Below are 55148 nucleotides of genomic sequence, written 5' to 3'. Positions count from 1 at the left end.
GGGACGCGCGCGGCCCAGCCGCGGCGCTCCCCCTCGCGGGCGGGTCGGAGCGCCAGGTCCGGGTCGATGTGCGTGACCTTAGGGATGTAGCGCTCGGCGGGCTGCTGGGCGAGGCGGGACGCCTCCGTGGCAGATGGACGCGCGACGGTCGTGCTGGTGGACATCTCTCTCCCCTTTCCGGGCTCCTGGTCGGCGATCATGCTCGCAGCTCCTCCTCGTGGGCTGGCTCCGCAGAGCGCGGCACTTTCCACCCCTAGATCTTCCACTTCGTGGAAGAACTTTATTGATATATGGAATTCTACCGGGATACCAGAGAAGGGGTCAAGAGCTGCAGCCCCACAAGACGACGAAGCGGGGGCGCGCCGCGGACGGCGCACCCCCGCTTCGGGTGCAGGTCAGCCGGGCGCCCTCCGCGGGCGCGCCGGCTCAGGTTCGGTTGAGCTCGGCCGAGATATTCGCGGCCGCCTCGCGCAGGAGCGGCACGGCCCGCTCGCCGAACGACTCGTCGACGCGGGACACCGGGCCCGAGACGGAGATGGCCGTGGGCGTTGGGGCGTGGGGAACGGCCATGGAGAAGCAGCGCACGCCGATCTCCTGCTCCTGCTCATCGATCGCGTACCCCCGCGCCCGGATCTTGTCGAGGTCGGACAGCAGCGACTCGATGTCGCCGAGGCTGTAGGCGGTCGGCGTGGGCATGCCCTGGCGTGCCACGATCGAGCGGACCTGCTCGTCGTCGAGCTGGGCGAGGATGGCCTTGCCGACGCCGGTGTCATGGGTGTGGGCGCGCCGGCCCACCTCTGTGAACATGCGCATCGCGTGGGGCGAGGGGACCTGGGCGACGTAGATGACCGTGTCCGAGTCGAGGACGGCCATGTTGGCAGTCTCCCCGAGCCGCTCGACGAGCATCGCGAGCTGCGGCGCCGCCAGGGCCCCGAGCTGCTTGTTCGCGCCCTCGCCGAGCCGGATCAGCCGCGGGCCGAGCGCGTAGCGCCGGTTGGGCAGCTGGCGCACGTAGCCGAGGCTCACGAGTGTCCGGAGGAGCCGATGGATCGTGGGCAGCGGGAGCTCTGTCGAGGACGAGAGCTCGCTGAGGGTGACGTCGCCGCCCGCATCCGTGATGAGCTCGAGGAGCTCGAAGACCCGCTCGACGGACTGGACGCCGCCGGACGCCTTCTCTGCCATGGTTCCCTCCTGGGTGCCGCCGGACCTGTTCCGGCAAAAATTATCCGCATCCCGGAAACTTGCGGCATTTCCACGATACCCCACCCGGCACTCGCCGACTAGGCGGACGCAGGTCCCGAGCTCGGTACTTGTTTTTCCAAGATACAGAGAATAATATCCGTACTACGGAAAAAGAGCCACTGAGGCGGATGCCTCCCGATCCAAGGACGATTCAATGGCGAGTCCCAGCCCCGGCAACTCCATCACCCTGCGCGTGGACGCCCCCAGCCGCATCAGCATCACGAGCGAGCTCGCGGCCGCCGTCGCGGCGGCCGGCGCGCCCGTCACTGCGCTGGACATCAGCGAATCCCACCACGACCAGCTCGTCGTCGACATCACGTGCAACACCACGTCCGAGCAGCACGCGGAGCAGGTCGCGGCAGCGCTCGAGGCCCTCGACGGCGTGACCGTCCGCAAGGTCTCCGACCGCACCTTCCTCATGCACCTGGGCGGCAAGCTCGAGGTCGTCCCGAAGGTTCCCCTCCGCAACCGCGACGACCTCTCGCGCGCCTACACCCCCGGCGTCGCCCGCGTGTGCCGCGCCATCGCCGAGAACCCCGACGACGCCCGCCGCCTGACCATCAAGCGCAACACGGTCGCGGTGGTCACGGACGGCACCGCCGTGCTCGGCCTCGGCGACATCGGCCCCGCAGCCGCCCTTCCCGTGATGGAGGGCAAGGCCGCGCTGTTCAAGCAGTTCGCCAACGTCGACGCGTGGCCCGTCTGCCTCGACACCAAGGACACCGAGGAGATCATCCGGATCGTCAAGGCCCTCGCCCCCGTCTACGGCGGCGTGAACCTCGAGGACATCGCCGCGCCGCGCTGCTTCGAGATCGAGGCCCGCCTCCGCGAGGAGCTCGACATCCCGGTCTTCCACGACGACCAGCACGGCACCGCGATCGTCACGCTCGCTGCCCTCGTGAACGCCCTCAAGATCGTCGAGAAGGACATCGCGGACGTCCGCATCGTCGTCTCCGGCGTCGGCGCGGCCGGCAACGCGATCATCCAGCTCCTCAAGGCCCAGGGCGCCCGCAACATCATCGCGTGCGACCGCAAGGGGGCCATCCACCGCGGCCAGCAGCACACGGATGCACACCGCGTGTGGATCGCGGAGAACACGAACCCGGAGGCCTTCTCCGGCACGCTCATCGAGGCCCTCAAGGGCTCGGACGTGTTCATCGGCGTCTCGGCCCCGAACCTGTTCGGGCCCGAGGAGGTCGCCACGATGGCCGAGAAGGCGATCGTCTTCGCGATGGCCAACCCGGACCCCGAGACCGACCCGGTCGCCGCCGCGGACCACGCTGCCGTCGTCGCCACCGGCCGCAGCGACTTCCCGAACCAGATCAACAACGTCCTCGCGTTCCCGGGCGTCTTCCGCGGCCTGCTCGATGCTGGCGTGGCGGACATCACCCCTGAGATGCTGGTGGCCGCGGCCCGGGCCATCGCCGCCCGCGTCTCCGACGAGGAGCTCAACCCCAGCTTCATCGTCCCGAGCGTGTTCGATCCGCACGTCGCCCAGGACGTCGCCGCCGCCATCGTCGCGGCCGTGCAGGCGTAGTTCCCCAGCAGCAGAACAACCAGGCCCCAGGGAGAAACCCGGATACCGGGAGAAGGAGGATGGCATGGCCATCACTGTGACCGACCACGCGCCCATCGCGCGCGCCGACGAGATCCTCACCGAGGAGGCCCTCGCCTTCGTCGAGGAGCTCCACCGGCGTTTCGCCGCCGAGCGCAACGCCCGGCTCGAGGCTCGCAAGGCCCGCCGGGCCGAGGCCGCGAGCACCGGCAGGCTCGACTTCCTGCCCGAGACGGCCGAGATCCGTGCCGGCGACTGGAGGGTCGCCGAGGCCCCCGCGGCGCTGCAGGACCGCCGCGTCGAGATGACCGGCCCGGCGAGCCCGGCCAAGATGGCCATCAACGCCCTCAACTCCGGTGCCAAGGTCTGGCTCGCGGACATGGAGGACGCCTCGAGCCCGCTGTGGGCCAACGTGGTCGACTCCGTCCTCAACCTGCGCGACGCCGCCACCGGCTCCCTCTCGTACACCTCCCCCGAGGGCAAGGAGTACCGCCTCCGCACCGACGCGCCGCTCGCCGTCGTCGTGACCCGCCCGCGCGGGTGGCACATGGAGGAGCGCCATGTGCTGGTCGACGGCGAGCCCGCCGTCGGCGCCCTGGTGGACTTCGGCCTGCACTTCTTCCACGTCGCCAAGGCCCTCATCGCCTCCGGCCGTGGCCCGTACTACTACCTGCCGAAGATGGAGAGCCACCTGGAGGCCCGCCTCTGGAATGACGTCTTCGTCTTCGCCCAGGACTACCTCGGCATCCCCCAGGGCACCGTCCGCGCCACCGTGCTGATCGAGACCATCCCGGCCGCGTTCGAGATGGACGAGATCCTCTACGAGCTCCGCGACCACGCCTCGGGCCTCAACGCAGGCCGCTGGGACTACCTGTTCAGCATCATCAAGTTCTTCCGCGACGCCGGCGAGAAGTTCACCCTCCCGGACCGCGCCTCGGTGGCGATGACCGCGCCGTTCATGCGCGCCTACACGGAGCTCCTCGTGCAGACCTGCCACAAGCGCGGGGCGTTCGCGATGGGCGGCATGGCCGCGTTCATCCCGAACCGCAAGGAGCCGGACATCACGGCCGCGGCGATCGAGAAGGTCCGCGCGGACAAGACCCGCGAGGCCACGGACGGCTTCGACGGCTCGTGGGTGGCCCACCCCGACCTCGTGCCGACCTGCCGCGAGGTGTTCGACTCCGTCCTCGGCGACAAGCCGAACCAGGTGGACCGCCAGCGCCCCGAGGTCTCGGTCACCGCCGACGACCTCCTCGACGTCTCCTCCGCCTCCGGTGAGGCCACCGAGGCCGGCCTGCACCTCAACCTCTACGTCGCAGTGGCCTATACGGCGGTGTGGCTCTCGGGCAACGGCGCCGTGGCGATCCACAACCTGATGGAGGACGCGGCGACCGCCGAGATCTCCCGCTCGCAGGTGTGGCAGCAGATCCACAACAAGGTCGTCCTCGCCGACACGGGCAACACCGTGACCCGCGAGCTGGTCGAGCAGATCCTCGCCGAGGAGACCGAGCGCCTCCGCGGCGAGGTGGACCCGAAGATGTTCGCCAAGTTCTACGAGCCGGCGAGCCGCCTCATCGCGGACATCTGCCTGTCCGAGGACTACACGGACTTCCTCACCACCCCGGCCTACGAGCTGGTGGGCTGATGAGCGAGCCCCGCGCGGACCTGGGCCTGACGGCCCGAGTACTCGACGACGCCGACCTCGCCCGCATCGACGCGAGCCTCGCGGACACCGACCGGCTGCTCCACGAGGGCTACCCCGGTGACTCGGGGACCCGCCAGCCCGTCCACACGGTGTACGTGCCCGCGGACCGCGTCACTGTGCAGCTCGCTGCAGAGTGGGGGGCGGCGGCGCTCGCCGCCGCGGACGAGGTCGGCGGGCTCGAGGCCCTCGCCCGCCGCGTGGGGCTCGCCCCCGACCTCGCCGCCCAGATCGCCCCCAGGGTCGAGGCCAAGCTGCGCACCGAGCCCATCGAGGACCTCCGGATCGACTTCGAGGACGGCTACCTCGCCCCCGCCAGGGCGGCGAAGGCCGGCGGCGACGCGGAGGGGACGGAGGACGCCGAGGCGGTCCGGGCGGCGAACGGCGTCGCCGACGCGCTAGCCGCGGCGGCCGGCGGCACGGGAACGGCCACGCCGTTCGTCGGCATCCGCTTCAAGTGCTTCGAGGAGCCAACGCGCCGGCGCGGCCTGCGCACGCTCGAGCTGTTCGTGGCCCGCCTCGTGGCCCGGCTCGGGACCGAGGGCCTCCCCGAGGGCCTCATCCTGACGCTGCCCAAGGTCACCACGGTCGACCAGGTGAAGGCGATGGTGTTCGCGCTCGAGCGCCTCGAGTCCTCCCTCGGACTCGCCCGGGGCCGCCTCGGCTTCGAGGTCCAGGTCGAGACGCCCCAGCTGATCATCGGTCCGGACGGCTCGCACCCGGTCGCACAGCTGCCCCACGTGGCCGACAAGCGCATCACCGCCCTGCACTACGGCACCTACGACTACTCGGCGTCGCTGCAGATCGCCGCCGCCTACCAGTCGATGGAGCACCCGGCCGCGGACTTCGCCAAGGAGGTCATGCAGCTGGCCGTCGCCGGCACGGGCATCCGCCTCTCCGACGGCTCGACCAACATCCTCCCGCTCGGGGACGCCGACCAGCGCCTGGCGGCGTGGGAGCTGCACGCGCGGCTCGTCCGCCGCTCCCTCGAGCGCGGCTACTACCAGGGCTGGGACCTCCACGCCCACCAGCTGCCCACCCGGTACATCGCCACCTATGCGTTCTACCGCGAGGGGCTCGACGCCGCCACAACCCGCCTGCGCAACTACGTGCAGCAGACGGTGGGCGCTGTCCTCGACGAACCGGCGACGGCCCGGGCGCTCGCGGCCTTCGTGCTCCGCGCCGTCCAGTGCGGGGCCGCCGGCGCCGACGAGGTCCTGGCCTCGACCGGCCTGGGAGAGCTCGAACTCACGCACCTGGCGCACCCGCGGCTGGCCGAGACGCACCCGGCCGCCGCCCCGAACTGACCCAAGGAAGGGACTCATGGGCAAGTACTACTACCCCGAAGGCGGCCTGCCGCCCCAGACGCACCTGACCACGGAGCGCGCCATCGTCACCGAGGCGTACACGGTCATCCCGAAGGGCGTCCTGACCGACATCGTCACGAGCAACCTCCCGGGCTTCACCAACACCCGCTCGTGGATCATCGCCCGGCCCATCTCAGGGTTCGCCACGACCTTCTCGCAGCTGATCGTGGAGATCGGCCCGGGTGGAGGCGCCCCGAAGGCCGAGTTCGAGGCCGGCGTCGAGGGCGTCGTATTCGTCGTCAAGGGCACCGTGAACCTCACCCTGGGCGGGGAGGTCCACGAGCTCGGCGAGGGCGGCTACGCCTACCTGGCCGCCGGCGACGCGTGGGGCCTCGAGAACGTCTCGGACGACATCGTCTCGTTCCACTGGGTCCGCAAGGCGTACGAGCGGCTCGAGGGCTACGAGGCCAAGAGCTTCGTCACCTCGGACGCCGAGGTCGCTCCCCGCGAGATGCCGGACGTGGACGGCGTGTGGAAGACGACCCGCTTCGTCGACCCCGAGGACCTCGCGCACGACATGCACGTGAACATCGTGACGTTCCAGCCCGGCGGGGTCATCCCCTTCCCCGAGACCCACGTCATGGAGCACGGCCTCTACGTCCTCTCGGGCAAGGCCATGTACCTGCTCAACAACGACTGGGTCGAGGTCGAGGCCGGCGACTTCATGTGGCTGCGCGCGTTCTGCCCCCAGGCCTGCTACGCCGGCGGCCCGGGCGAGTTCCGCTACCTCCTGTACAAGGACGTCAACCGCCAGGTGAAGCTCACCTGAGGCTCTCCTCGCACCACCCTTGAGCACGACGGCGGCCTCCGCCGCCCGTGCCCCTTGAGCGCGACGGCGCTGATCGGCCTGGCACTGAGTCGGCCGGCGCCGTCGTATCCACTCCCGGGCCCCCGGACGCTTCGAGCGACCGGGGGCCCGGTGATGCGTCAACCGCCCCTCCCCCTCCGTTCCGGGTACGCATCTCGTCGCCGATCCGGCGTTCCGGGTACGCATCTCGTCGCCGATCCGGCGTTCCGGGTACGCATCTCGTCGCCGATCCGGCGTTCCGGTCGGCGTCGTGCGTCCGCTCCGCGTACCCGGAATGCGCAAAACCCGACGAGATGCGTACCCGAGATGGGTAAAACCGGACGAGATCCGTACCCGAAACGGGTGGGGGGAGGGCGGCCCGGAGCGGGGTTGGCGGGTCAGCCGCCCCGGCCCGAGCCCTCGACGGACTCGGAGGCCCCGTCGTCGATGACGGCTGCCCTCTCGTCCTCGTCCTGGGGCGCGTCCTCCTGGTTCTGCGGCCTCCAGCTCAGGTGCACGCAGGCGCCGCCCTCCTCGGCCTCGATGCGCATGACGATGTCCTGGTCGATCAGGTGCTGGTGATCGAGGTAGCTGCGGTCGGCCTGCGCGGATTCGAGCAGCCGCTTGAGGGCGACCGCCATCGCGCGTCCCCAGTCATGCGGATCCTTGCTCGATGCGTGCTCCATTGCTCTGTACGTGACCATGTCCCCATCTTTCCCCGAGGTCGCCTCTGTTAACCAGAGCCCGAGGACTCATCCCCATCTGGTATCCAAAAGAGTTGACCGCGGTCACACTCGCGCCCTACACTTTCATTCAGAGAGAATTTATTTCCACTATCTGAAATAGAGTGGACCGATCGAGAGGGACCCGACGATGACCTACACGGTGAACTGCTCCATCCTGCTGACCGAGCTGCCCCTGCTCGAGCGCCCCGCCGCCGCGAAGGCCGCAGGCTTCGACGCCGTGGAGTTCTGGTGGCCGTTCAGCGAGGCCGTGCCGGCGGACAAGGATGTCGACGCCTTCATCTGCGCCCTCGACGACGCGGGCGTGGCGCTCTCCGGGCTGAACTTCTTCGCCGGCGACATGCCCGCCGGGGACCGGGGCCTCGTCTCGTGGAAGGGCCGCTGCGGCGAGTTCAAGGACAACATCGACGTGGTCGTCGGCATCGCCGAGCGCACCGGCACCAAGGCGTTCAACGCCCTCTACGGCAACCGCCTCGACGGCTTCACCTCCGAGGAGCAGGACGAGCTCGGCCTGAAGAACCTCGTCGCGGCCGCCCAGGGCGTCGCCAAGGTCGGCGGCACGGTCCTCCTCGAGCCGGTCTCCGGCACCCCGGCCTACCCGCTCAAGACCGCGGCCGACGCCCTCGCCGTGATCGCCAGAACCCAGGAGGCCGGCGTCGAGAACGTCAAGCTCCTCGCCGACTTCTACCACCTCGCGGTCAACGGCGACGACGTCGCCGCCGTGATCGAGGAGCACGCCAAGGACTTCGGCCACATCCAGATCGCCGACAACCCCGGCCGCGGCGCCCCCGGCACCGGCAGCCTCCCGCTCGGCGAGTGGATCAGCCGCTCCCGCGGGCTCGGCTACACCGGCTACATCGGGCTCGAGTACAAGGCGCCCCGGGCCGAGGCCTTCAGCTGGGCCATCCGCCCCGTGGCCTGACCGGCCGCCCCACCCCTTCCAGAGACTTCAGGAGAACAGCATGAGCAACGTCGCAGTCATCGGCCTCGGCATCATGGGCCTCCCCATGGCCGTCAACCTCGTCAAGGCCGGCCACGCCGTCACCGGCTACAACCGCAGCGAGGACAAGGTCAACAAGCTCGCCGCCGAGGGCGGCACGGGCGCCAAGAGCATCGCGGAGGCCGTCAAGGACGCCGAGGTCATCATCACGATGGTCCCGGACTCCCCCGACGTCGAGGGCGTCGTCAGCGGACCCGACGGCGTCTTCGCGAACGCCCCGAAGGGCGCGCTCTGGATCGACGCGTCCTCGATCCGCCCCGACGTCTCGGCACGCCTGGCCGCCGACGCCCGCGAGGCCGGCATCCGCCCCCTCGACGCCCCTGTCTCCGGCGGCGAGCAGGGCGCGATCGACGCCGTCCTGTCCATCATGGTCGGCGGCGAGAAGGCGGACTTCGATGCCGCCCTGCCGATCCTCGAGGCCGTCGGCCGGACCATCGTCCACGTCGGCCCCTCCGGCTCCGGCCAGACCGTCAAGGCCGCGAACCAGCTCATCGTCGCCGTGAACATCCAGGCCCTCTCCGAGGCCGTCGTGTTCCTCGAGGCCTACGGCGTGGACACCGACGCCGCGCTCAAGGTCCTCGGCGGCGGTCTGGCCGGCTCGAAGGTCCTGGACCAGAAGGGCCAGAAGATGCTGGACCGCAACTTCGACCCCGGATTCCGCCTGGCCCTGCACAACAAGGACCTCGGCATCGTCACCTCCGCCGCCCGCGAGGCCGGCGTGGTGGTCCCGCTCGGCGCGGCGGTCGCCCAGCTCGTCTCGGCCCTCGTGGCCCGCGGCGACGGCGGCCTCGACCACTCGGGCCTCTTCAAGCTCACCGCCGAGCTCTCCGGCAAGAGCTGACCGCCGACGGCGACCACTCGCCGTCGTGCGCCCCGCACCAGCGGCGCGCACCCACAGACAGCCGGCCCCGGGCGCGCAACCTCGGGGCCGGCCCCTTTCCCCGCCTCTTCCACCCCACCTCACCACCAAGGAGCTTCCGACATGGCAAAGATGCGCACTGTCGACGCGATCGTGGCCATCCTCGAGAAGGAGGGCGCCACCGAGGCCTTCGGCCTGCCCGGCGCCGCGATCAACCCCCTCTACTCGGCCATGAAGGCCCACGGCGGCATCCGCCACACCCTCGCCCGCCACGTCGAGGGCGCCTCCCACATGGCGGACGGCTACTCCCGGGCCAAGGCGGGCAACATCGGGATCTGCCTGGGCACCTCGGGCCCCGCGGGCACCGACATGATCACGGGCCTCTATGCCGCGCAGGCCGACTCGATCCCGATGCTGTGCTTCACGGGCCAGGCTCCCGTGGCCAAGCTGCACAAGGAGGACTTCCAGGCCGTGGACATCGAGTCCATCGCCAAGCCCCTGACCAAGATGGCCATGACCATCCTCGAGCCCGGGCAGGTCCCCGGCGCGGTGCAGAAGGCGTTCCAGCTCATGCGCACCGGCCGCCCCGGCCCCGTGCTCCTGGACCTGCCGTTCGACGTGCAGATGGCCCAGATCGAGTTCGACATCGACGCCTACGAGCCGCTCCCCGTGCAGAAGCCCCGCGCCACCCGGAAGCAGGCCGAGAAGGCGCTCGACATGCTCACGGCCGCCCAGAAGCCTCTCATCGTGGCCGGCGGCGGCATCATCAATGCCGACGCCGCCCCGGAGCTCGTGGAGCTCGCCGAGACCCTCAACGTGCCCGTGGTGCCCACGCTCATGGGCTGGGGCGCGATCCCGGACGACCACCGCCTCATGGCCGGCATGGTGGGCCTGCAGACCTCCCACAAGTACGGGAACGCGACGTTCCTCGAGTCCGACTTCGTGATCGGCATCGGCAACCGCTGGGCCAACCGCCACACGGGCTCGGTGGAGAAGTACACGGCAGGGCGCACGTTCGTGCACGTGGACATCGAGCCCACCCAGATCGGCCGCGTGTTCTCCCCCGACTTCGGCATCGTCTCCGACGCGGGCGCCTTCCTCGAGGAGATCCTCGAGGTGGCCCGCGAGCGCAAGGCCGCCGGCTCGCTGCCGGACTACAGCGCCTGGGCCGCCTCGGCGCAGGACAAGCGCGGCCGGATGCAGCGCAAGACCCACTACGACAACGTGCCGATGAAGCCGTTCCGCGTCTACGAGGAGATGAACCGCGCCTTCGGCCCGGACACGACCTACGTGACCACGATCGGCCTGTCCCAGATCGCCGGCGCCCAGATGCTGCACGTGTTCGGCGCCCGCAAGTGGATCAACGCCGGCCAGGCGGGCCCTCTGGGCTGGACCGGCCCGGCCGCCCTCGGCGTGGTGCGCGGCAAGCCCGGCGAGACCGTGGTGGCCCTCTCGGGCGACTACGACTTCCAGTTCATGATCGAGGAGCTCGCCGTCGGCGCGCAGTTCCAGCTGCCGTACATCCACGTGGTCGTGAACAACTCCTACCTGGGCCTCATCCGCCAGTCCCAGCGCGGCTTCGAGATGGACTACCACGTCTCCCTCGCGTTCGAGAACATCAACTCCGAGGATGCGGGAACCGCGGCCGGCTACGGCGTGGACCACATCAAGGTGGCCGAGGGCCTGGGCTGCAAGGCCATCCGGGTCGAGCACCCGGACGATCTGGGCCCCGCCTTCGAGAAGGCCCGCGCCCTCATGGCCGAGTACAAGGTCCCCGTGGTGGTCGAGGCGATCCTCGAGCGCGTGACCAACATCGCCATGGGCACGGAGCTGGACAACGTGGTGGAGTTCGAGGACCTCGCCGAGCGGCACGAGGACGCCCCGACCGCCATCGTGGCACTGCTGGACTGAGGCAGGACCGATGAAGATCGTCCTCGCCCCCGACAAGTTCAAGGGCTCCCTCACCGCCACCGAGGTGGCCGAGGCGCTCGCGGAGGGCATCGCCGAGGTGCTTCCGGAGGCCGAGCTCGTCCTGGTCCCCGTGGCTGACGGCGGCGAGGGCACCGTGACGGCGGCGCTCGGCGCGGGCTTCACCCCGCGCCGGGCGGCCGTGGCCGGACCCACGGGTGCCACGCTCACGGCGGAGTTCGCCGTGTCCGGCACCCGGGCGGTCATCGAGATGGCGGCCGCGTCCGGCCTCGACGTCCTCCCGGGCGGCGCCAAGGACGCCCGGGGCGCGACGAGCCTCGGCACGGGCCAGCTCATCCGCGCGGCCCTCGACGCCGGCTGCCGGGACATCGTGCTCGGCGTCGGCGGCAGCGCCTGCACCGACGGCGGGGCGGGCATGCTCGCCGGCCTCGGCGCGCGCTTCACGGACGACGCCGGCGCGGACCTCCCGCTCGGCGGCGCGGCCCTCGCGCGGATCGCCGCGGCGGACCTGTCGGACCTGGACACGCGCCTCGACCGGGCGCACCTGACCCTTGCGGCCGACGTCGACAATCCCCTCACGGGACCCCGCGGCGCCGCCGCGGTGTTCGGCCCGCAGAAGGGGGCCTCGCCGTCGGACGTCGAGGAGCTCGACGCCGCCCTCGAGACGTTCGCCGCCGTCCTGGGGGCGGCGATGGGGCCGGCCGCCGCGGCAGCGAAGGACCTGCCCGGCGCGGGCGCGGCCGGCGGCGTCGGCTATGCGGCCCTCGCCCTGGGCGCGAGGCGGCGGCGCGGGATCGACGTCGTGGTCGAGTTCACGGGCCTGCGAGGCAAGCTCGCGGGGGCCGACCTCGTGGTGACCGGCGAGGGCAGCCTCGATGCCCAGAGCCTGTCCGGGAAGGCGCCGGTGGGCGTCGCGGCCGAGGCCCGGGCGCTGGGCGTGCCGGTGGTGGCGGTGTGCGGCCGCAGCCAGCTCCCGGATCCCGCCGCGGCCGGCTTCGACGCCGTGCACGCGCTCACGGACCTCGAGCCGGACGTCGAGGCGTGCATCCGCGGGGCGCGCAGCCTCGTGCGGCAGGTCGGGATCGATCTGGCCGCATCTATCGTTGGAGACAAGAGCGGAAGGGAACCTGTGCGGTGACTGATATCGAATACGACCTCGTGGTCCGCGGGCAGCGGGTCCTCACGGACGAGGGCATCCACCCCCGCGAGGTGGGCATCTCCGGCGGCCGGATCGCCGCCGTCGAGCCCCTCGGGGCAGGGCTTGCCGGCCGGGAGGTCGTCGAGCTGGCCGAGGACGAGACCCTCATCCCCGGGCTCGTCGACTCCCACGTGCACGTCAACGAGCCCGGCCGCACGGAGTGGGAAGGCTTCGCCTCCGCCACCAAGGCCGCGGCCGCGGGCGGCGTCACGACCATCATCGACATGCCGCTGAACTCGATCCCGCCCACCGTCAGCGTGGACGCGCTCAACGTCAAGCGCCGCTCGGCCGAGACGCAGTCGTTCGTGGACGTCGGCTTCTGGGGCGGGGCGATCCCGGGCAACACCGGGGACCTGCGCCCGCTCCACGAGGAGGGCGTGTTCGGCTTCAAGTGCTTCCTCCTCCACTCCGGCGTGGACGAGTTCCCGCACCTGGAGATCGACGAGCTCGAGAAGGACCTCGCCGAGATCGCCTCGTTCGACGGGCTCATGATCGTCCACGCCGAGGACTCCCAGTCGATCGACCACGCCCCCGCCGCCGAGGGCGCCGTCTACGAGCGCTTCCTGCACTCGCGTCCCCGCGGGGCCGAGAACGTCGCGATCGCCGCGGTCATCGAGCGGGCACGCTGGACCGGGGCACGGGCCCACATCCTGCACCTGTCGTCCTCCGACGCCCTCGCGATGATCGCCAGCGCCAAGCGCGACGGCGTGAAGCTCACCGTGGAGACCTGCCCGCACTACCTGACGCTGCTCGCGGAGGACATCCCAGACGGCGCCACGGCGTTCAAGTGCTGCCCTCCGATCCGCGAGGCCTCCAACCGGGAGCTGCTGTGGAAGGGCCTCGAGGACGGCGTCATCGACTGCATCGTCTCGGACCACTCCCCCTCCACCGTGGACCTCAAGGACCCCGAGCACGGCGACTTCGGCGTGGCCTGGGGCGGGGTCGCCTCGCTCCAGCTCGGGCTGCCGCTCATCTGGAACGAGGCGAGGCAGCGCGGCATCCCGCTCGAGCGCGTTGTCGAGTGGATGGGCCGCAGGCCGGCCGAACTGGCCCGGCTGGAGCGCAAGGGCCACCTCGCGCCGGGCTTCGACGCGGACCTTGCCGTGTTCGCCGCGGAGGAGACGTTCGTCGTCGACGCGGAGAAGCTGCATCACAAGAACCACATCACGCCGTACCAGGGCAAGTCCCTCTCCGGCGTGGTCCGGCGCACGTTCGTGCGCGGCACCGAGGTGGACTTCAGCGAGCCCCAGGGCCAGCTGCTCCGCCGCGGCTCCGCGTGAGACGGCGCGCCGATCTGCCTACAGGAGGAACCATGACAGCACCGACGAAGCTCAGCGCGGGGCAGCAGGCCCCCGCGTTCACCCTGCCCGACGCCACCGGCACGCCGGTCTCGCTCGAGGACTACCGCGGCGGCCGCGTCGTCGTGTACTTCTACCCCAAGGCGGCCACCCCCGGATGCACCACCGAGGCGTGCGACTTCCGGGACAGCCTCGATGCGCTGAACGCCGGAGGGGTCAAGGTCATCGGCATCTCGCCTGATCCCGTCGAGGACATCGCGAAGTTCACCGAGGACTATTCGCTCACCTTCCCGCTCCTCGCGGACGACGGCGCGGCCGTCGCCAGGGCATGGGGGGCGTGGGGGGAGAAGATCGTCAGCGGCGAGGTCCGCGAGGGAATCCTCCGGTCCACGGCCGTGGTGTCCCCCGGCGGCGAGATCGAGTCCGTCGACTACAACGTGCAGGCCGACGGCCACGTGGCCGCGCTGCGCACCCGCCTCGGCCTCTGAGCCAGAGGACCACGCGGGCGCTGAGCCACTGAACCGCGCAGGAGGGCCCCGGACCGGCAGCAGCTGGTCCGGGGCCCTCCCGCGTCCCGCCCCGTCCCCTCCGCCGAGGTCACCCCGTCGAGGCGCGAGGTCACCCCGCAGGCCTGGACGTCATCAGCGAGTGTGCGGCTGATGCGGGTCCTGTCGCTCAGCACCCGTACGGACCGCACACTCGTGGCGGCCTGGTCGCCGGTTCCGGGGGACGACGGCGGTGTCCGGCAGCGGCGGCCCGCCCCCGCTGTGGCAGAATTCTGTATCCCAGATCACCCCGACGTGTTGACAGTCACATCGTCCATAGGCGAGAATAATTGCACATGCTGAAATAACAGTTCCACGATGCGAAACCTAAGAAACCGACGTTCCGCATAGCCGTCACCGTGGATGCCAGCATTGAGCAGTTGAGGACCCGACAAGCCATGTTGCTTGAACAGTTCAATGCCGCCCCCGCCCCCGAGGCACGAGAGCTCCTGAAGCCCTGCCTCGACATCGACCGCTGGGTCGAGGAGATCACCGAAGCGCGCCCGTTCGCGGGCCTCGGGGAGCTCCTGGCAGCAGCGCGCCGCGCGGCGGACCCCTTCACCCCCGAGGAGCTGGAGGGCGCACTGTCCCACCACCCCCGCATCGGGGAGCGGGCGTCCGGCGCGTCGGCCGAGGCGTCGATGTCGCGCAGCGAGCAGGCCGGCGTCGACCCCGGCGACCAGACCGTCGCCGCGGCCTTGGCGGAGGGGAACCGGGCCTACGAGGAGAAGTTCGGCCGGGTCTTCCTGATCCGCGCCGCCGGCCGCAGTGCCGAAGAGATGCTCTCCGCCCTCCGGGAACGCCTGGGCCACACGCCCGAGCAGGAGGAGCCCATCGTCGCCGGGCAGCTCCGCGAGATCGCGGTCCTGCGCCTTCAGCAGAGCGTGCAGGAGAGCGCGTCCCGAGAGGAGCTGAGCGCGTGAGCGTCTCACATGTGACCACCCACATTCTGGATACCGCTGCCGGGAAGCCGGCCGCAGGTGTCGCCGTCGAACTCTACGCCCGCGACGGCGAGGCATGGTCCCAGATTGGAGCGGGCATCACCGATGCTGACGGGCGGGTGAAAGAGCTTGGCCCCGAGCGGCTGGACAGCGGCGAGTACCGCCTCACGTTCGCCACGGGCGCCTACTTCGCCGGCATCGGGCAGGACACCTTCTTCCCGGAGGTATCGCTGGCCTTCACGGTCAGCGCGGCCGAGGCGCACTACCACGTGCCGCTTCTGCTGAGTCCTTTCGCCTTTTCCACGTACCGAGGGAGCTAAGTACCTATGAGCACCGAGAACACCAAGATCGTCCTGGGCAAGAACCAGTACGGCAAGGCCGAGGTCCGCGTCGTCAAGATCACCCGCGACAGCGACCGCCACGAGATCGAGGACCTCAGCGTCACCTCGCAGCTGCGCGGCGACTTCGAGGCCGCCCACCTCGACGGCGACAACGGCCACGTGGTCCCGACGGACACCCAGAAGAACACCGTCTACGGTCTCGCCCGCGAGGGCGTCGGCTCGCCCGAACAGTTCCTCATCCGCCTCGCGAACCACTTCACGTCCGAGTTCGGCTGGGTGACGGGCGGCCGCTGGGAGGCCGAGCAGTACGCCTGGGAGCGCATCTCCGCCCCGGGCCAGGGCAAGGCCGAGGGCCATGACCACTCGTTCGTCCGCAAGGGCCAGGAGGTCCGCAACGCGGTCGTCGTGAAGGACGGAGACGCCATCCAGGTGATCTCCGGCCTCAACGACCTCACGGTCCTCAAGTCCACGCAGTCGGGCTTCGTGGGCTACCCGAAGGACCGCTTCACCACCCTCGCGGAGACCACGGAGCGCATCCTCGCCACCGACGTCTCGGCCAGGTGGCGCTACAACCCGGAGGCGGTCGCCAACGGCTCGGTGGACTTCAACAAGTCCTACGACGACGTCAAGGCGCTCCTGCTCGAGGGCTTCACCGAGGGCTACTCGTACGCCCTCCAGCAGACGCTCTTCCAGATGGCCCAGAAGGTCCTGGACGCGCACGCCGAGATCGAGGAGATCCGCTTCTCGACCCCGAACAAGCACCACTTCCTCGTCGACCTGACCCCGTTCGGCCTGGACAACCCCAACGAGGTCTTCTACGCGGCCGACCGCCCGTACGGCCTCATCGAGGCCAACTTCCAGCGGGAGTCGATCTCGTCGGACAACGACGCCTGGGACGGCATCACCGGCTTCTGCTGAGCCGGGCGGCGCCAATCGGCACCAGCCTCCCACCCACGGCGGGAAGGACGACGGCGGTGAACTCCGGCCGCCGTCGTCCTCCCTCCGACTCGCCTCATCCGAGGCGGGACCGTCCCCGCGAGGGGGCCACAGACTGCCACGGGCGGCCCCGCACTCCCTGGGCCGGCCGCCCGCGGCACACCACCCCACCCCAAGAGAAGTTGCGCACTCGGAATATCCAGCTGACAAGGAGGTCCGCTATGTCCCGAAATCAAGCGCCCGCACCCGGCCATCACAGCGCCGAGGCGGCACGCCCAGAAGACCAGAAGCTGCCCATCGGCACCGCCTTCGCCTACGGCTTCCAGCACGTCCTGACGATGTACGGCGGCATCATCGCCCCGCCGCTCATCATCGGCTCCGCCGCGGGCCTGAAGGGGCCTGACCTCGCCCTCCTCATCACGGCCTGCCTCTTCATCGGCGGCCTCGCGACGCTCCTGCAGACGCTCGGGATCAAGTGGTTCGGCTCGCAGCTGCCGCTCGTCCAGGGGACCTCGTTCGCCTCGGTGGCCACGCTGCTGGCGATCGTCAGCGGGGGCGGCGGGCTCCCCGCGGTCTTCGGCTCGGTCATGGCCGCCTCGGTGATCGGCCTCATCGTCGCCCCGTTCTTCGCCCAGATCATCCACTTCTTCCCGCCGGTGGTGACCGGCGTGGTGATCACCACGATCGGGCTCTCGCTGGTCCCGGTCGCGGCGGGCTGGGCCCTCGGCGGCAACGCCAAGGCCCCCGACTACGGCAGCATGGCCAACATCGGCCTCATGGCCCTCACCCTCGTGATCATCATGCTGCTGAGCAAGCTCGGCAGCGGCGCGATCTCCCGCCTGTCGATCCTGCTCGCGATCGTCATCGGGACCGTCATCGCGGCGATCCTCGGCAAGGCCGACTTCTCCCAGGTGGCCAACGGTCCGATCTTCGCCTTCCCGGACCCCTTCCACTTCGGCCTGCCGACCTTCCCGCCAGCAGGGATCATCTCGATGGTGATCGTGGTCCTCGTCATCCTCACCGAGACCACGGCGGACATCCTCGCCGTCGCCGAGGTCACCGGGGCCACCGTCGACTCGAAGCGCATCGCCAACGGCCTCCGCGCCGACATGCTCTCCTCCGCCGTGTCGCCGGTCTTCAACGGCTTCACCCAGAGCGCGTTCGCCCAGAACGTCGGCCTCGTGGCCGTGACCGGCATCAAGAGCCGCTTCGCGGTGGCGGCCGGCGGCGGCGTCCTGATGATCCTGGGCCTCCTGCCGGTCCTCGGCCGCGTCGTCGCCGCGATCCCGATGCCCGTCCTCGGCGGCGCCGGCATCGTCCTCTTCGGCACCGTGGCGGCCTCCGGCATCCGGACGCTCTCGAAGGTCGACTACCGGGACAACATGAACCTGATCATCGTGGCGACCTCGATCGGCTTCGGCCTCATCCCCGTGGTGAACCCGACGTTCTACGCGAGCTTCCCCTCGTGGTTCCAGGTCATCTTCGACTCGGGCATCTCCTCCGCGGCGATCATGGCGGTCCTGCTGAACATCATCTTCAACGTGATCAAGCGGGGCACCCCGCACGATCCGTCGGTGTTCGCCGCCGCCCCGACCCGCATGATCCCGGTCCAGGTCCTCGACTGCCTCGAGGAGGGCGACCGCTGCGAGAACGGCAAGGTCCTCGACAAGCACGGCAACGAGCTGCCCGTGAAGGAGACCAACGGGGCCCACTGACCCCGACCCGAGGCTCGCACACCCTCCCCGCGCCGCCCCGCCACCGCCATCCGCCGGTGACGGGGCGGCGTCGTGCGCGGGGGCGGCGGCCGATAGGCTTGTCCCATGCCCTCCCAGCGCCACATCAGCGTCCGCCGCGCCCCCAAGTACGTGCCGTTCCTCGTGGCCGGCGGCCTGCTCGGGGTCATCGCCGCCGCGGTGACCTCCTTCGCGGAGCCCGCGCCGCAGAACTACACGCAGGGCTCGGTGTTCGGCTACTTCATGGTCCTCTTCGCCGCCGGCGGCGTGCTCCTGGGCGGTCTCGCGGCCCTGATCCTCGACCGCGTCTCGCTGCGCCGGGCCGAGCGCGCGACCCTCGAGGAGGTCGAGGAGCCCACGGAGGCGCCTCCGGCGCCCGCTGCCGAGGGTTCCCCGGCGCACGACGGCGACCACTCGCCGTCGTCCGCCGACGCTCCCGCGGCGCCCGGCACGTCATCCACCGGCGAGGACGGTCCCGAGGCCGGCGCCACTCCGGCTCCGTGAGACAATCGACCAGTGGTACGTGGTGACGGACTCCTCTCTCTCGACTTAGACACAGACGACAAAGGTCCCAAGGACGCCTGTGGCGTCTTCGGGGTGTGGGCACCCGGCGAAGAAGTCGCCAAGCTCACCTATTACGGGCTGTATGCGCTCCAGCACCGCGGGCAGGAATCCGCGGGCATCGCGACGAGCGACGGCTCCCGGATCAACGTGTACAAGGACATGGGCCTCGTCTCCCAGGTGTTCGACGAGTCCACGCTCAACACACTCACGGGCCACCTCGCCGTCGGCCACTGCCGCTACTCGACGACCGGTGCGAGCCACTGGGCCAACGCCCAGCCCACGCTCGGCGCGACCGCGAACGGTACCGTGGCCCTCGCCCACAACGGCAACCTGACCAACACCGCCGACCTGCGGGACATGCTCGAGGAGCTCACCGGGGGCGAGCTCACCGGCGAGATGAAGCAGGGCAACACCTCGGACACGGCCCTCGTCACCGCGCTCCTGCAGGGCCAGAAGGGCCAGACCCTCGAGCAGACGGCCGTCGAGCTGCTGCCGAAGATCCGCGGCGGATTCTGCTTCGTGTTCATGGACGAGGGCACGCTCTACGCCGCGCGAGACACCTACGGCGTCCGCCCGCTGTGCCTGGGCCGGCTCGAGCGCGGCTGGGTGGTCGCCTCCGAGCAGTCCGCCCTCGCCACGGTCGGCGCGAGCTTCATCCGCGAGATCGAGCCCGGCGAGTTCATCGCCATCGACGAGAAGGGCGTCCGCTCCCAGCGCTTCGGCGCGGCCACCCCCGCGGGCTGCGTCTTCGAGTACGTGTACCTCGCCCGCCCGGACGCCTCGATCGCGGGCCGCTCGGTCTACGAGTCCCGCGTCGAGATGGGCCGCCAGCTGGCGCGCGAGAACACGCACGAGGCGGACATCGTGATCCCGGTCCCCGAGTCGGGCACCCCGGCCGCGGTCGGGTACGCCGAAGAGTCCGGCATCCCGTTCGCGCACGGCTTCGTCAAGAACTCCTACGTGGGCCGTACCTTCATCCAGCCGTCCCAGACGCTGCGCCAGCTTGGCATCCGGCTCAAGCTCAACGCGCTCGAATCCGTGATCCGGGGCAAGCGCGTGGTCGTGGTGGACGACTCGATCGTGCGCGGCAACACGCAGCGGGCGATCGTGCGCATGCTGCGCGAGGCCGGGGCCAAGGAGGTCCACATCAAGATCTCGTCGCCGCCGGTGAAGTGGCCGTGCTTCTACGGGATCGACTTCGCCTCGCGCGCCGAGCTCATCGCCAACGGTGCGACCATCGAGGAGATCTCCCAGGCCATCGGCGCGGACTCCCTCGGGTACATCTCCGAGGACGGCATGATCGCGGCCACGCACCAGCCGCGCGAGCGCCTGTGCACCGCCTGCTTCACGGGCACGTACCCGATCGAGCTGCCGAGCGCCGACAGGCTCGGAAAGAACCTCCTCGAGCGCGAGACCGCCGGGGCCACCGCGGACGGCGCCACTGCCGACCCCGCCGAACGCCCCGGCGCCGCCGGCTGCGACCCGGGCCCCGGATCCGAACTCGAGTCCCTGCTGACCCCGGCCGACAGGAATGAAACCGCATGAGCGCCAGCACCCCTGAGCAGTCCCAGCCCGCACCGGGCGCCACCGGCATCACGTATGCCGCCGCCGGTGTCGACGTCGAGGCCGGGGACCGCGCCGTCGAGCTCATGAAGGACGCCGTCAAGGCCACGCACACCGACTCGGTGCTCGGCGGCGTCGGCGGCTTCGCGGGCCTGTTCGACGTCTCGCGGCTGCTCACCTACCGCCGGCCGCTCCTGGCGACCTCGACCGACGGCGTCGGGACCAAGGTCGCGATCGCGCAGGCCATGGACGTGCACGACACGATCGGCTTCGACCTCGTGGGCATGGTCGTGGACGACATCGTCGTGGTCGGCGCCGAGCCGCTGTACATGACCGACTACATCGCGTGCGGCAAGGTCGTCCCCGAGCGCATCGCGGACATCGTGCGCGGCATCGCGGCGGCCTGCTCCGTGGCGGGGACCGCCCTCGTGGGCGGCGAGACCGCCGAGCACCCGGGCCTGCTGGGCGAGAACGAGTACGACGTCGCGGGCGCGGCCACCGGCGTCGTCGAGGCGGACGCCCTGCTCGGCCCCGACCGGGTGCGCGCGGGCGACGTCGTCATCGGCATGGCATCCTCGGGCATCCACTCGAACGGCTACTCCCTCGTGCGGCGGGTCATCAACCACGCCGGCTGGGCGCTCGACCGGCAGGTCTCCGAGCTCGGCCGGACGCTCGGCGAGGAACTGCTCGAGCCGACCCGCGTGTACGCCGCCGACTGCCTCGACCTCGTGCGGCAGCTCAACGGTACGGCCGGCGGCGAGGAGCTCGCGCTGCGCGGCTTCTCCCACGTCACCGGCGGCGGCCTGGCCGCCAACCTCGCCCGCGTGCTGCCGAAGGGCCTCCTCGCGACCGTGGACCGCTCCACGTGGGAGCTCCCGGCGATCTTCAAGCTCGTCGCCGAGCTCGGCGGCGTGCCGCAGCCCGACCTCGAGCGGACGCTGAACCTCGGCGTGGGCATGGTCGCGATCGTCGCCCCCGACGCCGCCGACGCCGCGCTGGCGCGCCTCGCCGAGCGCGGGCTCCCCTCGTGGGTCATGGGCCAGGTCTCGGACGACGACGCGTCCCTTGCCCAGGCGGGCGGTCCCGACTACGTCCAGGGCGCCAAGGGAGTGGACGGCGGCGCCGTCCGCCTCGTCAACGCCTACGCCTGACCCGGAGCCTCCCCCGCACCCCTCCCCCGGTTTCGGGTACGCATCTCGCCGCTCTTTCGGCGTTTCGGGTACGACAGCTCGTACCTGAAACACCGTTTTGCCGACGCGATGCGTAGCCGAAACGGAAGGGCTAAGGGGGCCGAGCGGTGCGGCGGGGTGGCCGAGGTCGGAGGGCAGGTTGCGGGGGCGTCAGAGGGCGCCGCTGAGGTCCTCGAGGGCATGGCCGATGTCGGCGCGCCAGCGCCAGGCCGCGCGGGAGTCCCCGCGCGAGGGCCCCTGGTTGACGATCCCGACCGGCTTGTGGTCCCGGCCGGCGTCGAGCACGAACCGGAAGCCGCTCATGACCGCCAGCGACGAGCCCAGCACGAGGAGGCCACGCGCCGCGGCGAGCATCGCCGTCGCCCGTTCCTTGCGCTCGGCGGGAACGCCCTCGCCGAAGTACACGACGTCCGGCTTGAGCATGTCGGAGCCGCAGACGAGGCAGGGCACCATGACGAAGCGCGCGACCCATCGGGCGTCGAGCTCGACGTCGCCGTCCGGATTGACGGTGGCGGGATCGTGGGCGACCGCCTCGGCGTAGCCCGGGTTCGCCTGGGCGAGACGCTCGTCGAGATTGGTGCGCCCTTCGAGGTTGCCGCAGTTGAGGCACACCACCCGGTCCAGGTCGCCGTGGAGCGCCACGAGGTGCTGCGTCCCGGCCGCCGCGTGCAGCCCGTCCACGTTCTGCGTGACGACGCCGGCCACGTGCCCGGACGCCTCAAGACCTGCGAGGAGCCGGTGCGCCCGGTTGGGCTCGGCCCGGTTCAGGTGCCGCCAGCCGATGAAGCTGCGCGCCCAGTAGCGGTGCCGCGCGGCAGGATCGTGGCGGAACTCCTGATAGGTCATCGGCCGGTGCTTGCGCCAGGACCCCTGCGGGCCGCGGTAGTCGGGGATGCCCGACGCCGTGGAGACGCCCGCTCCGGTGAGCACGAGCACGCCCCGCCCGCGCAGCATCCCGAGGATCCCCTCGCGGGCGACGTCGGGCGGCTGGGGTGCGGCGTTCTCCGTCACCTCGCGCGCTATGGACCGCAATGCGGCGGCGTGCGCTCCGGCGACGGCCGGATGCTCGAAGGGGTTCAGGGCCTCAACCGATCCGGCGAGAGTCCTCGTCGTCGTCCTCGTCGGCAAACTGATCCGCGTACTTGTCCTCGTAGTCCGAGTAGTCCGGCTCGGGGTTGTCCGCGTAACGGTGAGACGAGTGGCCGCCCTGCGAGCCGAGTTCCCGCTCGAGAGCTGCGTAGTCAGTGCTGGGACTGTAGTACTTGATGTCCCGGGCCTGCTTGGTTGCCTTAGCCTTTTGACGGCCGCGCCCCATGGCGTGACCCCCTCTTTTGCGTAGTCCCGGAGGTTGTCGCGAAGGCACGTTCGCGAGGCCCCGGAGTGTCTGATCAATTTGTCGTAGGTCTAGACTACAGGCAATTGCGCCGTTCCGCGTATTCGATCGGCGCTGGCCACTGGCCGTGTGAGCTACAAGGAAGCGAGCCCAGTGCATGAGCACGTCCAACGTCCCCGATGCCCCGCGCCGCGAGGATTTCCCGCCCCCTCCCCCGCGCCCCGCGCGGTCCCCGAGGACCGCGGCGATCCCGTCCCTGGAGGCGGAGCCGACAGCGGACGGACGCCCCCTCGAGCCGGTGGGAACGAGGCGCCAGGGGCGCAAGGGGCGTCAAGGACGCCCGCGGCGGAAGCGCCCCTCGGGCTGGATCCTGCTCGCGGCCGTCGCGGCCGTGGGCCTGATCATCTGGGGCATCGCCGCTCTCGCCGGGATCGGCAGGCCCGCCTCCGTCGAGGCGAGCGCGTACGCCAAGGGCGACTGCTTCGCCGACTTCGACGCCGCCGCCGCATCCGGCAACAGGGTCCCGTGCACCGAGCCCCACTCCGCCCAGCTGGTAGGGGTCGAGAAGGCGGCCGACGGCGGATCCTACCCGGGCCGCGACGCGCTCGAGCAGCGGGCCGGGCAGCTGTGCATGGCCTCCGACGTGAAGCTGCCCCAGGACGTCAGCTCCCTGAAGCAGCGCTCCGCCTACCCGAACGAGGACGGCTGGAAGTCCGGCGACCGCAGGATGGACTGCTACATCGTGAGCACGAACGGCAACACGCTGACGTCGTCCTTCCTCCCCTGATCGCCGGACCCCGTCGCGCCCCGCGGCCGGACGCTGCGGGGCGCGGCTCCCCTACTGGACGGCCGGCTCCTTGCGCCTGACGCTCAGCCCGCTCGTGGCCCCGGTGAGGTCCTTGAGGTCCACCTCCACATCGGCCACGTCCACGAGGACGGTGTCGCCGTCGGAGATCTCGCCGGCCAGGATCTCGCGCGCGAGCCGGTCTCCGATCTCCCGCTGCACGAGGCGACGGAGCGGCCGGGCGCCGTACGCGGGGTCGTAGCCGGTCATCGCGAGCCAGGCACGGGCCCCGTCGGTCACCTCGAGGGTGAGGCGGCGCTCGGTGAGCCGGGCCTGGAGCGAGTCGACCTGCAGCTCGACGATCCGGGACAGCTCGTCGACGGAGAGGGCATCGAACATGATCACGTCGTCGAGCCGGTTGAGGAACTCGGGCTTGAACGAGGCATTGACCACACCCATGACGGCCTCGCGCTTGGACCCCTCGCTGAGGTCGGGGTCCACGAGGAACTGGCTGCCGAGGTTCGAGGTGAGCACGAGGATCACGTTGCGGAAGTCCACGGTGCGGCCCTGGCCGTCGGTCAGGCGCCCGTCGTCGAGGACTTGGAGGAGGATGTCGAACACCTCGGGGTGGGCCTTCTCCACCTCGTCGAGGAGGATCACCGAGTACGGGCGCCGCCGCACGGCCTCGGTGAGCTGGCCGCCCTCCTCGTAGCCGACGTACCCCGGAGGCGCGCCGACGAGACGCGCGACGGCGTGCTTCTCCGAGTACTCGCTCATGTCAATCCGGACCATGGCGCGCTCGTCATCGAATAGGAAGTCCGCGAGGGCCTTGGCGAGCTCGGTCTTGCCGACGCCGGTGGGGCCGAGGAACAGGAACGAGCCGGTGGGCCGGTTGGGATCGCTGATCCCGGCCCGGGCCCGGCGCACGGCGTCGGAGACGGCCTGCACGGCCCGGCTCTGGCCGATGAGCCGCTTGCCGAGCTCCTCCTCCATGCGCAGCAGCTTCTGGCTCTCGCCCTGGAGCATGCGCCCGGCGGGGATGCCCGTCCATGCGGAGATGACCTCGGCGATATCGTCGGCCGTGACCTCCTCCGCCACCATCTTCGCGCTGCCGAGCCCGGCGGCCTCCTCGGCGGAGGCCTCGGAGAGCTCGCGCTCGAAGGTCGGGATCTCCCCGTAGAGGATGCGGGAGGCCTCCGCGAGGTCGCCCTCGCGCTGGGCCTTGTCCGCGAGCCCGCGCAGCTCGTCGATCTTCGCCTTGAGGTCGCCGACCCGGTTCAGGCCCGCCTTCTCGGCGTCCCACCGGGCGTTGAGCGCGGCGAGCTCCTCCTTCTTGTCCGCCATGTCCTCCCGCAGGGCTGCGAGCCGCTCGACACTCGCGGCGTCCGTCTCGCCCTCGAGGGCGAGCTCCTCCATGGTCAGCCGGTCGACGGCGCGGCGCAGCTGGTCGATCTCCTCCGGCGCGGAGTCGATCTCCATCCGCAGCCGGGACGCCGCCTCGTCAACGAGGTCGATGGCCTTGTCCGGGAGCTGCCGGCCGGAGATGTAGCGGTTGGACAGGGTGGCTGCGGCCACGAGTGCCGAGTCCGCGATGGCGACCTTGTGGTGGGCCTCGTAGCGCTCCTTGAGGCCGCGGAGGATCGCGATGGTGTCGTCCACGCTCGGCTCGCCGACGAACACCTGCTGGAACCGGCGCTCGAGCGCGGCGTCCTTCTCGATGTTCTCGCGGTACTCGTCGAGCGTCGTGGCGCCGATGAGCCGCAGCTCGCCGCGGGCGAGCATGGGCTTGAGCATGTTGCCGGCGTCCATCGAGGAGTCGCCGGTGGCGCCGGCGCCGACCACGGTGTGGATCTCGTCGATGAAGGTGACGATCTGCCCCTCGGAGGCCTTGATCTCCTCGAGGACGGCCTTGAGCCGCTCCTCGAACTCGCCGCGGTACTTCGCGCCGGCCACCATGGAGCCGAGGTCGAGGGAGATGAGGGTCTTGCCGCGCAGGCTCTCCGGGACGTCCCCGGCCACCATGCGCTGGGCGAGGCCCTCGACGACGGCGGTCTTGCCCACGCCGGGCTCGCCGATCAGGACCGGGTTGTTCTTGGTGCGGCGCGAGAGGACCTGGATCACGCGGCGGATCTCGGAGTCGCGTCCGATCACGGGGTCGAGCTTGCCGGAGCGGGCCACGGCCGTGAGGTCGGTCCCGTACTTCTCGAGCGCCTGGAACGTGTTCTCGGGGTCCGGGGAGTCCACCTTCCGGTCCCCGCGGACCCCCGGGAGGGCAGCCTTGAGCGACTCGAGCTGGGCACCGCTGTCCCGCAGCGCCTTGCCGGCAGCGCCGCCGTCGGCCGCCAGCCCGAGCAGGAGGTGCTCGGTCGAGACAAAGGTGTCCCCCAGCTGCTCGGCCTGCTGCTGGGCCGCCTGGACGACCTGGAGGGCCTGCCGGCTCAGCTGGGCTTGGGCGACCGTGCTGCCGGAGCTCGAGGGCAGCGCCTTGATGGCGGTGCTCGCGGCGACGCTGACAGCATCCGGGTCTGCGCCCGTGGCCCTCAGGAGCGCGACGGCGACGCCCTCGCGCTGGTCCATGAGCGCCTTGAGGAGGTGTGCCGGCTCCACCTGCGGGTTGCCGGCGGTCGAGGCGTTCATCGCCGCCGCGGAGAGCGCCTCCTGGCTCTTGGTGGTGAATTTGACGTCCAAAGCGAGCTCCCTTCCCACAGGTTCCGGATCCATCCAACCTCGCCGACCTCATGGAGGTCAACGCATTTAACCTGAGTGTAATCAACTCAAGTCTTGCGGGCAACCCGACGGCGGCCCGCCGGCGGCGACACGGATGCCCCCGCGGGTGGATGCTGGTGCCCATGGCAATCCTCATCGACTCGCCAATGTGGCCGGCCCACGGGACGGTCTTCGCGCATCTGGTCTCCGATGCCTCGCTCGCGGAGCTGCACGTCTTCGCTGCGGCGGCTGGAATCCCCGAGCGCGCCTTCGACGAGGACCACTACGACGTCCCCGAGCGCCGCCACGCCGACCTCGTGGCCCTCGGCGCCCGCGAGGTGACCGGCAGGGACCTGGCCCGCGCCCTCATCGCGTCCGGCCTGCGGGTCCCGGCCCGCGAGCGGTCCAAGGCCCTGGAGCGTCCGCTCGCCCACCGCTGGGAGGCGCTCCTCCCGGGCCGCGTGGAGCTCGGCCGGGAGCTGCTGGCGCGCTGGGCGGAGCCGCATCGGCGCTACCACACGCGCGCGCACCTCTTCGCGGTCCTGGGGGCCCTCGAGACGATTGCCGACGGCGGCACCCCGCCGCGCGCCGTCGTCCTCGCCGCGTGGTTCCACGACGCGGTATACGGCGCCCCCGCGGCGGGTGGCGCCGAGCCCGGCCGGGACGAGGAGGAGTCGGCGGCCCTGGCCGAGGCCCACCTCGGCGATGCCGGGCTCCCCAGCACGGAGGTGGCGGAGGTGGGGCGGCTCGTGCGGCTCACCGCGGAGCACGCGCCGGCGGCCTCCGACACAGCGGGGCAGCTCCTGTGCGACGCGGACCTCGCGGTGCTGGGCCGGGACCGCCGGGGGTACCGGCGGTATGCGGCGCAGGTCCGCGCCGAGTTCGCCCACGTGCCGGACGAGGCGTTCCGCGCCGGCCGGGCCGCGGTCCTCGAACAGCTGCTCGGGCTCGATCCGCTCTTCCACACGGAGCCCGCCCGCGGCCTCTGGGCTGCGCGGGCCCGGCACAACCTGCACGCCGAGCTCGACGCCGGCTCGTGGCTGGCGCCCTGAGCCAGGGACCCGGTGCGGGAGCCGACGCAGCTGGGCGGCGGCGCGGTCAGGGCCAGTCGGCCAGCGGAACGCGCCAGTCGGTGTCGCCGTCCGGGGCCATGTCGACCAGGGCCACGCTGCCGAGCGTGACCATCTGGCCCGCGTGCAGCCGCCGCTCGCCCTGCACCGAGACGTGCGGCCTGAACCCGTGCCCGGTGTGCTGGGGGCTGTGGATGCGGCCTCCCGCGGCCGCCACGGCCTCCCGGAGGCGGTCATGGAGGGCCTGGAGGCCGGCGTCCGGCTCCACGAGGGAGACCCGGACCCGGGCGCGGTAGCCGAAGTCGGCGTCCTCGCCGATCCGCACCCGCAGCGGCAGGGCCGCCCCGGACGCGGCGACGGCCCCGGCGACCGCCTCGTGGGCGGTCTCCGGGGCCGTGTCGAAGCGGAGCAGGGTCACATGGAGGGGCCAGTGCCGCTTGCCGAAGCGCTGGCCGATCCCGGTGGGCTCGACGAACGCGACGGCGACGAAGGGGTAGGCCGGGCTCTCGGACTCCCCGGCCGCCCCGTCCGGGCCTCCGTCAGCGCCCACGCCAGCCTCCCGGGGCCGGTCAGTTCTGCTGGGCCTGCGTCTGTCCGGCCTGGCCATCGCCCGCCGCGGACTTGATCGCGGAGATCTCGAACTCGAGCAGGATCCGGTCGGAGACGAGGACGCCGCCCGAGTCGAGCGCGGCGTTCCAGTTGACGCCGAAGTCCTTGCGGTCGATCCGGCGCGAGCCCTCGAAGCCGGCACGCATGTTCCCGAACGGGTCGGTCTCGATGCCGATGAACTCGATGGGCACGGCGATCTCCTTCGTGACCCCGCGGATCGTGAGGTCGCCGTTGACGATGAAGCTGCTCTCCTCGACTTGGTCGATGCGCTTGGAGACGAAGGTGATCTCCGGATAGTGCGGGGCGTCGAAGAAGTCGTTGGTGCGCAGGTGCTCGTCGCGCTGGGCATTGCGCGTGTCGATGCTCGCGACCTTGATGGTCACGCTCACGGACGAGTTGGTCGGCTCGTCGGCGTCGACGTTGATGACCCCGTCGACGTCGTTGAACGCGCCGCGTACCTTGGTGACCATCGCGTGGCGGGTCGAGAAGCCCAGCCGGGTGTGGGCCGGGTCGATGCGCCACTCGCCGGCGAGGGAGCTGTCGAGTTCGGGCATGGGTGCCTCCTTGTCGGATACAACTTATAGTGCGCTCCCCCCCGGATTCCAGATGAGAATACCCCGCCTGGGGCCGCCGCTCAGCGGGTGTAGCTCGCGAGGAGCCGCCGGCTCGGGACGATCTCCTTGCCCAGCGGCATGAGCGAGACCGGGATGAGCTTGAGGTTCGCGATCGCCAGGGGGATGCCGACGATGGTCGCCGCCATCGCGAGGGCGGTCGCCACGTGCCCGATCGCGATCCAGATCCCGGCCACGAGGAGCCAGATGATGTTGCCGAGCGCGGACGCGGCGCCGCCGCGGCCGGTGTCCACGACGGTGCGCCCGAACGGCCACAGCGCGTAGGAGGCGATCCGGAAGGAGGCGATGCCCCACGGGATGGTCACGATCAGCGCGCAGCAGACCACGCCCGCGAGGAAGTAGCCCAGCGCGAGGGCGAAGCCGCCGAAGATGAACCAGATGAGATTCAGGATGGTCTTCATAGGTACCAGTCTGCCCTGCCGGGGCGGCGGGGGCCCCCGTCTCACGGCAGGAGCGCAACGGGGCGGCGGCCGCGGCCACCGTTGGGCCTCCGGCGCCTCCGGGCGGGGCCACGATTCCTGTGGTCCTCCCGCCCGGCGCCGTGGCCGTGGTCGGCGCGCCGTGCCCCCTCGCTCGTTGCTACCCTGACGTCCAGGGGCCGCAGCGGCCCCCCGGACGAGGGAACCCAGTACCCGGAACGCGACAAGACTGGCCGGAAGGCACGCCCATGCTCTGGCTCGTCCTCATCGTCTCCGGCGCCCTCGAGGCCGTCTGGGCCGCAGCCCTCGAACGGTCCGAGGGCTTCCGCCGCCCGCTCCCGGCCCTCGTGTTCGTGCTCGCCCTGGCTGCGAGCATGGGCGGCCTCGCCCTCTCGCTCACCGCGATCCCCGTGGGGACCGCATACGCGGTGTGGGTGGGGGTCGGCGTGGTCCTCACCGCCGTCTACGCCATGGCCGCCCGCGTGGAGCCCCCGGCCAGCCCGCGCACGACGGCGGCACGGACGGTCCTGCTCCTCGGCATCGCCGGGTGCGTGGCCGGGCTCAAGGCGGCGGCGTAGCGATGGCCTGGGCCGTGCTGCTGGCCTCCGCCGTGCTCGAGGCCGTGTGGGCCACCGCTCTCGCGGCCTCTGCGGGCTTCACCCGGCCCGGCCCCACCGCGCTGTTCCTCGTGGCGACGGCCGCGAGCATGGCGGGACTCGCGTGGAGCGTGCGGCGGATTCCGCTCACGACGGCCTACGCCGTCTGGGTCGGCGTCGGCGCCTCGCTCACGGTCGGCTGGGCGATGCTGGCCGGTGCCGAGGACTTCAGCTGGGCCAAGCTCGTGTTCATCGCCGGGATCGTCGGCTGCTCCGCGGGGCTCAAGGCCCTCGGCGGCCGGGCTACTCCGACTGGGCGCGCCGCACGCCGGTGAACTGGGAGACCCACTGCGAGGGGTCCGCCACCTCGAACTGGCGGCCGGTGATCTGCGATGGCACGATCCGGACGAAGAAGGCCTTCTCGCCCGACTGCCACGGGAACAGCGGCAGCGCGACGGCCTCGACGATCTCGGCGGTGTCCAGCACCGGCTCGAGCGTCCCGTGCATCACCACGGACCAGGCCTCGTTGATGTCCGGCTCGTAGCCGTCCACCTCGAACACGACCTGCAGCCGCCCCAGCGACGCGGCGAGCTTGGTGCCCGGCGCCGTCCGGAACAGCACCGTCCCCCGGTCCACGAGGTAGTTGACGGGGAACAGCTCGAGGCGCTCGCCGGAACTGAACGCGATCCGTCCCACCACCATGGTGCGGGCCCGCTCCCACGCATCCTCCGGGGAGAGGCTGCGGACGCCCTCGGACGGGGCGGAGGTCTCGTGGCTGCTCATGCAGCCAGTCTACGCACGCCGCAGCAGCCGGGGTCAGTGCCCAAGGGCCCCGCGCCGCGGGGCGCTGCGGGCGCCCCGCGGCGCGGGTCCAGCTGCTGGTCCGTGGTGCTCAGCGGCTCGAGCAGCTCAGCGGCTGTTCGATGCCGGCGCGCTCGCGCGGCGGGGAGCGCGGCGCCCGCGGCCCTGGCCGCCCTGAGCTCCGCCCCGCTGGCCGGAGGACCCGGAGCCGCCGCCGTAGCTTCCGCCCGACGTGCCGCCCGTGGTGGAGCTCCACACGGGGGCGCTGCCCCCGGACGACTGCTCGGAGCGCTTCTGCCCGCGGCCCTGCTGTCCGCGGCCGCGGCCGGCGCCCTCGCCCTGACCGCGCGAGCGCTGGCCGCGCCCGGACTGGCTTCCGCCGGCCTGGCCCTGTGCGGCCGGAACGTCATTGCGGTGGCTGCCGCCGCCGGTTCCCCGGCCGCCGCGGCGGGCGACGTCGTCGTGCGCGGAGGACGCCGCGGCGCCCTGGCCCGAGCCGCGGCGCGACCGCTTGCGCTGCGCATTCGAACCGGTGGACCGGCCGCCGCCCTGCTGCGGCATCTTCGCGGCCACCGCGGCGGCGCGCTCGGCCGGGTCGACGTACTCTGCGCGCTCGCCGACGAGGGCGAGCACCTGGGGGGAGGAGGACGTCACCGGGGTGACCTCGACCTTGACGCCCGCATCCTTGAGGAGCTTGCGCACGTCCTGCTTCTGCTCGGGCAGGACGATGGTCACGACGATGCCCTCCGAGCCCGCGCGGGCCGTGCGGCCCGAGCGGTGCAGGTAGGCCTTGTGCTCGGCGGGCGGGTCGACGTGGACCACGAGCTCGACGTCGTCCACGTGGACGCCGCGGGCGGCGACATCCGTCGCGACCAGCACGCTGACCGCGCCCGAGGAGAAGTCCGCGAGGTTGCGGTCACGGGCGTTCTGGGACAGGTTGCCGTGGAGGTCCACGGCGGGGATCCCAGACTTGGTCAGCTGCTGGGCGAGCCGCTTGGCGTGGTGCTTGGTGCGCATGAACAGCACGCGGCGCCCCTTGCCGGAGGCGAGGACCTCGATGAGGTTCTTCTTGCTCGCGGCGTCGGCCGTGAGGAGGACGTGGTGCTCCATCGTGCTCACCGCTGCCTGGGGCGCGTCCACGGAATGCGTGAGCGGGTCCTGCAGGTAGCGCTTGACGATCTTGTCCACGCCGTTGTCCAGGGTGGCGGAGAACAGGAGGCGCTGGCCGCCCTGGGGGGTCTGGTCGAGCAGGCGCTTGACCACCGGCAGGAAGCCGAGGTCTGCCATGTGGTCCGCCTCGTCGAGGACGGTCACGTCCACGTCCGCGAGGGACACGAGGCCCTGCCGGCCGAGGTCCTCGAGCCGGCCGGGGCAGGCGATGACGATGTCGACGCCGGCCTTGAGCGCACGCTCCTGCCGAGCCTGGGAGACGCCGCCGTAGATCACGGTCGTGTTCAGCCCCGCGGCCTGGGCCAGGGGCTCGACGGTCGCGTTGATCTGGGTCGCGAGCTCCCTCGTCGGGGCGAGGACGAGCCCGCGCGGGCGGCCTGCGGCCCGGCGGCCGCCGGCCTCCGCGAGACGGGCCACGAGCGGCAGCGCGAAGGCGATGGTCTTGCCCGAGCCGGTGCGGCCGCGTCCGAGGACGTCCCGGCCGGCGAGCGTGTCGGGAAGGGTCTTGGTCTGGATGGGGAACGGCGTCTCGATGCCCTGCTCCGCGAGCACGCGGGTCAGGGCGGTGGGCACGCCAAGGGAAACGAAGGTGGTGTCAGCCATAGCTGTCAGAACACTCCAGCGTCGGATCGGCCCCACGAGCCAAGCCGGCACGCGGGGTTCGCCGAGGAAAGGGAGCCTGGCCTCGCCGCGGTTCCGGGCGGCACCCTCCGAGGGGCGCTCGCGTCCGGGCGCGGGGCCTGTCAACGCGTTCATCGACGCAGGTGCGTCATGCGCACCGACCTACCAGTCTACCCTGTCCGGCGCCTCCCTCAGTCCAGCCCCGCCGGCATGGCCGCCCGCGGCATGGCCACACGCCCCTCGGCACGCCCATCGGCCCCGAGCAGGACGCCCATCCTCTTGGTCACGCGGAGGAGCACGAGGCTCTCGAGGAGCTCGATCCCGGGGACCTTCTCCTGCAGTGCCAGTTCGGCGGTCATGACGTCGGCGACCGAGCGCAGCCACATGGTCACGAGGAAGTTGGCCTGGCCAGTGATCGACGCCGCGAGGCGGACGGAGCGCAGCGACCGCACGGCCGCGGCGGCGGCCGCGTGGTGGCCGGGCGGAACCCGCGCGTACCAGGTGCACGTCACGGGGAAGCCGACCGCGTTCTGCGCGACATCGCACCGGAACGCGACGAGCCCCGACCCGAGGACGCGCGCGAGCTGCCGCTGCACGGTGGACGGCGTCCGCCCGAGGTCCTTGGCCATCTGGGCTGCCGTCGCCCGGCCGTCCCGTGCGAGGAGCGGGAGGAGGTCGCGGGCCGCCGGTGAAAGCGGGCCCTCGACGGCCCCGCGCCCGGCGAGCGCCGCGAACGCGGCCGACTTCTTCGGGCCCAGCGCGGCGATGCGCCACGAGTGGCCGGCCTGGTGCAGCCGGCTCCCGAGCGCGGTCTGGACCCGCTCCACGCCCGGGATGGCCAGGATCGCCGGGGCGACGCGCCGGGCGTAGTCCGTGAGGGTGGCGGTGAAGACCGTGAGGACGCAGTCGTGGTGGCCGGCGGGCAGCTCGACCGTCTGGACCTCGGGGATCGCGTTGAGCGCTTCGGCGACGTCCGCCGTGCTGCCGGGGGCGCAGTCGACGTCGACGAACGCGAGCGTCATCTCCGTGGGATCGCCGACCCCGTAGCAGGTGATCCACGCCAGGCCCTGGGACTCGATGCGCTCCCACCGCGCCGCGAGCGTGGCCGGGCGCACCCCGAGGATCCGTCCGGCGTCCTGCCAGGTGACCCGCGGCGCGATCTGCAGGGCGTTGATGAGCTCGAGGTCGGCCTCCGAGAGCTGGTCCGTCGCCGGAGACGCTGCATGTTTCTGACTGTCGCGGGAGGGCTTCTGCATGATGCTGCCGAATCTAGTCCCCTGGACCGCCCAGAGCGACACACTGGTCTGCATCGACCGCCACGTGGCGCACGTCACAGGAAAGGAACCATGGATCTCATCGCGGACGCCCGCAGCCTCCAGGACACGCTGACCGAGTGGCGGCACGCCCTCCACGAGGAGCCCGAGATCGGGCTCGACCTCCCCCGCACGCAGGAGAAGGTCCTCTCGGTGCTCGACGGCCTCGGCCTCGAGGTGTCGACCGGCACGGACACCACCTCGGTCACCGCCGTCCTTCGCGGCGCGGGCCGGGAGTCGGCGGATCCGGCGCCCACCGTCCTGCTGCGCGCGGACACGGACGCCCTCCCGGTCCAGGAGCGCACCGGAGCCGCATTCTCCTCCCGGATCGACGGCGCGATGCACGCGTGCGGCCACGACCTGCACACCTCGATGCTGCTCGGCGCGGCCACGCTGCTCGCCGACGCCCGCCACCGCCTCGCCGGGGACGTCGTCTTCATGTTCCAGCCGGGCGAGGAGGGCTTCGACGGGGCAGGGGTGATGATCCGAGAGGGCGTGCTGGACGCCGCGGGCCGCCGCCCCGACGCCGCCTTCGGCATGCACGTCTTCTCCTCGATGGCCCCGCACGGAACCTTCGTCACCCGCCCGGGCGTCATGATGAGCGCCTCCGACGGCCTGTTCGTCCGCGTCCTCGGCGCCGGCGGCCACGGTTCGGCGCCGCACTCGGCCAAGGACCCGGTGACGGTCGCGGCGGAGATGGTCCTCGCGCTCCAGACCATGGTCACGCGCCAGTTCGACATGTTCGACCCGACCGTCGTCACGGTCGGCCGGCTCGCCGCCGGGACCAAGCGCAACGTCATCCCCGACACCGCCGAGTTCGACGCCACGATCCGCACCTTCTCCGACGCGCACCGCGAGCGCATGCAGACGGCCATCCCGCGCCTGCTGACGGGAATCGCCCACGCCCACGGCCTCGACGTCGAGGTCCGCTACGAGGCCGAGTACCCGCTCACCATCACGGACACCGCGCAGACGGAATTCGCGGAGGGCGCCGTGGCCGAACTCTTCGGCGGCGCGGCCGGCCGGCACGCTCGCCTCGCGCAGCCGTTGAGCGGGTCCGAGGACTTCTCCCGGGTCCTTGCCGAGATTCCCGGCAGCTTCATCGGGCTCAGCGCCGTCCCTGCCGGCGTGGACCCGGGCACCGCCGCGTTCAACCACTCCCCGTACGCGACCTTCGACGACGCCGTCCTCGCCGATGGCGCGGCCCTGTACGCGCACCTCGCATTCGCCAAGACCGCCCAGCTCGCTGGCCGCTGACCCACCCCACCCGGAGGCCCTCCCCATGTCCACCAACGCCGCTGTTGCCGGACGCGTCCGCAAGGCACCCTCAACCCGGCAGACCCTCATGAGCACCGGGGTCGGCAACGCCGTCGAATGGTTCGACTGGAACGTCTACGCGACCTTCGCACCGTTCTTCTCGAAGCAGCTGTTCAACGGCGCCGACCCCACGTCCGCTATCCTCTCGACCCTCGCCGTCTTCGCGGTCGGCTTCCTGGCCCGGCCCTTCGGCGGGCTCGTGTTCGGCTGGATCGGCGACCGGATCGGCCGCCGGACGTCGATGACGCTGGCTGTGGCCCTCGCGGCCTTCGGGAGCCTGCTCATCGCCCTCGCCCCGACCTTCACCTCGGTGGGGGCCCTGGCCTCCCTCGTCCTCCTCGCGGCCCGCCTCATCCAGGGCCTGGCCCACGGCGGCGAGCTGCCCTCGTCCCAGACCTACCTCTCCGAGGTCGCGCCCCGCGAGAAGCGCGGGCTCTGGTCCTCGCTGATCTACGTCTCCGGCACCATGGGCGTCCTCTTCGGCACCTTCCTCGGGGTGGTCCTCACGAGCGTGCTCAGCAAGGCCCAGATGGACTCCTTCGGCTGGCGCATCCCGTTCTTCCTCGGCGCCGTGCTCGGCCTGTACGGGCTCATCATGCGGGCCCGGATGCCCGAGACGGAGGCGTTCGAGGGCCTCACGGACGGGGCGAAGAAGCCGAAGCACCCGCTGTGGCGCTCCATCGTCGAGCACCGGAAGCAGGCCCTGCAGGTCATCGGCATGACCGTCGGCCTGACCATCATCTACTACGTGTGGGGCGTGGTGGCCCCGGCCTTCGCCATCTCGAGCCTGCACATCAACCCCACCCAGGCGCTCTGGGCGGGCGTGGGCGCCAACGTCGTCTTCCTCATCGCCCTGCCGCTGTGGGGCAGGGTCAGCGACCGGATCGGCCGCAAGAAGGTCCTGATCATCGGCGGTGCCGGAGTCGCGGTCCTGCACTTCCCGATGACCTGGCTCCTGCACGACGCCGCGTGGCAGCTGTTCGTCTCGATGTCCGTCATGCTCATCTTCATCGCGTGCTCCGCGGCGATCGTCCCGGCGGCGTACGCGGAGATGTTCCCCGCGCACATCCGCACCGTCGGCGTCGGCGTGCCCTACTCGATCTGCGTCGCGCTGTTCGGCGGGACGGCGCCCTACCTCCAGCAGCTGTTCTCTGACGTGTTCCACCAGTCCTGGATGTTCAACGTCTACGCCGTGCTCATGGTCCTCGTCTCGATCCTGACCGTGCTCGGCCTGCCGGAGACGAAGGGCAAGGACCTGCGCCACTGACCCGGCTGCCGCGGACGGCGCCCCGCCAGCGCAAGCCGGCGGGGCGCCGTCGTGCGTGCCCCGGTACCCTTGGAGGGCAATGAGCGAGCACCCCGAATCTCCCGCGACCACCCCGGCCAACCCCCTCACCCCGGGCAGCCAGGCCTCCTTCGGCACCTACCGCCGCCAGCCCCTCAGCTTCGTCCGGCGCGGCACACGCCTCCAGGGCCGCCGGCAGGCCGCGTGGGACGAGCACGCGGACGCGTATGTGGTGGACGTCCCCCGGCACGTGGCGGACACCTCGGTCCACCCCGACTACGTGTTCGACGCCGCGGCCGAGTTCGGGCGCCGGGCGCCGCTCGTCGTGGAGATCGGCTCGGGACTCGGCGAGGCCATCGTCGCCGCCGCGGAGGCCGACCCGGAGCGGAATTTCCTCGCCGTCGAGGTCTACCGGCCCGGCCTGGCGAACACGCTGCTGCGGATCGGCCAGCGCGGCCTCACGAACGTCCGGGTGGTCCAGGCCAACGCCCCCGAGGTGCTCGGATCGATGCTCCCCGCCGGCTCGGTGGACGAGCTGTGGGTGTTCTTCCCGGACCCCTGGCACAAGACGCGCCATCACAAGCGGCGCATGGTGAAGGACTCCTTCGCCGCGCTCGCCGCCCGGGTCCTCGCCCCTGGGGGCCTCTGGCGGCTCGCCACGGACTGGTCCGGCTACGCCCAGCAGATGCGGGACGTCGTGGCCGCCTCGCCGGACTTCCGCAACGCGCACGACGGCGAGCTGGCCGGCTCCGCGAGCCCTCTCACCGCGGCCTGGGCCTCCGGGGTGGACTGCGAGCCTACCGGGGAGGCCGATGCCGTGGGCGGGTGGGCCCCCCGGTTCGAGGGGCGGACCCTGACCAGCTTCGAGAACAAGGCCCTCAAGGCCGGACGCGTGGTCTTCGACCTCACGGCCATCCGCGCCTGAGGCGCAGGCCAGGGGGCGGCGCCGCCGTCGCCCGAGGTGCGCGTGTGCGTCCGGCGCCTCAGCCGAGCGACGTCCTCGCCACCGTCTTCTGCGCGGCGTCCCTGACCTCCACCGCCCGGATGGCCGAGAGCTCGAAGGAGGTGGCCCCCGTCAGGACGGCGCGGCCGGAGTAGCCGGTCGAGCTCCACGCGGCCGCCTGCTGGGCTGCGCCCTGGGCCGAGACGACCCAGACGGTGTAGGCGCCCCCGTTCGGCATGCCCCGGCAGGTGAGGTCGAGCTCGGTGCCCCACGCCCGGGTCACGAGCGCGAGGTCGATGTGCGCGCCGTCGGCCGAGCTGAGGGTGACCGTCGTCGGGGGGGACGGTGCCGTGGCGCTCGGCGACGGCGGGGCGGCCTGCTCCTGGCGGGCGCCGAGCGCGGGCCCGAGGGCGATCCCCGCGACGAAGAAGGCCGCCGCCGCCGCGGCCAGGGAGACGGCCCACCCGGCAGCACGCGCGCGACGGCGCCGCGTCACCCTGGCGAGCAGCTCGCGCGGCGCGACGCCCGGCTCGGGCGCGCGGGCGGCGTCGTCCGCGATCTGCGCGGCACGCTCGGGCGGCACCGCGTCGAGCAGCGCGGGGAGCGTCTCGAGCCCCGTGAGCTCGGCGCGGCACGCGGCGCACTCTGCGAGGTGCTCCTCGACGGCCTCCCGCTCGGCCGGGCTGAGGGCCCCGAGCACGTAGGCGCCGAGGTCCGCCCGCGGCTCGTGCCCCGGCCGGAACGCTCCGGTGCTCATCGGTCCACCCCCATTTCGTCGAGCGCGGCGCGGAGGGCCTTGAGCGCGTAGAAGCAGCGGGACTTCACCGTGCCCGCCGGGACCCCGAGCTCGGCGGCCGCCTCCGCGACGGTTAGCCTGCGGTAGTGGACAGCCACGAGCGCCCGGCGGTGCTCGGGGGTGAGCCTGGCGAGCGCCTCCTCCATGACCACGCGGTCCAGGAGCTCGTCGATGCGCTCGGCGTCCACCGCCACGGTGAAGCCGTCGCCCCCCTCGTCCACGGAGGCGACCGTGCGGGGACGGCGGGACGCGAGGCGGTGCTGGTCGACGATGAGGTTCCGCACCGTGCGGTACAGGTAGGGGCGCAGGCCCTGGGACGCGGGAGGGGCCTGCCGCCACACCCTGATGATGGCCTCCTGCACGATGTCCTCCGCCTTCTCGCTGCCCACCGCGCCGCGGGCGAAGCGGCGCAGCGCGGCGCCGTGCTCGCGGTACAGCGCCGCGACCGCCTCCTCGTCCATGGGCATGGGGACCTCCTCGTCCCTTCACACGTCCTCGTCGCCGATGCGGTTCACCGCAGGGCGCGCCCAGGATCATTCTGCGGCCGGGTGCCCGGGCGGCGGGAGCTCTGGAACCGCCCCCGTGCCGCGGGTAGTGTGGGGAGCCCCACGTGGAGGAGGAACCATGTCAGACTTCCGCACCTACACGGAAGATGAGAAGCACAGTTTCGTCGCGCCGTCGTGCGAGCTCTGCGGGCAGCACCGGCACATCGTGTGGCAGCAGGACGGGGACCGGTGGGTCCCCCGCGACAAGGGCTGCTCCAACGAGGCCTGTCCGCAGTACAACGGCTGACGGTACAGCGGCTGACGGCCTGCGCGGCCACCCGGAGGCGCGCCCCTGAGGGGGAGCGCCTGCGGGTGGCCTACTTCTGTCCCCCCAGGCCGAGGACCGGGAAGAGGACCTCGAAGGCCTCGCGGAACCCGCCTCCGATCGCGCCGTGAACGTGGCCCGCGCCGGGGACGGTGCGGAAGGACGCGGTCATGCCCGCCTCCTTGGCCGCCTGCTCGGCACGCCGCACCCCGGGCGTGAAAGTAGGATCGCCCGAGCCGACCGTGAAGACCGCGGTCATCCGCGAGTACACGCCGCGGTGGCGGGCGAGAATCGCGGCGGGCTTGGCGGCGTCGAAGGCCTTCACGTCGCCGTGGAAGACGTTGGCGATGGCGGCCTGCGGCGACTCTGCGCCGGGGTACTCCTCCCCCGACGCAGAGAACATGGCCCCGAACAGAGCGGGCCGCTCGGCAGCGAGCTTGAAAGCGCACGCCCCGCCGTTCGAGTACCCGCCGATCGCGGTGTGGGCCGGATCCCCGAGGACGTTGAAGGTGCGCCTGGCCCAGGGGACGACGTCGTCCAGGATGTAGCTCTCCGCCGGGCCGTAGGTAGTCGAGTCGGCACAGGCCGGATCGCCCCTGGTGCCGATCTGGTCCGCGACGACCACGATCGGCGCCAGGCCGCGGTGGGTGGCGGCGAAGGCGTCGAGCACGTTGGCGACGGCGTCCGGGTCCGGGGTGCCCGGGTCGCCCATCATCAGGATGACGAGCGGCAGCCGGACCGGGTGGGCGGTCAGGGCCGCGGGCGGGAGGTAGACGCCGGCGCGGCGCGCGGGGAAGCCGTTCGAGGGGATCTGCACAGTACCCCGGCGTCCCACGACGGGCATTCCGGCGGGAGGGGTCCATCCTGACAGGAGCTTTCCCGCCGAGGCGCCCCTGGCGGGCCCGACGTCCTTGGCCAGCGCGCCGAGGTCGATCGGCGCCCCGGTCGACACCCCGACGAGGGCTCCCAGAGTACGGTCGTAGCCGAAGTAGGCGTTGACGGCGGTCCCACCGGAGACGGCGACCACGAGGACGCCCACTGCAGCCAGCGCTCTGCGCCAGGCCGGCCGGTCCCACAGGCAGGCCAGGGCGACTGCACCGGCCGCGCAGGTGGCCATCAGGAGGCGGCCGACGTCCTCCGGGAGGTAGAGGCCGAGGAAGTCGGCGGCATCCCACACGGCATAGAACGTGAGCCCCACGAGGGTCCCGGCCGCCGAGGCGAGGAGGAGCCTCTGGACCCGCAAGCGGTCCGACCGGGCCGCGATGAGCACCACAAGCACCGCGACGCCGGCGGCGACCGCGCCGCCCACGAAGGCCCCGTCGAGGATGTCGAGGCTGTAGAGCCAGTCCATGCCGCCTCCCGGCCGACCTCAGGGCGCACGGCCGGCGCTGGCCGAAGGCTCAGGGAGCCGCCGGCGCTGCGTGCCCGTCCTCGGGGCCGCCCCGCCGGGAGGCCTCGGCCGCACCATGCCCATCGGCATCATCATCGGCCGTCCAGTCGTCCTCGTCCAGCTCCACGAACTCGACGGTGGCGAGGACAGTCCCGTCTTCGGCGTCGATCATGGCGGCCTCGTCGCCTTCCTCGACCATCACGTACTCCCCCAGGTCCGTGGTGAAGCGCCAGGCGAAGGACTCGGCCCCGTCGCGGACGTAGTGCGGGTCGGCGGTGGTGACGGCCACGAGCTCGTGGCCGGCCGCGTCGCACAGCTCGCGGATCACGAGTTCGAAGTCGGGCATGTCCTCCAGCCCGCGCCCGTCCGCCGCGGCCCGGCGCTCCTCGAGGTCGCCGATGAGGCCCACGCGGCGGGCTATCTCGTCCTCGAGGCCGTCCTCGTCGAGCGCGAGCAGGCCCTCCTGGCCCTTGAGCCAGGCCCCGTTGAGCGCCAGGAGGTCCTCCTCCTCGAGGAGGCCCTCGAACCTGTCGTCCAGGTCCTCGAGTCGGGCCACGGCCACCGAGGCCTCGGGGTCGCCGTCGAGGTACGCCTCGGTCTCGTCCACGGTCAGGGCCGCGGCCGCGGCGGCCAGCTCGTCGAAGAGGGCCAGGTGCCCGGTCGCGCCCATCTCGTGCAGGCCCTCGCGCACCAGGCTGTCGACGCGTCCCCGTTCGTGGGCCGCGAGCGCGTACTGGGCGAAGCCGCCGTCGAGCATCTGCGCAAGGTAGAAGTCCACGTAGTAGCTGCGCAGGGCGTTCGGGGCGATCTCGCGCTCGTCGAGCAGCTCCTCGTACATGGCGTTGACGACGTCGATGTTCGCGTCCACGACGGCCTCGTCACCGGCCGTGAGGGCCTCGGCCGGGAGGACGACGGGGTGCTGGGTGGTGCTCATGCGGGGCTCCTCGCTCGTGCGGTCACTCACGCATCGAACGTACGACGCCGCCGGCACCTCGCGCGGGCGGCCCCGGCCGCCGCCGGGCGAACGTTGGGCGAACCTTGGGGTGCGGGAGCGAGGAGGTCAGCGCTGGGGGCGCCAGACCACGAGGGCCTGAGAGCGGGCCTCGGGCCGCTGCCCGCGCGCGAGGCTCACGACGTCGCCGGCCATCCCGGCCGCGAACACGCGCCGGGCCTCGCTGGTGCGCTGGGTGTTGGCGAGCTCCGCCTGGAGCTCGGTCACGCGGGCGCGGAGGGCCGCGACCTGGTTCTCGAGCTCGAGGATGCGCCGGATCCCCTCGAGGGACACGCCGTCCTTCGAGAGCCGCTGGACCTCCCGGAGCATCTCGACGTCGCGCTGGGAGTAGCGCCGCTGGCGGCCGCCCTGGCGGGACGGCGAGACGATCCCCAGGCGGTCGTACTGGCGCAGGGTCTGGGGGTGCATCTCGGCCAGCTCCGCCGCCACGGAGATCACGAAGATCGGAGCGTACGGGTCGATGGCCATGGCCTAGAGCCTCGCTTTCTCCGCAAGGTGTGCGCGCGGATCCGACTGGCCGTTCTTGGAGGTCGCCTCCGCGAAGGCGCGGATGGCCTGTTCGGCGTCCTTCGAGAGGTTCTTCGGGACCACGACGTCGACGGTCACGAGGAGGTCGCCCGAGGCCTTGGAGGTCTTGACGCCGCGGCCCTTCACACGAAGTGTCCGGCCGGAGCTCGTCCCGGCGGGGACCTTCATCTTCACGGTCGCGCCGTCCGCGGTGGGCACCTCGATCTGGGCGCCGAGGGCGGCCTCGTCGAAGGTCACGGGCACGTGGATGCGGAGGTTGTCGCCCTCGCGGGTGAAGAAGTCGTGCGGACGGACATGGACGGTGACCATGAGGTCGCCGGGGCCGGCCGAGCCGGGGCCGCCCTTGCCGCGGACGCGGACCTTCTGCCCGTCGCGGATGCCCGCGGGGATGCGGACCTCGATGACCTCGCCGTCCCGCTCACGCAGGCCCACCGTGGTGCCGCGGATGGACCCTGCGAAGGAGATCGTGGTGCTGGCCTGGCGGTCCGCGCCGCGCTGGGGCGGGGGCTGGAAGCCGGCGCCGCCGAACCCGCCTCCGCCGCCGAAGAGGTCGGCGAACTCGGGCGGCAGGTTGCCGGTGTTGAAGCCGCGCGAGTGCCGGCCCGCGCCGCCGCCGAACAGGCCGCCGAAGAGGTCCTCGAAGCCCGCCGCGCCGGCTCCCCCGCCGGGGCCGCCCGCGGAGAAGCGGGCGCCGCCCATGGCGCGGATCGCGTCGTACTGCTGGCGCTGCTCGGGGTCGGACAGGACGGAGTTGGCCTCCGTGATGTCCTTGAACTTCTTCTCGGATTCGGCGTCGCCCGGGTTCTGGTCCGGGTGGTACTTGCGGGCGAGCTTGCGGTAGGCCTTCTTGATGTCGGCCTCGGAGGCGTCCTTGGACACGCCGAGAATGGCGTAGAAGTCCTTCTCCACCCAGTCCTGACTTGCCACGAACGCTCCTTAGATCAACTGCTGCTTCAAGTGTGCACGGTTTCGGGTACGGATCTCGTCACGGATCTCCCGTTTCGGGTACGCGGGCCCGGGAGCCCGCGTACCCGAGATGCCCGGAGGGCGACGAGATGCGTACCCGAAACGGGGGGGGTCAGCCCTGCGGCGTCGCCACGATGACCTGGGCCGCGCGCAGCACGCGCGCCGAGGTGCGGTAGCCCGTGCGGAGCACCTGCTGGACCGTGTCCACCTCGATGCCCTCCCCCGGCTGCTGGATGAGGGCCTCGTGGATGTTCGGGTCGAACTCGACGCCGGCCTGGTCGATCCGCTCGAGCCCCTGGCCGGCCACGATCGCCTCGAGCTTGCCGGCGATCGAGGCGAACGGGCCGCCCTCGAGGTCGCCGTGGGCCCGTGCCGCGTCGATGTCGTCCAGGACCGGCAGCAGCGTGCTCAGGACGCCCATCGTGGCGACCTCCCCGGCGACCGCGCGGTCGCGGTCCACCCGGCGGCGGTAGTTCACGTACTCGGCCTGGAGGCGCAGCAGGTCGTTGCGCAGCTCCTCCACGACGGCCGCGTGGCCCTCCTGCTCGCCGGCCTCGGCCTCGTTGAGGATCTGCTCGGCCTGGGCCAGGGCGTCGCCCGAGTCGTGGGCCTCGTCCACGGGGCGCATCTCCTCGTGGCCGTCGTCGTGCGGGGCGCCCCCGGGGGCCTCCGCGCCCTCCGGGTGCCTCGCCTCGCCGGTGACCGGGTCCACCTTGCGGTTGTCCCGGATCACCGGCTCGGGGCGCTCGGAGCCGTGCTCATTCTCGTTTCCGTGGTGGGGGGCCATGGCTACTTCTTCTCGTCCTCGTCCACGATCTCGGCGTCGACGATGTCCTCGTCGGCACCCGAGGTCGAGCCGGCGTCGTGCGTGCCCGCCTGCGCGCCGTCGCCCGCGGCAGCACCGGCCTGCGACTGCGAGTAGATCGCCTCGCCGAGCTTGGTCTGCGACTGCTGGAGCTTCTCGAACGCGGCCTTCACCTCGTCGTCGTTGTCCGTGCCCTCGAGCGCCTTCTTGAGGGCGTCGACGTCGGCCTGCACCTCGGTGCGGACCTCCTCGGGCAGCTTGTCCTTGTTGTCGTCGATGAGCTTGTCCACGGAGTAGGCGAGCTGCTCGGCGGAGTTGCGGCGGTCGGCGGCCTCGCGGCGCTGCTTGTCCTCGGCGGCGTGGGCCTCGGCCTCGGCGACCATGCGGTCGATGTCGTCCTTGGACAGCGCGGTGCCGCCGGTGATCGTCATCGACTGCTCCTTGCCGGTGCCCTTGTCCTTCGCGGAGACGTGGACGATGCCGTTCGCGTCGATGTCGAAGGTGACCTCGATCTGCGGGATGCCGCGCGGTGCCGGCGCGATGCCGGTCAGCTCGAACGTGCCGAGCGGCTTGTTGTCGCGGGTGAACTCGCGCTCGCCCTGGAACACCTGGATGGACACCGAGGGCTGGTTGTCGTCCGCCGTCGTGAACGTCTCGGAGCGCTTGGTCGGGATGGCCGTGTTGCGCTCGATGAGCTTGGTCATCACGCCGCCCTTGGTCTCGATGCCCAGGGAGAGCGGCGTGACGTCGATCAGGAGGACGTCCTTGCGCTCGCCCTTGAGGACGCCGGCCTGGAGCGCGGCGCCGACGGCCACGACCTCGTCCGGGTTCACGCCCTTGTTCGGCTCCTTGCCGCCCGTGAGCTCCTTGACGAGCTCGGACACGGCAGGCATGCGGGTCGAGCCGCCCACGAGGACCACGTGGTCGATGTCCGCGACCTTGATGCCGGCCTCGGAGATGACGTCGTGGAACGGCTTCTTGGTGCGCTCGAGCAGGTCCTTGGTGAGGTCCTGGAACTTGGCGCGGGAGAGGGACTCGTCGAGGTGGACCGGGCCGTCGGGGGTGACGGAGAGGTACTGGAGCGAGATGTTGGTGCTCGTCGAGGACGAGAGCTCCTTCTTGGCCTGCTCGGCGGCCTCGCGGAGGCGCTGGAGGGCGATCTTGTCCTTGGACAGGTCGATGCCCTTGACCTTGAGCTGGCCGAGGAGGTACTCGACGACGCGCTGATCCCAGTCGTCGCCGCCGAGGCGGTTGTCGCCGGAGGTCGCGCGGACCTGGATGGTCGAGAAGCCGTCCTCGTCCTTGCCGACCTCGAGGAGGGAGACGTCGAAGGTGCCGCCGCCGAGGTCGAAGACGAGGATGAGCTCGTCCTCCTTGCCCTTGTCCAGGCCGTAGGCGAGCGCGGCCGCGGTGGGCTCGTTGATGATGCGCAGGACGTTCATGCCCGCGATCTCGCCGGCCTCCTTGGTGGCCTGGCGCTCGGCGTCGTTGAAGTACGCCGGGACGGTGATCACCGCGTCGGTGACCTTCTCGCCCAGGTACGACTCGGCGTCGTTCTTGAGCTTCATGAGGATGCGCGCGGAGATCTCCTGCGGCGTGTACTTCTTGTCATCGATGTTGACCGTCCAGTCGGTGCCCATGTGGCGCTTGACCGACGCGATGGTCCGCTCGATGTTGTTCACCGCCTGGCGCTTCGCGATCTCGCCGACCAGCACCTCGCCGGTCTTGGAGAAGGCGACGACCGACGGCGTGGTGCGGCCGCCCTCGGCATTCGCGATGACGGTCGGCTCGCCGCCCTCCAGGACGGAGACGACGGAGTTGGTAGTGCCCAGGTCGATGCCGACTGCACGGGACATAGGTTCCTCCTGCTGGTTTCTGGTCTGGACCAAGTTGAGCGGTCTGCACTCAACTCTACGCAGCGGGCGGCGGATGTCAAATGAACTTGAGTGGAGTGCGCTCAAGTTCACGGTCGGCGAACCGAGAGGGCGGGGCGGTAGAATCGGGCGATATTGGAAATTGTTTTCCACATGATGGAGGATCGATGAAGTTCCTGAGACTCGGCGACCCCGGCGCGGAGCAGCCGGCCGTCCTCGCGGCCGGCCCCGACGGCACCGAACGCGCCTACAGCCTGCTCCCGCTCACCCGGGACATCGACGGCACCTTCCTCGCGGACGACGGCGCCGCCCGGGTCCGCGCGGCGCTCGCCGCCGGGGAGCTTCCGGCCCTCGACCCGGCCGGGCTGAGGATCGGGGCGCCGGTGGCGCGCCCGCGGTCGGTGATCGGGATCGGCCTGAACTACGCGGACCACGCGGCCGAGGCCGGCGCCGAGGTCCCGACCGTCCCGGTCGTCTTCCTCAAGCCCACGAGCACCGTCGCGGGCCCCTTCGATCCGGCCCCGCACCCCGCGGCGGGCGGGAAGTACGACTGGGAGGCGGAGCTCGCCGTCGTGGTGGGCCGCGACGCCCACCTGCTGCCCACCGTGGCGGCCGCCGCCGGGTGCATCGCCGGCTACGCGTGCGCCAACGACCTCTCCGAGCGCGAGTGGCAGATGGGCGCGGCCGGGCAGTGGACCAAGGGCAAGTCCGCCCTGGGCTCCACCCCGCTCGGGCCGTGGCTCGTCCCCGCCGACGAGGCCGATCCGGCAGACCTGCGCGTGCGCAGCTGGGTCAACGGCGAGGCGCGCCAGGACTCGCGCACCGCGGACCTCGTCTTCTCCCCGGCCGAGCTCGTCCACCACGTGAGCCAGTACATGCTGCTCGAGGCCGGCGACGTGATCCTGACCGGGACACCAGCCGGAGTGGCGCTCTCGGGACGTTTCCCCTACCTCGCGCCCGGCGACACGGTCGAGGTCGAGGTGGAGGGCCTCGGCCGGCAGCGCTGCACCCTCACCGCCGAGCGCGCCGAGGTCACCTCCGGCGCCCGCTGACCTCGGTCCCCGCGTGGCGCGGGAGCAGTGCGCTGTCCACCACGGAGGCGAGCATGAGCACCGCGATCGCCGCGAAGGCGAACCGGTAGGGCAGGGCCGCGGCCGCTGCATGGCCGGCGGCGGCGGGGAGCCAGGCCGTCCCTGCCCGGATCAGCAGGGCGCCGACGGCGACGCCGAGGGCCGCGGCGAGCTGGACGAGCGTGTTGGCGATCGCGTTCGCGCTGGGCAGCTGCCCGGCCGAGACGTCGGCGTACTGGACGTTCATGTAGGCGGAGAAGCCGATGGAGCGGAACGCGCCCGAGGCCACGAGCAGCACCGCGATGAGGGCCTCGGGAGACTCGGGGGCGAGCAGCGCGCACCCCGCGAAGGTCGCCGCGGACGCCGCCGCGGCGGCCACGAGCACCGGCTTGAAGCCGAAGCGGCGGATGAGCGGCGTCGTCGCCGGCTTGATGCCGATGTTGCCGACGAACACGGCCGCGACCAGCAGCCCCGAGTGCACCGGGTCCCAGCCGAAGCCGTCCTGGAAGAGCAGCGGCAGGAGGAAGGGCACGGCCTGGATCGTCAGCCGGTAGACGAACCCGCCGGTCTGGGTCGCGCGGAACGTGCGCACGCGCAGTACGGAGAAGTCGAAGAGGGGGTGCGGGGTCCGGCGCATCCAGGCCACGGCGGCGGCCAGGGCCGCCGCGCCGAGGGCGAGGGTGGCCGCGGCCCAGCCGGCCGGACGGCCCTCGCTGAAGAGCTCGAGGCCCACCACCACGGCGGCGACGCCGAGGGTCGTGAGCCCGAGCCCCGGCCAGTCGAGCCGCCGGCCTGCGTCGGCGCCCCCCGCTGGCACGAGCCGCAGCGCGGCCACGAGCGCGGCGGCACCGAGGGGGAGGTTGACGAGGAAGATCCAGTGCCAGGAGAGGTACTGGGTAAGCGCACCGCCCACGAGGGGGGCGAGGACCGGGGCGAGCAGCCCCGGCCAGACGAGGAACGCCGTGGCCTTCAGGAGCTCGTCCTTGGGCGTGCCGCGCAGCACCACGAGCGAGCCGACGGGGACCATCATCGCCCCGCCGAAGCCCTGGACCGCGCGGAAGGCCGTGAGGGCCGCGAGGCCGGGGCTCAGAGCGCACGCGAGCGAGGCGAGGGTGAAGACCAGGATCGCCGAGGTGAAGACCCGCCGCGGGCCGAAGCGCTCGGCGAGCCAGGAGCTGAACGGGATGCCCATCGCGACGGCCACGAGGTAGGCGGTCATGGCCACGTTGACGTCGGCCGGGGGCACACCGAAGTCCGCGCCGATGGCCGGCAGGGCCGTCGCCAGGGCCGTGCCGTCGAGGAACTCCATGAAGTACGTCGCCGCGACGAGCAGAGCGAGGCGGGGGTTCCAGACGGCGGGGGCGGGTGAGGTCACCGGCTCAGGGTAGCGAGGGCGCGGCCCCGGCGGCAGGAGGGTCTTGCCAGGCGGGCCGGCCGCGGAGGCGGCCCGGCCGGCGCCGTGCGTCAGTAGGCGGGGTACATGAGGGCGCTGTTGACCATCTCGGAGTTGCCCGAGGTGGTCACGGCCCAGATCACTCCGACCGTGAGGACGGCGCTGATGAGCAGCCACACCAGGCTGAACCTGACGAGAGTACGGACGTCGGAGTGGCTGACCGAGGCGGTGTCGGTGCGGACAGCGTGGAGCTGCGCGCCCAGGCGGGCCATCGGCGAGGGGACCGCCGCGAGGACCGAGTTGGAGGCGCAGTCGATGCTGCCGTCGCGCAGGGTCGCGACCATCCGGTTGGCCCGGCGGTCCAGCCGCAGGCTCGCGATGTTGTCGCCGTGGCGGGCGAGGAGGATGTCCTCGCCGAGGCGCATGCGTCCGTGCCGGCGGATCCCGTGGGCGCTGTTGGGGCTGTGGGTCAGGGACATCTGTGCTCCTCTCGGATGAGGGGCACCGTTGCCCGTCAGGTCGTATATGATTCGCCCTTAACTTTACGGGCCCGGGTCCCGCGGCCCGCGCGAAACCGTGCTATAAGTAGCCAACTTCACACGTTCCTGTGACGTGGTCGCCTAACGTGGTGGCATGGAAGCGCCGGACAGCCCCGCCAACACCCCCGACGATGTCTACACCCACGGCCACCACGAGAGCGTGGTGCGCGCCCATGCTGCGCGGACCGCCGAGAACTCGGCCGCGTTCCTCCTCCCGCACCTGTCCCCCGGACTGAGCGTGCTCGACGTCGGCTGCGGGCCGGGGAGCATCACGTGCGATTTCGCCCGGCTCGTCGACCCAGGCCATGTGACGGGCCTGGACCGCTCGGAGGATGTCGTGGCCCAAGCCCGGGCGCTCGCCGAGGAGCGCGGGATCGGGAACGCCTCCTTCATCGCGGGCAACGTGTACGACCTCGAGCTGGACGACGAGTCGTTCGACATGGTCCACGCCCACCAGGTCCTGCAGCACCTCACCGACCCCGTCGCAGCGCTGCGGGAGATGCGGCGCGTGGCCAAGCCGGGCGGGCTGGTGGCGGTCCGGGACGCGGACTTCCACGGCATGAGCTGGTACCCCGAGCTGGACGAGCTCGGCGAGTGGATGGACCTCTACCAGCGCATCGCGCGGCGCAACGGCGCCGAGCCGGACGCCGGGCGGCGGCTGGTGAGCTGGATGCAGGAGGCGGGCTTCGCCGACGTCTCCCCCAGCAGCAGCAACTGGCTGTACGCGACGCCGCAGCAGCGGGCCTGGCAGGCGCGCGTGTGGAGCGAGCGGGTGCTGCACTCGGCATTCGCCGAGCAGGCCCTCGAGTACGGCTTCACGGAGCAGGCGGGCCTCGAGCGCATTGCGGCGGGCTGGCACCGGTGGGGCTCCTCCTCGGACGGCTGGTTCCTCATCCCCAACGGCGAGGTCATCGGCAGGGCGTAGGGAGCGCGGGGCGGGCCGGCGAACGGCGGCCGGGGCCGGGCAGCTGGCAGGGAGCGCCGAGCTGCGGCCCTACGCTGGTGGGGTGCCACTCTCCCTCTGGGGCGCCCTCGTGGGTGCCTGCCTGCTCATCAGCTTCACCCCGGGCGCCGGTGCCATCAACACCATGAGCAACTCGCTCACCTCCGGGTTCCGCCGCGCCATCTGGGGCGTGCTCGGGCAGCAGGCCGCCCTGGTGGTGCACCTCGCCGTCGTCGCAGCGGGGCTCGGGGTGCTCGTGGCCGGCTCACCGCTCGCCTTCAACGTGATCCGCTACCTGGGCGCGGCGTACCTCGCCTACCTCGGCGTGCGGCAGTTCTTCAGCAGGCCGGACACCTCCGCCGAGACGACCGCGGCCCTCGCCAACGAGCCCGCCCGGTCCATGTTCCAGCGCGGGCTCTGGGTCAACCTGCTCAACCCCAAGGCGATCGTCTTCTTCCTCGCCTTCATCCCCGGGTTCGTGCGCCCCGAGTCCCCGCTGTGGAGCCAGTACCTGATCATCGGGGCGACGATCGTGGTGGTGGACATCCTCGTGATGTGGTTCTTCTTCGCGCTCGCGGCCAAGAGCTTCCGGCGGTTCACGCGCAGCGAGCGGGGGCAGCGCACACTCAACCGCGCCTTCGGGGTGCTGTTCGTCGGGGTGGGCGTGCTCCTCGCCGTCGTCTGACCGCCGGCTGCGCGGCCCGTCACGCACCGGCGGCGAGGCGCCTGGGATGCGGAGCGGAGCCGCCGCAAACCCTATGCTTGGTCGCATGAACTCGACGGCGAGCCCCTACCGGATCATCACGGTCTGCACCGGGAACATCTGCCGTTCCCCCATGGCCGAGTTCATGCTCGCCGACGCGCTGCGCACGGCAGGCCTCGCCGAGCACGTCCTCGTCGATTCGGCGGGCACCACCAGCTATGAAGTCGGCCGGCCGATCGACCCCCGGGCCGCGCGCGTCCTCGACGCCCACGGTCTGGGCGCCCAGGCCCATGTGGCCCGGCAGTTCGAGCCCGCCTGGTACACCGAGCGCGAGTTGATCCTCGCCCTCGACGTGGACCACTACGGGCCCCTGCGCGAGCATGCCCCGCTGGGGACCGCCGAGAAGGTGCGCATGCTGCGCGGGTTCGACCCCGCCGTCGCCCATCTGGACCACCTCGACCAGGGGATCGAGGACCCGTGGTTCGGCGACCAGAGCGACTTCGAGACCACGTGGCGCCTCATCGCGGCCTCGGTGCCCGGGATCATCGCCCACGTGCGGCGCGAGCTCGCCACGCTCGGCCTGGCCGTCGACGCCTGAGCCCGTGGCGCACTCCGCCGCGGCGCCTGCGCCGTCCGTGATCCTGCTCGACGGGAGGTCCGGCGCCGGGAAGACGTCCCTCGCCGTCGAGCTCGCGGCCGCGCTGCGCGAGCACCGCACCGTCACCCTGATCCACCTCGAGGACCTCTACCCCGGATGGGACGGCCTCGCCGAGGGCATCGACCGGTGCGCCGCCCGCGTGCTCGGCCCCCTGCGCCGGGGCGGCGAGGCGCGCTGGCGCCCGTGGGACTGGGTCCGCGGCGCGGACGGGCCCGAGCGCGTGAGCGAGCCCGCCGAGGTGGTGATCCTCGAGGGCGTCGGCGCGGGTGCCGCGCCCCTGCGTGCCCTCGCGGACGCCGTGGTGTGGGTGGACGCCCCCGCCGAGGAGCGCAGGCGCCGCGCCCTCGCGCGGGACGGGGACGTCTACGCGCCGCACTGGGACGGCTGGGCCGCCCAGGAGGAGGCCTGGCTCGCGCACGACGACGTCCCCGCGGCCGCCGCCGTCACCGTCGCCTCCCCCTCGGGTGCCGACCGCCCCGAGGGTCTCGCGGACCGGGTGCTCGCCGCGCTCGCCGGGCTGCCGTCGCTGTGGGGGCTCCTCGCCCCCGAACGCTCGGCGCGCGAGTCCGCGCCCGTCGTCGTCCGCCGCCTCGGCGCGGCCCCGGACCCCGAGCGGCTCTTCCACGAGCTCTTCGGCGCGTCCGCCGCGGCGGTCTGGCTCGACTCCTCCGACGCCGAGGTCACCCCGCGGGACGCCGAGGTCACCCCGCGGAACCGCTTCAGCATCATGGCGGACGACGGCGGCCTGCTCGGGCGGCGCATGGCCCACCGGCGCGGGCGGACCGAGGTAGTCCACGGGCCGACGACCGACGCGCCGGTCTCCGTTCGCTCGGGCGCCCCGTTCTTCCGCTGGCTCGACGCCGAATGGGGACACGGGCAGGCCGACCCGGCGCCCGGGCTCGACTGCGGGTTCATGCTCGGGTGGCTCGGGTACCTCGGCTACGAGCTGAAGCGGGAGTGCGGCGGGTCCGACGTCGACCCCGGGGTCCCCGACGCCCAGCTCGTGTTCGCGGCCCGCGCGGTGGTCCTCGACCACGCGGCCGGAGAGGTCTGGCTGCTGGCCCTCGATGCCGCGGACGCCCCGCCGTGGCTCGACCGGGCGGAAGCCGCCGTCCGGGAGCGCCCGTCGGCAGGCGAGCCGGGTGCCAGGTCCCCCGAAATCCCGACCTCGGCGCCGCACGGGGTGACCTCGGCGGTGCCCGCCTTCACCGCCAGGGAGACCGCCGCGGAGTACAGGGACAAGGTGCGCGCCGCCCAGGCCGAGATCGCCGAGGGGAACACCTACGAGGCCTGCCTCACCACGACGCTCGAGGCGACGGTCCCCGCGCGCGGCGACCGGCCCGGCGTGGTGCCCCTCGATGTCTACGGCGCGCTCCGTCGCCGCAGCCCGGCGCCGTTCGCGGCGTTCGCGCGCTTCGGGCCCCTCGCGATCGCGAGCACGTCCCCCGAGCGCTTCCTCTCCCTCGCGGCCGACGGCGCGCTGCGCGCCGAGCCCATCAAGGGCACGCGCCGCCGCTCCCCCGGCGCGTCGCCGGCGGACGCCGCGGCGGACGAGCGCGTGCGCGCCGAGCTCGCCGCGAACCCCAAGGACCGGGCCGAGAACCTCATGATCGTGGACCTGCTGCGCAACGACCTGAGCCACCATGCGGTCCCGGGTTCGGTGCGGGTGTCGCGGCTGTTCGCCGTCGAGACCTACGCGACGGTCCACCAGCTCGTGAGCACCGTCGACGCCCGCCTCCGCCCCGGCGCCTCCCGAGCCGAGGCCGTCGCGGCCGCCTTCCCGCCCGGCTCCATGACCGGCGCGCCGAAGATCAGCACGATGGCGATCCTGGACCGGCTCGAGGCCGGCCCGCGCGGCGTCTACTCCGGGGTCATCGGCTACTTCTCCCGCACCGGGGCCGCGGACCTCTCGGTGGTGATCCGCACCCTCGTGATGGACACCGCGGACGACGCCGCCACGCGCCTCACGCTCGGAGTGGGCGGCGCCGTCGTGGCCGACTCCGATCCCACCGCCGAGCACGACGAGATCCGGGCCAAGGCGTTCGCCGTGCTCAGCGCCCTCGGCTCGGAATTCCCCGAGGACTGAGGCAGGGGCCGGCTCCGCCCGGCTACTGGAGCGTGGCGGTGAGCCGGGCCACGTTGTCCACGTAGCGGCGGAGCATCGGCCGGCGCCGCCACTCCTGCAGGTCGAGGCGCTTGCTGACCTCGCGGTACATGTCCTCGACCCGGCGCATCTGGTCCACGATCTCCCCGCCGGGGAGCATGAGGGAGACCTCCATGTTGAGCGAGAAGGAGCGCATGTCCATGTTGGAGGAGCCCAGGACGGCCACCTCGTGGTCCACGGTGAAGTGCTTGGCGTGCAGGACGTACGGCTTGGGATAGCGGTAGATCTTCACGCCCGCCGTGAGCAGCTGCTCGTAGTAGGACTGCTGGGCGTGGTGGACGAGGAACTGGTCGCCCTGCTCGGAGACGAACAGCTCGACGTCGACGCCGCGCTGGGCGGCCGTCGTGACGGCGTAGAGGAGCGAGTCGTCGGGGACGAAGTAGGGGCTGCAGATCGAGAGCCGGTGCTGCGCCGAGTAGATGAGGGTGTTGAAGAGGCGCAGGTTGTTCTCATTGGCGAACGCGGGCCCGCTGGGGACCACCTGCGCCGGCACGTCGCCCGCCTGCTCCGCGGCCTCGAGCTGGTCCTCGAGGAGCACGTCCGTCTCGGAGAGCCAGTCGGTGGCGAAGACGATGTTGAGGGTCGTGACCACCGGGCCCTCGAGGCGCGCCATGAGCTCCACCCACTTGCGCTTGGCCCGCCGGTGGTAGGAGCGCTCGATCAGGTTCAGCGAGCCCGTGAAGGCCACCTCGCCGTCGACGACGAGGATCTTGCGGTGGTTGCGCAGGTCCACGCGGCGCCACTGGCCGTGGACGGGCAGGACGGGAAGCATCCGCCGCCACTGCACCTTCGTGGACTTGAGCCGCTTGAGGAACTTGCGGTAGCCCGGGATCCGCAGCGTGCCGATGTGGTCGAAGAGGAAGCGGACCTCGACGCCGCGCTCGGCGGCCTCGGTGAGGGCCGTGAAGAAGTCCTCGGTGACCTCGTCCCAGCTGACGATGTAGAACTCGGCGTTGACGAACCGCTTCGCCCCGCGCACCGCCTCCGCCATCTCGGCGATCGCGTCCTCGTAGCCGGGGATGAGGCGGACCTGGTTGCCATTGACCATCGGCAGCGAGCCGAGCCCGCGGTTGAGCTCGGCGGCGGAGTGCAGCCACTCGGGGCCCGGGAAGGTCGTGTCGACGTCGTGCGACTCCGCGAGCGCGGCCCGGACGCGCGCGTTCACCTCCTGCTGCTGGTCCCGCCGGCGTCCGGAGAAGCGGAAGTTGCCGAACAGGAGGAACACGAGCAGCCCGAGGGTGGGGATGAAGAAGATGGCCAGGAGCCACGCCATCGCCGTCGTGGGCCGGCGGTTGCCCGGAATGATGCCGAGCACGGCGACGCGGATCACGAGGTCCACCACCGAGATCAGCAGCGTGAGCCAGTCCGGCAGGAGGCCCACGAGGGGGAGCTGGAAGACCATGGGCACAGCCTAAGCTGTCCCCATGACTCACACCGTCCTGACGTTCCTCGACCGCGCGTTCCCCGACGGACGGATCGAGGACGCCACGAAGCCGCAGCTGTTCGCCACCGATCTGGGGGCCACGCGCGGCGACGGGGTGTTCGAGACGCTCCTCGTCCTGGACGGCCACGTGCGCAAGCTCCCCGCCCACCTGGCCAGGATGACCAAGAGCGCGGCGCTGCTCGAGCTCGAGGTCCCGGGCCACGAGGCGTGGGAGCGGGCCATCGTGACAGCCCTCGACGAGTACCAGCGGGTGGTCGGCCCGCTCACCGAGGTGGTCGTGAAGCTCGTGGCGACCCGCGGGGTCGAGGGCGCGCACGAGGCCACGTGCTGGGTCGCCGCCTCCGCGCCGGCGCCCGCCGCGAAGCGGCAGCGCGAGGAGGGCATCGACGTCCTCCTCCTGGACCGCGGCTACGACTCCGACCTCGCCGAGCGGGCGCCGTGGCTCCTCCTCGGCGCCAAGACGCTCTCCTACGCGGTGAACATGGCCGCGCTGCGCTACGCCCACGCCCACGCGGCGGACGACGTCATCTTCACCTCCGCCGACGGCAAGGTCCTCGAGGGGCCCACCTCCACGGTGCTCATTGCGCACGCCGAGAAGGACGACGCCGGCCAGCTCACCCTCAAGAGGCTCGTCACCCCCCAGCTCGACTCCGGCATCCTCCCCGGCACGTCCCAGGGGGCGCTGTTCGCGGCCGCCAAGGACGCCGGCTGGGAGCTCGGGTACGGCCCGCTCGAGCCGGAGGACCTGTTCGACGCCGACGCGGTGTGGCTCATCTCTTCCGTGCGCCTGCTCACCCCGGTGAACCACGTGGACGGCAAGGCGATCGGCACCGACCCCGAGCTCGCCCGGGCCCTGACCGCCGAGCTCGCCGGGCTGTTCGACACGATCGCCTAGCTGTAGTGCCCAGGGACGTTGTTTGATCTGGGTGCTGTGATGTGACGAGAACCTCCCGGCAGAGTG

At 71.8% G+C, this 55148-nt stretch carries 53 protein-coding genes, 1 pseudogene and 1 riboswitch (1 of these 55 running past the window's edge); of the genes and pseudogenes, 31 read left to right on the top strand and 23 right to left on the bottom strand.

Annotation, left to right across the window (positions count from 1 at the left end):
- Together ACYVKZ_RS18560 and ACYVKZ_RS18555 are read right to left on the bottom strand one after the other, a co-directional pair.
- Positions 1-164, bottom strand: partial view of a hypothetical protein gene (locus ACYVKZ_RS18560; protein ID WP_307005055.1) — the 5' portion only. 28 nt of this gene lie to the left of the window's left edge; 164 of the gene's 192 nt are visible here — the first part of the coding sequence; it begins with the start codon at positions 162-164; its stop codon lies beyond the left edge, outside the window.
- Positions 165-426: 262 nt separating this feature from the next.
- Positions 427-1182, bottom strand: a complete 756-nt coding sequence (locus tag ACYVKZ_RS18555) for an IclR family transcriptional regulator (RefSeq protein WP_460993698.1) — start codon at positions 1180-1182, stop codon at positions 427-429.
- A 214-nt stretch (positions 1183-1396) separates the two neighbouring features.
- On the opposite strand from ACYVKZ_RS18555, the gene ACYVKZ_RS18550 reads away from it, so the two are divergent.
- The 4 genes from ACYVKZ_RS18550 to ACYVKZ_RS18535 all read left to right on the top strand — a co-directional run bounded on the left by ACYVKZ_RS18550 (position 1397) and on the right by ACYVKZ_RS18535 (position 6635).
- Positions 1397-2779, top strand: a complete 1383-nt coding sequence (locus ACYVKZ_RS18550) for an NAD-dependent malic enzyme (RefSeq protein ID WP_307005058.1) — start codon at positions 1397-1399, stop codon at positions 2777-2779.
- 64 nt (positions 2780-2843) lie between these two features.
- Positions 2844-4442: a malate synthase A gene (gene aceB, locus ACYVKZ_RS18545; protein ID WP_460993697.1), complete on the top strand. Its 1599-nt coding sequence runs from the start codon at positions 2844-2846 to the stop codon at positions 4440-4442.
- On the top strand, positions 4442-5806 hold the full coding sequence (locus tag ACYVKZ_RS18540; protein WP_460993696.1) for a DUF6986 family protein: 1365 nt from the start codon (positions 4442-4444) through the stop codon (positions 5804-5806). The genes aceB and ACYVKZ_RS18540 overlap by 1 nt, the downstream gene beginning before the upstream one ends.
- Positions 5807-5822: 16 nt before the next feature.
- Positions 5823-6635, top strand: coding sequence for a bifunctional allantoicase/(S)-ureidoglycine aminohydrolase (locus ACYVKZ_RS18535; RefSeq protein WP_460993695.1), 813 nt, complete (start codon positions 5823-5825; stop codon positions 6633-6635).
- A gap of 416 nt (positions 6636-7051) precedes the next feature.
- Here ACYVKZ_RS18535 and ACYVKZ_RS18530 read toward each other — a convergent pair whose 3' ends face one another.
- Positions 7052-7357, bottom strand: coding sequence for a hypothetical protein (locus ACYVKZ_RS18530; RefSeq protein ID WP_460993694.1), 306 nt, complete (start codon positions 7355-7357; stop codon positions 7052-7054).
- Positions 7358-7526: 169 nt separating this feature from the next.
- On the opposite strand from ACYVKZ_RS18530, the gene ACYVKZ_RS18525 reads away from it, so the two are divergent.
- From ACYVKZ_RS18525 to purM, 13 genes and pseudogenes are all read left to right on the top strand, one after another.
- Complete coding sequence (locus ACYVKZ_RS18525) at positions 7527-8318, top strand: hydroxypyruvate isomerase family protein (protein WP_460993693.1); 792 nt, start codon at positions 7527-7529, stop codon at positions 8316-8318.
- A 25-nt stretch (positions 8319-8343) separates the two neighbouring features.
- Positions 8344-9237: pseudogene (locus tag ACYVKZ_RS18520) on the top strand (2-hydroxy-3-oxopropionate reductase); the annotation flags it as partial.
- Between the two features lie 141 nt (positions 9238-9378).
- Positions 9379-11166: a glyoxylate carboligase gene (gene gcl, locus ACYVKZ_RS18515; RefSeq protein WP_460993692.1), complete on the top strand. Its 1788-nt coding sequence runs from the start codon at positions 9379-9381 to the stop codon at positions 11164-11166.
- A 10-nt stretch (positions 11167-11176) separates the two neighbouring features.
- Positions 11177-12322, top strand: coding sequence for a glycerate kinase (locus tag ACYVKZ_RS18510; RefSeq protein WP_460993691.1), 1146 nt, complete (start codon positions 11177-11179; stop codon positions 12320-12322).
- A complete protein-coding gene (gene allB / locus ACYVKZ_RS18505) occupies positions 12319-13662 on the top strand; it encodes an allantoinase AllB (protein WP_460993690.1) in 1344 nt (447 codons plus the stop codon). The genes ACYVKZ_RS18510 and allB overlap by 4 nt, the downstream gene beginning before the upstream one ends.
- Positions 13663-13694: 32 nt before the next feature.
- Entirely contained in the window at positions 13695-14168 is a 474-nt protein-coding gene (gene bcp, locus ACYVKZ_RS18500) for a thioredoxin-dependent thiol peroxidase (protein ID WP_460993689.1), read from the top strand.
- Between the two features lie 437 nt (positions 14169-14605).
- Complete coding sequence (gene uraD / locus ACYVKZ_RS18495) at positions 14606-15148, top strand: 2-oxo-4-hydroxy-4-carboxy-5-ureidoimidazoline decarboxylase (protein WP_460993688.1); 543 nt, start codon at positions 14606-14608, stop codon at positions 15146-15148.
- Complete coding sequence (uraH, locus tag ACYVKZ_RS18490; RefSeq protein WP_460993687.1) at positions 15145-15486, top strand: hydroxyisourate hydrolase; 342 nt, start codon at positions 15145-15147, stop codon at positions 15484-15486. The genes uraD and uraH overlap by 4 nt, the downstream gene beginning before the upstream one ends.
- A 6-nt stretch (positions 15487-15492) precedes the next feature.
- Positions 15493-16425 carry a factor-independent urate hydroxylase gene (pucL, locus tag ACYVKZ_RS18485; RefSeq protein ID WP_460993686.1) on the top strand — a complete coding sequence of 311 codons (933 nt, stop codon included), beginning with the start codon at positions 15493-15495 and terminating at the stop codon, positions 16423-16425.
- A 239-nt stretch (positions 16426-16664) separates the two neighbouring features.
- Complete coding sequence (locus tag ACYVKZ_RS18480; protein ID WP_460993685.1) at positions 16665-18158, top strand: nucleobase:cation symporter-2 family protein; 1494 nt, start codon at positions 16665-16667, stop codon at positions 18156-18158.
- 105 nt (positions 18159-18263) lie between these two features.
- Positions 18264-18680 carry a hypothetical protein gene (locus ACYVKZ_RS18475; protein WP_460993684.1) on the top strand — a complete coding sequence of 139 codons (417 nt, stop codon included), beginning with the start codon at positions 18264-18266 and terminating at the stop codon, positions 18678-18680.
- Positions 18681-18692: 12 nt separating this feature from the next.
- The gene (purF, locus tag ACYVKZ_RS18470) at positions 18693-20285 is read left to right on the top strand and encodes an amidophosphoribosyltransferase (RefSeq protein WP_460993683.1); all 1593 of its coding nucleotides are present in this window, start codon (positions 18693-18695) and stop codon (positions 20283-20285) included.
- Positions 20282-21454 (top strand): phosphoribosylformylglycinamidine cyclo-ligase, encoded by a 1173-nt coding sequence (gene purM, locus ACYVKZ_RS18465; RefSeq protein WP_460993682.1) that lies wholly within the window; start codon positions 20282-20284, stop codon positions 21452-21454. The genes purF and purM overlap by 4 nt, the downstream gene beginning before the upstream one ends.
- 189 nt (positions 21455-21643) lie before the next feature.
- Here the strand turns inward: purM and ACYVKZ_RS18460 are convergent, their stop codons facing one another.
- Together ACYVKZ_RS18460 and ACYVKZ_RS18455 are read right to left on the bottom strand one after the other, a co-directional pair.
- Entirely contained in the window at positions 21644-22573 is a 930-nt protein-coding gene (locus ACYVKZ_RS18460; protein WP_460993897.1) for an NAD-dependent protein deacetylase, read from the bottom strand.
- 4 nt (positions 22574-22577) lie between these two features.
- Positions 22578-22808: a DUF3073 domain-containing protein gene (locus tag ACYVKZ_RS18455; RefSeq protein WP_307005085.1), complete on the bottom strand. Its 231-nt coding sequence runs from the start codon at positions 22806-22808 to the stop codon at positions 22578-22580.
- A gap of 175 nt (positions 22809-22983) precedes the next feature.
- Between ACYVKZ_RS18455 and ACYVKZ_RS18450 the strand changes: the two genes are divergently transcribed.
- Complete coding sequence (locus ACYVKZ_RS18450; protein WP_460993681.1) at positions 22984-23613, top strand: septum formation family protein; 630 nt, start codon at positions 22984-22986, stop codon at positions 23611-23613.
- A gap of 51 nt (positions 23614-23664) precedes the next feature.
- Here the strand turns inward: ACYVKZ_RS18450 and clpB are convergent, their stop codons facing one another.
- Positions 23665-26298, bottom strand: a complete 2634-nt coding sequence (gene clpB, locus ACYVKZ_RS18445; RefSeq protein ID WP_460993680.1) for an ATP-dependent chaperone ClpB — start codon at positions 26296-26298, stop codon at positions 23665-23667.
- 161 nt (positions 26299-26459) lie between these two features.
- On the opposite strand from clpB, the gene ACYVKZ_RS18440 reads away from it, so the two are divergent.
- Positions 26460-27368 carry a DUF4031 domain-containing protein gene (locus ACYVKZ_RS18440; RefSeq protein ID WP_460993679.1) on the top strand — a complete coding sequence of 303 codons (909 nt, stop codon included), beginning with the start codon at positions 26460-26462 and terminating at the stop codon, positions 27366-27368.
- A gap of 46 nt (positions 27369-27414) precedes the next feature.
- Here the strand turns inward: ACYVKZ_RS18440 and ACYVKZ_RS18435 are convergent, their stop codons facing one another.
- The 3 genes from ACYVKZ_RS18435 to ACYVKZ_RS18425 all read right to left on the bottom strand — a co-directional run bounded on the left by ACYVKZ_RS18435 (position 27415) and on the right by ACYVKZ_RS18425 (position 29028).
- The gene (locus tag ACYVKZ_RS18435) at positions 27415-27936 is read right to left on the bottom strand and encodes a 2'-5' RNA ligase family protein (protein WP_460993678.1); all 522 of its coding nucleotides are present in this window, start codon (positions 27934-27936) and stop codon (positions 27415-27417) included.
- 19 nt (positions 27937-27955) lie between these two features.
- Positions 27956-28549, bottom strand: coding sequence for a YceI family protein (locus ACYVKZ_RS18430; RefSeq protein WP_460993677.1), 594 nt, complete (start codon positions 28547-28549; stop codon positions 27956-27958).
- A gap of 80 nt (positions 28550-28629) precedes the next feature.
- Complete coding sequence (locus ACYVKZ_RS18425; protein ID WP_307005096.1) at positions 28630-29028, bottom strand: YccF domain-containing protein; 399 nt, start codon at positions 29026-29028, stop codon at positions 28630-28632.
- A gap of 189 nt (positions 29029-29217) precedes the next feature.
- A riboswitch (guanidine-III (ykkC-III) riboswitch) is annotated at positions 29218-29284 on the top strand.
- Between the two features lie 10 nt (positions 29285-29294).
- On the opposite strand from ACYVKZ_RS18425, the gene ACYVKZ_RS18420 reads away from it, so the two are divergent.
- Both ACYVKZ_RS18420 and ACYVKZ_RS18415 read left to right on the top strand, forming a co-directional pair.
- Complete coding sequence (locus ACYVKZ_RS18420) at positions 29295-29624, top strand: DMT family transporter (RefSeq protein WP_460993676.1); 330 nt, start codon at positions 29295-29297, stop codon at positions 29622-29624.
- Positions 29625-29626: 2 nt separating this feature from the next.
- The gene (locus tag ACYVKZ_RS18415; RefSeq protein ID WP_460993675.1) at positions 29627-29977 is read left to right on the top strand and encodes a DMT family transporter; all 351 of its coding nucleotides are present in this window, start codon (positions 29627-29629) and stop codon (positions 29975-29977) included.
- Here the strand turns inward: ACYVKZ_RS18415 and ACYVKZ_RS18410 are convergent.
- The 3 genes from ACYVKZ_RS18410 to ACYVKZ_RS18400 form a co-directional block, all read right to left on the bottom strand.
- Positions 29946-30425 carry a pyridoxamine 5'-phosphate oxidase family protein gene (locus ACYVKZ_RS18410; protein WP_460993674.1) on the bottom strand — a complete coding sequence of 160 codons (480 nt, stop codon included), beginning with the start codon at positions 30423-30425 and terminating at the stop codon, positions 29946-29948. The genes ACYVKZ_RS18415 and ACYVKZ_RS18410 overlap by 32 nt on opposite strands.
- Before the next feature lie 126 nt (positions 30426-30551).
- Positions 30552-32216, bottom strand: a complete 1665-nt coding sequence (locus ACYVKZ_RS18405) for a DEAD/DEAH box helicase (protein ID WP_460993673.1) — start codon at positions 32214-32216, stop codon at positions 30552-30554.
- Positions 32217-32425: 209 nt separating this feature from the next.
- Complete coding sequence (locus tag ACYVKZ_RS18400) at positions 32426-33490, bottom strand: Lrp/AsnC family transcriptional regulator (protein ID WP_460993672.1); 1065 nt, start codon at positions 33488-33490, stop codon at positions 32426-32428.
- A 90-nt stretch (positions 33491-33580) separates the two neighbouring features.
- Between ACYVKZ_RS18400 and ACYVKZ_RS18395 the strand changes: the two genes are divergently transcribed.
- From ACYVKZ_RS18395 to trmB, 3 genes are all read left to right on the top strand, one after another.
- Positions 33581-34804 (top strand): M20 metallopeptidase family protein, encoded by a 1224-nt coding sequence (locus tag ACYVKZ_RS18395; RefSeq protein WP_460993671.1) that lies wholly within the window; start codon positions 33581-33583, stop codon positions 34802-34804.
- Between the two features lie 25 nt (positions 34805-34829).
- Positions 34830-36131 (top strand): MFS transporter, encoded by a 1302-nt coding sequence (locus tag ACYVKZ_RS18390; RefSeq protein WP_460993670.1) that lies wholly within the window; start codon positions 34830-34832, stop codon positions 36129-36131.
- A 79-nt stretch (positions 36132-36210) separates the two neighbouring features.
- Complete coding sequence (gene trmB / locus ACYVKZ_RS18385) at positions 36211-37074, top strand: tRNA (guanosine(46)-N7)-methyltransferase TrmB (protein WP_460993669.1); 864 nt, start codon at positions 36211-36213, stop codon at positions 37072-37074.
- A 58-nt stretch (positions 37075-37132) separates the two neighbouring features.
- Here trmB and ACYVKZ_RS18380 read toward each other — a convergent pair whose 3' ends face one another.
- Positions 37133-37849, bottom strand: a complete 717-nt coding sequence (locus ACYVKZ_RS18380; protein WP_460993668.1) for an anti-sigma factor family protein — start codon at positions 37847-37849, stop codon at positions 37133-37135.
- Positions 37846-38355 carry a sigma-70 family RNA polymerase sigma factor gene (locus tag ACYVKZ_RS18375; protein ID WP_460993667.1) on the bottom strand — a complete coding sequence of 170 codons (510 nt, stop codon included), beginning with the start codon at positions 38353-38355 and terminating at the stop codon, positions 37846-37848. Before ACYVKZ_RS18375 ends, ACYVKZ_RS18380 begins: the two co-directional genes overlap by 4 nt.
- A 157-nt stretch (positions 38356-38512) precedes the next feature.
- On the opposite strand from ACYVKZ_RS18375, the gene ACYVKZ_RS18370 reads away from it, so the two are divergent.
- Positions 38513-38680 carry a hypothetical protein gene (locus ACYVKZ_RS18370; RefSeq protein ID WP_460993666.1) on the top strand — a complete coding sequence of 56 codons (168 nt, stop codon included), beginning with the start codon at positions 38513-38515 and terminating at the stop codon, positions 38678-38680.
- Between the two features lie 70 nt (positions 38681-38750).
- Here the strand turns inward: ACYVKZ_RS18370 and ACYVKZ_RS18365 are convergent, their stop codons facing one another.
- The 6 genes from ACYVKZ_RS18365 to dnaK all read right to left on the bottom strand — a co-directional run bounded on the left by ACYVKZ_RS18365 (position 38751) and on the right by dnaK (position 45255).
- Positions 38751-40049, bottom strand: coding sequence for an alpha/beta hydrolase (locus tag ACYVKZ_RS18365; RefSeq protein ID WP_460993665.1), 1299 nt, complete (start codon positions 40047-40049; stop codon positions 38751-38753).
- Positions 40050-40098: 49 nt separating this feature from the next.
- Positions 40099-41022 carry a DMP19 family protein gene (locus ACYVKZ_RS18360; protein ID WP_460993664.1) on the bottom strand — a complete coding sequence of 308 codons (924 nt, stop codon included), beginning with the start codon at positions 41020-41022 and terminating at the stop codon, positions 40099-40101.
- Positions 41023-41148: 126 nt separating this feature from the next.
- The gene (locus ACYVKZ_RS18355) at positions 41149-41568 is read right to left on the bottom strand and encodes a heat shock protein transcriptional repressor HspR (RefSeq protein WP_307005126.1); all 420 of its coding nucleotides are present in this window, start codon (positions 41566-41568) and stop codon (positions 41149-41151) included.
- Positions 41569-41571: 3 nt separating this feature from the next.
- Positions 41572-42555 (bottom strand): DnaJ C-terminal domain-containing protein, encoded by a 984-nt coding sequence (locus tag ACYVKZ_RS18350; RefSeq protein ID WP_307005128.1) that lies wholly within the window; start codon positions 42553-42555, stop codon positions 41572-41574.
- A gap of 151 nt (positions 42556-42706) precedes the next feature.
- Entirely contained in the window at positions 42707-43381 is a 675-nt protein-coding gene (locus tag ACYVKZ_RS18345; protein ID WP_460993663.1) for a nucleotide exchange factor GrpE, read from the bottom strand.
- A gap of 2 nt (positions 43382-43383) precedes the next feature.
- Positions 43384-45255, bottom strand: coding sequence for a molecular chaperone DnaK (gene dnaK / locus ACYVKZ_RS18340; RefSeq protein ID WP_460993662.1), 1872 nt, complete (start codon positions 45253-45255; stop codon positions 43384-43386).
- Between the two features lie 185 nt (positions 45256-45440).
- Between dnaK and ACYVKZ_RS18335 the strand changes: the two genes are divergently transcribed.
- The gene (locus ACYVKZ_RS18335) at positions 45441-46325 is read left to right on the top strand and encodes a fumarylacetoacetate hydrolase family protein (RefSeq protein ID WP_460993661.1); all 885 of its coding nucleotides are present in this window, start codon (positions 45441-45443) and stop codon (positions 46323-46325) included.
- Here the strand turns inward: ACYVKZ_RS18335 and ACYVKZ_RS18330 are convergent.
- Positions 46306-47718 carry an MFS transporter gene (locus ACYVKZ_RS18330; protein WP_460993660.1) on the bottom strand — a complete coding sequence of 471 codons (1413 nt, stop codon included), beginning with the start codon at positions 47716-47718 and terminating at the stop codon, positions 46306-46308. The two genes, ACYVKZ_RS18335 and ACYVKZ_RS18330, sit on opposite strands and share 20 nt — an antisense overlap.
- Before the next feature lie 89 nt (positions 47719-47807).
- A complete protein-coding gene (locus ACYVKZ_RS18325) occupies positions 47808-48215 on the bottom strand; it encodes a hypothetical protein (protein WP_460993659.1) in 408 nt (135 codons plus the stop codon).
- Between the two features lie 154 nt (positions 48216-48369).
- Between ACYVKZ_RS18325 and ACYVKZ_RS18320 the strand changes: the two genes are divergently transcribed.
- The 4 genes from ACYVKZ_RS18320 to ACYVKZ_RS18305 all read left to right on the top strand — a co-directional run bounded on the left by ACYVKZ_RS18320 (position 48370) and on the right by ACYVKZ_RS18305 (position 52665).
- A complete protein-coding gene (locus ACYVKZ_RS18320; RefSeq protein WP_460993658.1) occupies positions 48370-49200 on the top strand; it encodes a methyltransferase domain-containing protein in 831 nt (276 codons plus the stop codon).
- Between the two features lie 82 nt (positions 49201-49282).
- On the top strand, positions 49283-49903 hold the full coding sequence (locus ACYVKZ_RS18315) for a LysE family transporter (protein WP_460993657.1): 621 nt from the start codon (positions 49283-49285) through the stop codon (positions 49901-49903).
- An 85-nt stretch (positions 49904-49988) separates the two neighbouring features.
- Entirely contained in the window at positions 49989-50519 is a 531-nt protein-coding gene (locus ACYVKZ_RS18310; protein ID WP_460993656.1) for a low molecular weight protein-tyrosine-phosphatase, read from the top strand.
- A gap of 4 nt (positions 50520-50523) precedes the next feature.
- Positions 50524-52665: a chorismate-binding protein gene (locus tag ACYVKZ_RS18305; protein ID WP_460993655.1), complete on the top strand. Its 2142-nt coding sequence runs from the start codon at positions 50524-50526 to the stop codon at positions 52663-52665.
- Between the two features lie 22 nt (positions 52666-52687).
- Here the strand turns inward: ACYVKZ_RS18305 and cls are convergent, their stop codons facing one another.
- Positions 52688-54145, bottom strand: coding sequence for a cardiolipin synthase (gene cls, locus ACYVKZ_RS18300; RefSeq protein WP_460993654.1), 1458 nt, complete (start codon positions 54143-54145; stop codon positions 52688-52690).
- Between the two features lie 22 nt (positions 54146-54167).
- Between cls and ACYVKZ_RS18295 the strand changes: the two genes are divergently transcribed.
- Positions 54168-55082, top strand: coding sequence for an aminodeoxychorismate lyase (locus ACYVKZ_RS18295; protein WP_460993652.1), 915 nt, complete (start codon positions 54168-54170; stop codon positions 55080-55082).
- The last annotated feature ends 66 nt before the right edge of the window (positions 55083-55148 follow it).

The sequence above is a fragment of the Sinomonas soli genome (genome assembly GCF_054782415.1).
This window is presented reverse-complemented; position numbering and strand designations above follow the sequence as displayed.

What these genes read in the sequence shown, in the direction of transcription:
- ACYVKZ_RS18440 (WP_460993679.1), top strand. Translation starts at nt 26,460, where the DNA reads ATGGCAATCCTCATCGACTCGCCAATGTGGCCGGCCCACGGGACGGTC.
- ACYVKZ_RS18310 (WP_460993656.1), top strand. Translation starts at nt 49,989, where the DNA reads ATGAACTCGACGGCGAGCCCCTACCGGATCATCACGGTCTGCACCGGG.
- ACYVKZ_RS18390 (WP_460993670.1), top strand. Translation starts at nt 34,830, where the DNA reads ATGTCCACCAACGCCGCTGTTGCCGGACGCGTCCGCAAGGCACCCTCA.
- ACYVKZ_RS18405 (WP_460993673.1), bottom strand. Translation starts at nt 32,216, where the DNA reads ATGGCTGACACCACCTTCGTTTCCCTTGGCGTGCCCACCGCCCTGACC.
- ACYVKZ_RS18320 (WP_460993658.1), top strand. Translation starts at nt 48,370, where the DNA reads ATGGAAGCGCCGGACAGCCCCGCCAACACCCCCGACGATGTCTACACC.
- ACYVKZ_RS18400 (WP_460993672.1), bottom strand. Translation starts at nt 33,490, where the DNA reads ATGCAGAAGCCCTCCCGCGACAGTCAGAAACATGCAGCGTCTCCGGCG.
- ACYVKZ_RS18395 (WP_460993671.1), top strand. Translation starts at nt 33,581, where the DNA reads ATGGATCTCATCGCGGACGCCCGCAGCCTCCAGGACACGCTGACCGAG.
- ACYVKZ_RS18415 (WP_460993675.1), top strand. Translation starts at nt 29,627, where the DNA reads ATGGCCTGGGCCGTGCTGCTGGCCTCCGCCGTGCTCGAGGCCGTGTGG.
- aceB (WP_460993697.1), top strand. Translation starts at nt 2,844, where the DNA reads ATGGCCATCACTGTGACCGACCACGCGCCCATCGCGCGCGCCGACGAG.
- dnaK (WP_460993662.1), bottom strand. Translation starts at nt 45,255, where the DNA reads ATGTCCCGTGCAGTCGGCATCGACCTGGGCACTACCAACTCCGTCGTC.
- ACYVKZ_RS18360 (WP_460993664.1), bottom strand. Translation starts at nt 41,022, where the DNA reads ATGAGCACCACCCAGCACCCCGTCGTCCTCCCGGCCGAGGCCCTCACG.
- bcp (WP_460993689.1), top strand. Translation starts at nt 13,695, where the DNA reads ATGACAGCACCGACGAAGCTCAGCGCGGGGCAGCAGGCCCCCGCGTTC.
- ACYVKZ_RS18480 (WP_460993685.1), top strand. Translation starts at nt 16,665, where the DNA reads ATGTCCCGAAATCAAGCGCCCGCACCCGGCCATCACAGCGCCGAGGCG.
- ACYVKZ_RS18450 (WP_460993681.1), top strand. Translation starts at nt 22,984, where the DNA reads ATGAGCACGTCCAACGTCCCCGATGCCCCGCGCCGCGAGGATTTCCCG.
- ACYVKZ_RS18525 (WP_460993693.1), top strand. Translation starts at nt 7,527, where the DNA reads ATGACCTACACGGTGAACTGCTCCATCCTGCTGACCGAGCTGCCCCTG.
- gcl (WP_460993692.1), top strand. Translation starts at nt 9,379, where the DNA reads ATGGCAAAGATGCGCACTGTCGACGCGATCGTGGCCATCCTCGAGAAG.
- purM (WP_460993682.1), top strand. Translation starts at nt 20,282, where the DNA reads ATGAGCGCCAGCACCCCTGAGCAGTCCCAGCCCGCACCGGGCGCCACC.
- ACYVKZ_RS18420 (WP_460993676.1), top strand. Translation starts at nt 29,295, where the DNA reads ATGCTCTGGCTCGTCCTCATCGTCTCCGGCGCCCTCGAGGCCGTCTGG.
- pucL (WP_460993686.1), top strand. Translation starts at nt 15,493, where the DNA reads ATGAGCACCGAGAACACCAAGATCGTCCTGGGCAAGAACCAGTACGGC.
- ACYVKZ_RS18345 (WP_460993663.1), bottom strand. Translation starts at nt 43,381, where the DNA reads ATGGCCCCCCACCACGGAAACGAGAATGAGCACGGCTCCGAGCGCCCC.
- ACYVKZ_RS18530 (WP_460993694.1), bottom strand. Translation starts at nt 7,357, where the DNA reads ATGGTCACGTACAGAGCAATGGAGCACGCATCGAGCAAGGATCCGCAT.
- ACYVKZ_RS18365 (WP_460993665.1), bottom strand. Translation starts at nt 40,049, where the DNA reads ATGGACTGGCTCTACAGCCTCGACATCCTCGACGGGGCCTTCGTGGGC.
- ACYVKZ_RS18380 (WP_460993668.1), bottom strand. Translation starts at nt 37,849, where the DNA reads ATGAGCACCGGAGCGTTCCGGCCGGGGCACGAGCCGCGGGCGGACCTC.
- ACYVKZ_RS18295 (WP_460993652.1), top strand. Translation starts at nt 54,168, where the DNA reads ATGACTCACACCGTCCTGACGTTCCTCGACCGCGCGTTCCCCGACGGA.
- ACYVKZ_RS18455 (WP_307005085.1), bottom strand. Translation starts at nt 22,808, where the DNA reads ATGGGGCGCGGCCGTCAAAAGGCTAAGGCAACCAAGCAGGCCCGGGAC.
- trmB (WP_460993669.1), top strand. Translation starts at nt 36,211, where the DNA reads ATGAGCGAGCACCCCGAATCTCCCGCGACCACCCCGGCCAACCCCCTC.
- cls (WP_460993654.1), bottom strand. Translation starts at nt 54,145, where the DNA reads ATGGTCTTCCAGCTCCCCCTCGTGGGCCTCCTGCCGGACTGGCTCACG.
- ACYVKZ_RS18555 (WP_460993698.1), bottom strand. Translation starts at nt 1,182, where the DNA reads ATGGCAGAGAAGGCGTCCGGCGGCGTCCAGTCCGTCGAGCGGGTCTTC.
- ACYVKZ_RS18430 (WP_460993677.1), bottom strand. Translation starts at nt 28,549, where the DNA reads ATGCCCGAACTCGACAGCTCCCTCGCCGGCGAGTGGCGCATCGACCCG.
- ACYVKZ_RS18355 (WP_307005126.1), bottom strand. Translation starts at nt 41,568, where the DNA reads ATGGCCATCGACCCGTACGCTCCGATCTTCGTGATCTCCGTGGCGGCG.
- ACYVKZ_RS18550 (WP_307005058.1), top strand. Translation starts at nt 1,397, where the DNA reads ATGGCGAGTCCCAGCCCCGGCAACTCCATCACCCTGCGCGTGGACGCC.
- ACYVKZ_RS18325 (WP_460993659.1), bottom strand. Translation starts at nt 48,215, where the DNA reads ATGTCCCTGACCCACAGCCCCAACAGCGCCCACGGGATCCGCCGGCAC.
- ACYVKZ_RS18370 (WP_460993666.1), top strand. Translation starts at nt 38,513, where the DNA reads ATGTCAGACTTCCGCACCTACACGGAAGATGAGAAGCACAGTTTCGTC.
- ACYVKZ_RS18540 (WP_460993696.1), top strand. Translation starts at nt 4,442, where the DNA reads ATGAGCGAGCCCCGCGCGGACCTGGGCCTGACGGCCCGAGTACTCGAC.
- ACYVKZ_RS18510 (WP_460993691.1), top strand. Translation starts at nt 11,177, where the DNA reads ATGAAGATCGTCCTCGCCCCCGACAAGTTCAAGGGCTCCCTCACCGCC.
- ACYVKZ_RS18410 (WP_460993674.1), bottom strand. Translation starts at nt 30,425, where the DNA reads ATGAGCAGCCACGAGACCTCCGCCCCGTCCGAGGGCGTCCGCAGCCTC.
- ACYVKZ_RS18375 (WP_460993667.1), bottom strand. Translation starts at nt 38,355, where the DNA reads ATGCCCATGGACGAGGAGGCGGTCGCGGCGCTGTACCGCGAGCACGGC.
- ACYVKZ_RS18335 (WP_460993661.1), top strand. Translation starts at nt 45,441, where the DNA reads ATGAAGTTCCTGAGACTCGGCGACCCCGGCGCGGAGCAGCCGGCCGTC.
- ACYVKZ_RS18475 (WP_460993684.1), top strand. Translation starts at nt 18,264, where the DNA reads ATGCCCTCCCAGCGCCACATCAGCGTCCGCCGCGCCCCCAAGTACGTG.
- ACYVKZ_RS18425 (WP_307005096.1), bottom strand. Translation starts at nt 29,028, where the DNA reads ATGAAGACCATCCTGAATCTCATCTGGTTCATCTTCGGCGGCTTCGCC.
- ACYVKZ_RS18535 (WP_460993695.1), top strand. Translation starts at nt 5,823, where the DNA reads ATGGGCAAGTACTACTACCCCGAAGGCGGCCTGCCGCCCCAGACGCAC.